Here is a 54,979-nt window from a genome sequence, read left to right as displayed (position 1 = left end):
TCCAGTATTTCGCGATCGTCACCAGCTCGGTGATGCCGTTCATCTGCATCGCGCCGTCGCCGACCAGCGCGATGGCCGGACGATCCGGATGCGCGAACTTCGCTGCGACGGCATAGGGGATGGCGCAGCCCATCGTCGCCAGCGTGCCCGAGACGGAGCCCATCATGCCACGCCGGAAGCGCAGATGACGGGCATACCAGACCGTTGTCGTGCCGCTGTCGGCGGTGACGATGCAGCGTTCCGGCAGGCGCTCGGACAGTTCGGAGGCGACCCGTTGCGGGTTGATCGGAGATGCCTCGACCATTGCGCTGTCGGCCACCTCCTGCCAGCCATCGCTGACATTGGCTTCGATCGTAGCCCGCCAATCGTCGGCGGTCTTGGGCTTCAGCAACGGCAGAAGCGCTTCCAGCGTCGCGGCAGCGTCTCCGATGAGGTTGACTTCCATCGGGTAGCGCAGGCCGAGCATCCCGGCGTCGATGTCGATCTGGACGCCGCGGGCCTGTCCGGGTTTCGGCAGGAATTCCGTGTAGGGGAAGCCCGACCCGATCATCAGCAGCGTGTCGCAGCCCTGCATCAGATCCCAGCTCGCCTTCGTCCCGAGCAGACCGATAGAGCCCGTGCAGAACGACACGTCGTCGGGCACCGCAGCCTTGCCCAGGAGGGCCTTGGCAATTCCCGCCTTCAGCTTCTCTGCCGTGGCGAGTACCGCGTCGGTCGCCTTGATCGCGCCGGCACCGACGAGGATGGCGACCTTCTCGCCCGCATTGAGCACGTCTGCCGCACGCTGGAGGGCGGTCGCAGCAGGAACCACAGGCGACAATTCGATGCCGACACCCGAGTGCGTCATGCCATGTTCCTGAGACGGCTCGACCATCTCCTCGAGCTGGAGATCGTTGGGCAGGATCACACAGGTGACGCGCCGCTCGGCGATGGCGATCCGGAAGGCGCGATCGATCAGATGTGGCACCTGCGCCGGCACGGAGGCCGTTTCGACATAGGCGCCGGCGACATCCTTGAAGAGCGATTGCAGGTCGAGATCCTGCTGGTAGTGCGAGCCCATCGCCGAGCGCGCCTGCTGACCGACGATGGCGACCACCGGGCGGTGATCGAGGCGCGCATCGTAAAGGCCGTTGAGCAGGTGGACCGCGCCGGGTCCCGAGGTGGCGATGCATACGCCGACCTCGCCCGTAAATCGGGTTTCGCCCGATGCCATCAGGCTCGCAGCTTCCTCATGCCTGACCTGGACGAACTCGAGGTCGTCTTCGCGTCGTTGCAAGGCCGCGATCAGGCCGCCGATGCCGTCACCCGGATAGCCGTAGACGCGTTTCACTCCCCAGTCGTGAAGACGCGTCCAGATGAAGTCGGAGACTGTGCGGGCCATGATGATGTCCGAAGATGAGAAGGGATCGCTTGCCTCCATTCGGCCAGCGCTCCTGGATTCGACGCAGGAAGCGATCAGCGCCCGGGACCGAAGGTTCGTGGAGAGGGAACGGGGGCCATGCCGCCATGTTCCGGTCCCGGCGCCCTTGCGGTCATTTCGCTAAAGCCGCGGAACGCCAACGACCTTGAGGGGTTGGCTGATCATCACCCAGCCCTCGGGTTCCATTCCTGAATTCGCGAGATGTAGAGCGGCAGTCGTCCGAGCTTCACGGCCAGTTCTGCTCCGAGAGGTCCGGGGCCGAGCATCAACACGTCCTCGAGAGTCCGATCCCCGAAGGAAAGCCCATGACCGAGCACCCGAAGCCGCCGTTTCCTCACCAGCAGCAAGAGATGCCAGGCTCGACCGACCAGATGGAGCCTCGCCCCGATCATGGCGAGACCTCCTACCGGGGCTCGGGCCGTCTTGCGGGCAAACGAGCAATCATTACCGGCGGCGACAGCGGCATCGGCCGGGCTGTCGCGATCGCCTATGCCAGGGAAGGCGCCGATGTCCTGATCTCCTATCTCGATGAGGAGGACGATGCGGCCGAGACGAAACGCTGGGTCGAGGAGGCGGGCCGCAAGGCGGTGCTCGTACCCGGGGACATCCAGTCGGCGGCCCACTGCCGCGGGATCGTCAAGACGGCCATGGCGGAACTGGGCGGGATCGACATCCTGGTCAACAATGCCGCCCGTCAGGCGACCTTCGACGACATCGGCGAGATTTCGGACGAGGAGTGGGAGCTTACGTTCAGGGTCAACATCCACTCGATGTTTTACCTGACCAAGGCGGCGGTGCCGCACATGCCCGCCGGCAGCGCGATCATCAACACCGCCTCGGTGAACTCGGACATGCCGAACCCCACCCTGCTTGCCTACGCGACGACCAAGGGGGCGATCCAGAACTTCACCGCCGGGTTGGCGCAACTCCTGGCCGAGAAGGAGATCCGGGCGAATGCGGTCGCCCCAGGGCCGATCTGGACGCCGCTCATTCCCTCGACGATGAATGCCGAGCGTGTCTCGAATTTCGGCAAGCAGGTGCCGATGAAGCGACCCGGGCAGCCGGCGGAACTCGCCACTGCGTATGTGATGCTGGCCGATCCGTTATCCAGTTATGTCTCCGGCGCCACGATCGCGGTGACCGGCGGCAAACCAATCCTATAGGAAACCCTGCGGATGAACTGGATCACCGTCATCGGCTTCGGTGCAGCGCTCTGCTCGACGGTCAGTTTCATGCCCCAGGCTTGGCGGATCGTGAAGACACGCGACACGTCCTCGCTCTCGGCCCCGATGTACGCGATCAACACGATCGGCTTCCTGCTCTGGCTGATCTATGGCGGGATGCTGGGCCAATGGCCGCTGATCCTGACCAATGGCATCTGCCTCGTGCTGGCAGCCTTCATCCTGACGATGACGCTGGCGTCGTCGAAGCAGAAGGCCAAGATCGCGGACGCGCTGAAGTGAGCTGAGGCGCCTCGGGACCGTTTTTCCTTCCGCCAGAGTGCATACTGGTTCATGGACGATCCGCCCCAGCTTAGGGTTCAGAACGGCTGACTGCGTGGACGCTCGGCCTGGCGAATGTCCTCGACGGTCGGCTGACGCGTGATCTCGAGTTGATCATCGTTGCGGATCAGTAGGCCTCGATCTGCGAAAGCATCAAGCCATCCGAGCATCGGCCATTTCCCCCATCGGGCATGAAAGACGCGAGCGTTCCGCACGATGTCATCGAAATGTTGGAGAGGCGGGTCGAAGACGCCGTGGTGCTGGTGATAGGCGCACGTGCCGCCAAGGAAGAGGAGATCTATGCCGGTCTCCCTCGCGCGAAAGGCGAAGTCGGTATCCTCGGCGCCATAGCCAGTGAAAGCCTCGTCCAAACCGCCGATGCGTTTGAAGGCGCTGGCGGACACGCCGAAGGCGAGCGACCAGAACAGCCCGAAATTTCGTTGCCCAGCCACCCCGGATGGTGGAAACCGCCGCGCGGGATGCGACACGCCGGCTGCGCTGAGCGAGGCATCCGACCATTGCCCTTCGTTGGCGTCGCCCGCGGTCAAGTAGCGGATCTCTGCGCAGATCAGGGCATCGCGCTGATCCAAGGCATCGGCCATCGCGGAAACCAGGCCCGGGCCAGGGATACAGTCGACGTCGAGGAACAACAGGAAGGGCGAACTGGCATGAGAGGCCGCAAGGTTGCGGGCCTCCGCCAAGGGCAAACCCTCGGTCGCGAGGCGGATGAGCCTGATCTGAAAATCCGCGGCGGGATGCGCGACCGGCGTGTCGCTCATGTCGACGATGACGAGTTCGGCCGGCGCCATGTCACTGCGCCGCAAGCCTTCCACGAGGTTTCGCAGATGCGCCTCTCGGTTCTTCACCAAGGTGAGGACGCTGATCACGCTGGGCTCCGGCGCCAGAGATCGAGCCGGTATTCGGGCCGACGCTCATGCAGAACGGACAGAACGTCGGAGGCCATCGCTTGTTGCAGGGCTCCGACGGCGTCATCCCCGCTCTGGGGATAATCGGTCTCTCCGGTCCAGTGGACGAGCAGCAGATCTCCGCCTGGCGCGAGCAGGCCATGCAGTTGGCGGGCGGCTTGCCGGAGATCGGCGTCGTCCCAGTAATAAGCGACTTCAGAGACGACGATCAGGTCGAATGCGGCCTCGGTCGGCGCTTCGCCGGGAAAGCCCATGATGGCGAAGCGAACTCCATGGAATTCGGAACACCGGTCTCGCGCGCTGGCGAGTGCCGTCTCACTGACATCCACGGCGAGCAAATCGTCGCAATGCCGCGCCAACTGACGCGTGAGAACGCCGTTAGCACATCCGATCTCGAAGCCCCGGCGGTAATGGCGGCCGCCCAGTGCCGCGATGCTGTGTTCGTACTTGGCTCGCTCATAGGGGCTCGTCTCGAAGCCCCAGGGGTCGGGCGTGCCCGCGAACATCCGCTCAAAGTACTCAGGGGGCAGGCTTTTCCGCGCGCGCATTGAGCCCGGTCCTTTCATAGAGCAGGTCGGATGCGGGCATGCGCAGCTTCGCTGCCGGCAACCTGAAGCCCTCGCCGAATTGCGGGGTGAGCTGGCTGACATGAGCCGCCAGCGCGGCGTTGCGGAGGCCGATCGGAATCGGCGGCGTGCGCAGCGCCCGGTAGCCTTCGTCGGGCGGCTCGGGCGCCCAGACGACGTACTCGAAGACCGTGACGGGACGCATGGCGCTCGAAGCAACGGCGCTGGCCAGCCGATAGGCGGCCTCGTGATCGCAATGCGGCTCATGCCGCGCCGTCACAGCCAGCGCATCGACCCGGCGCTGGCGGCAGAGAGCGGTGAGCCGGCGCCTTGCCTGTTCGAAGCCGGGTTCGCCTGCCCCAAAGGGCCGCGCGTCCGGCCAGTCCAGGAAGAGCGGCGGCGGATGCGCCGGGCCGGCCAGCACCCTGACGGCGCGCGCCGCCTCCCGACGGCGGGCTGCGACAAGGCGAGCGCGCGAAGCCGGGCCGTCGTGGCTGTGCGAGCCGACCCCGTCGGTAAGAATGACGATTCCCGCCAGCGCGCCCCGCGAGGCCGCGTCGGCAATGAGCGCGCCGCAACCGAGGGTTTCGTCGTCGGCATGAGGCGCCAGCACGAGCCAGCGAGCGGACGCCGTTGGACTCGACGCGAGCGATCGCGCTGACAGCGGCCGCGTCACCATAGTCGGTCATCCTCGCCCCAGACATCATGGTCGAGCCAAGCAATGGCTGCCTGATCGCGGGCATAGTCCGGGCCGGCCTGACGCAGATAAAGGCTCAGATCCCGGATGATCTTGTCGATCCGCTGGCCGTCGAAGGCGCTGCGCGTGCCGACGATCCGGGCCGACAGCTCCATCACATCGAGCGCCGCCCGTTCGACGATGCCGCGGGTCATACGCACGAAATCCGGAGCATCCCCGGCGTCATCGGCAGCACGCTGCGCTGCCTCCCGCACCCAGAGATAGGCCGTTCGGGTCGCGGCGACTGCTTCGCCGAATTTGACCCGCTGGAGAGCATCATTGCGGGCGATCTCCGACATCGCTGAGCGTGTTTCGGCAAGCAGGCCTTCGACGCCACCCAATTGGACCGCAAGGAAACGCCATGCACCCGCAGTGAAGCGGGGCTCGCGGGTATAGTCTCCGGGAGCGCCCAAGAGCTTGTCCTCGCTCGGCTGCATGCCTGTGAGATCGTAACTGCCGCTGCCGGTCGCACGCATGCCCCGCACGCGCCAGGCCGACAGATCGGCGCGGGTCGCAACATTCGCCGGGACCACGACGAGCTGCGTGCCGTCTTCCTCGCCCCGTGCGGTGATGACGGCGAAGGCCAGACCGCCGGCCCCCGTCGCGAAGGCCTTGGCGCCGGTGAGGAGCCAGTCCGTGCCGGAGCGACCGAGGGTGACGCCCGGCGGCGGCTCGGTTGCCCAGACGCCATAGAACGCTCCATCTCTAAGCGTCGACGCTAGCTCCACCTTCTGCTCGGCAGAGCCGAACCAAGCGAACAGCTTCAGCGCGTTGACATGGCCCTCGAAGATCCGACCGAGGCTCAGGTCAGCCCGACCGATGATCCGGAGGACGCCGAGCAGTGACGCGTTCTCGGCTCGCGCATCGGCAAAGCTTTCGCCTCCGCTCTCCAGAGGAGCGAAAAGGCGGTGCAGGCCGATGCTGCGCAGGGTCTCGACGCTTTCCTGCGGATAGAGCGGTGCTGCGTCGTAGCGTGCGCCGGACGCGACGAGATGCGGGAACACCGCTTGGAGGCGCGGCCTGAAATCCTGCTGCGACGGAGCGGGAGACGGCGCCTCTCCGGGTATCTGTCGATCACGCTGATGCACGGGGCATGCCCTCCCGGGCCGTTGCAATGAGGAAGTCGGCCGCGCGGCGGGCGCCGTCGGGTTCGTGCAGCCTGTTCAGAACGCCGGGGTCGAGGTCGCGCGCGGCAGCGATCAGCCCCGGCCAGTCAGAGACTTGGGGCCAGCGCTCGATCACGACCGCGGCGCCTATTGCGGCAAGACGGTGCGCCTTCGAGAGCTGCTCGTCGAAGGGGCGCGGCTCTGGGAGGCAAATAAAGCGGCTACCCGTCGCGATCACCGCGTTGACGAGGCCGTCGCCAGCCGCGCCGACGACGAGGCCGGCGCGCGCAATCTCGCGCTCGGCTTCCTCCACCCAGCCGAGGATGGAGAGGTTGTCGGGGCATGACTGCGGCTGCGAAACCGGACCGATCACGCGCCAGTCGAATCCGGGCGCCGCGCGGGCAGCCGCGGCGAGCGCATCGCCAACCCCGCCCGTGCCGCCCCTGCCGTAGACGACGAGGATGGTGTCCTGCCGATTAGGCTCGCTCGACCGAGATGAAGACGTCAGCCCGGGGCAGAAGCGCGTTTTGGCGCGCACCCAGTCCGGCATGCCGGGATCGTCGAGCTCGCGATTGAAGGGGGAGAGGATCACGCTGGCGCCCCGAAACGCCTCGAGGTGAGCGGGATCATCGCGCAGGCCGCTTAGCCGGACATAGACGGTCGGCGTAGCGGCCAGTCGCGCCAGCATCGCGATCTCGACCGAAACATCGACCACCATCAGCGACGGCCGCTCTTGCGCGATCCAGCTTGTCAGCAACGCGGCACGGCTGCGGATACCACCATGTTGCGAAGGGGCATAATGCAGGGCGAGAGGTCGGTCGACGGTGTCGTCGCGCCCGTCGAAGACGCGATTGTCGGTCAGCCGGTCATCGGCCAAGTCGAGATAGGGAAGGCCCTCGGTGCGACCTGCGAGTCCCGTTCCGATCAAGGTGAACCTACCATGCGGGGCCGATTTCGCGATCGCCAAAGCGCGCTGTCGATGCCCATCGCCATGGTGATGGACGTAATATCCGATCGGCCCGATCATCGGCCGCTGCCCGCGTCGGATCCGGCGATTCCGGTCCAATCGATTTCGGCCAACACCGCGTCGTGTGGCATCGGAGGCAGGGCATGCTCGGCCGCAATAAAGCGGCTCGCCCCGCAGACATCCTGCCGCGTCTCACGACGCCACAGGGCACGCTCGCGCCAGTGGCGCAGCGCCGGTGCCATCTCAGCCTCGCCGCTCGATGCCGTATCGCTCATCCGCCGCATCATCTCGGCCATACCACCTGCCGCGCGACCCAACGGCCGGGCCGAGACCCGTGTCCAGACCTCCGGGGGATGGACGAGGCGCCCACCGGCAACAACGGCTGCCTCGACGAAGGCTCGATCCTCGCCCGAGGCGATCAAGGGAACGCCGCCCGAACGGCGATACATCTCGGTGGTGATCGCCAGGCTGCCGCCGGTGTGGTCGCCATGGCGAGGTGGCGGATCCCAGGGACAGGGATCGATCTCGTCCTCGATTTGCCGGACCGCGGCCCAGTAGCGATCCCACAGCGCCCGGCTGGCGACGACGCCGGGAGGGATGTCATCGTCCTCGTCGAGAACCAGACGACCTCCGACAATATCGGCGCCCTGCGCAATCGCTTCGAGATTGGCGGAGATCCAGTGGGCTGGAGGACGCGCGTCGGCATCGGTGGTGATGAGCACGCCGCCCGACGGCTCGAGACGCGCCATGCCGGCAGCCATCGCCGAGGCCCGTGCCGAGCCTGCATGGGCCAGCTCGGGCGGGAACGTCGCGACCTCCAGGGCAATGGCCAGTCGGTCGCGATATCGCCTGGAGACGGCCGCGATAACTTCCGTCGACCGGTCGGTGGTGTTGTTGAGGCAGATCGCGATCGGGATCGGACTCTCGACATCCTGCTCAGCCAGCGCCTTGAGCAAGAGCGGAAGTCGCTCTTCCTCATTCCGGGCAGGGACGCAGACGCAGAACGGGAGGCGAGGCAAAACGCCCCGACTCGCCGATATACCTTCTGTAGCGCGTGTCGCCACTGTCAGGCGAGCATGCGAACATTGGGCTCCCGAGCCCATTGCCGCGTCCGTGCCGGCGCGAGGAAAGCCTCTTTCTCCTTGCCGAGTTCGACGATGCCGTCGTCGGGCTCGACGCCGGCCTTGTCGAGCAAAGGCTTGGCCTCTGCGTTGTAGCCGATCGCCTTGAGATGGCCGAAAGCGTGCTTGGCGAAATCGACCGCCGCGCCTTCCTTCATCAGCATTGCGCACCCGTCCTCGGAGAGGATGATCGCCACCGCGTCGAAAATCACGGAAGGCGTTCCGGCGAGCTGGCCGTCAGCCTTCAGCATCTTGCCGTCCTTGAGCTTCACGCCTCCGATCTTCGGCGCAACGATCTTCACCGTCCCGCCTTCGCCCTCGACCGATGTCTTGAGCGCAGTGACCAATGCTCCATCTGCCCCGTCTGAGACGAGGATACCGACCGCGCGCCCTTTCAGCGTCTCGGGGTACTTGCCGACGATGCGAAGCGCCGGGGAAGGCTCCATGTCCGAGGCTTCGACTGCTGCGGCAGAAGCCTTGGGCAATGGCATGGCGAGCCCGTCCGCCACGCGCTGAGCCAACGTCTCGTCGACATTGAGAAGGTTGGCCATGACGCGAGTGCGGACATGCTCGAGCGTGACCTTCGAGAGCTCAAAGACGAGCGCGCTGGCGAGATGGGCCTGCTCGATCTCGCTCTGGGAGCGGAAGAACAGCCGTGCATGGCTGTAGTGGTCCGCAAAGCTTTCCGGCCGCAGCCGCACCTTGTGCTCCTCGACCGGCACGGCCGTCGTCCGGAACCCGCCGACCGGGTCTTCGCGCGGCCCTCCGGCTTCGCCTGCCTCGGCAAGGCTGTTGGGCTCGTAGTTCGCGCGGCCCTTGAACACCTGGGTCTGCATGTGTCCGTCACGTTGGAAGTTCTGGAAGGGACAGCCCTTCGCCTTGTTGATCGGCAACTGGTGGAAATTCACCGTCCCGAGCCGTGAGAGCTGCGTGTCCTGGTAGGAGAACAAGCGGCCTTGCAGAAGCGGATCCTCGGAGACGTCGATGCCCGGCGGCATGTTGGTCGGCAGGAAGGCTGACTGTTCGGTTTCGGCGAAGAAATTGTCCGGGTTCCGGTTCAGCACCATGCGGCCGATCACGCGGATCGGCACCAGCTCCTCCGGGATCAGCTTGGTGGCATCGAGGATGTCGAAGGGCAGGGCATCGGCTTCCTCCTGGCTCAGCAACTGCACGCCGAACTCCCATTCCGGGAAGTCGCCCTTGTCGATTGCCTCAAAGAGATCGCGACGGTGATAGTCCGGGTCCGCCCCGGCGATCTTCACGGCCTCGTCCCAGCAGGTCGACTGCGTGCCGAGCTTCGGGCGCCAGTGAAACTTGACGAAGGTCGGCTCGTCGTCATCGTTGAGTAGGCGGAACGTGTTGACGCCGAAGCCCTCGATCATGCGAAGCGAGCGCGGGATCGTGCGATCCGACATCGCCCACATGATCATGTGGGTCGATTCCGGCATCAGGCCGATGAAGTCCCAGAAGGTGTCATGCGCGCTGGCGGCCTGGGGATAGCCGCGATCCGCTTCCATCTTCACCGCGTGGACCAGGTCGGGAAACTTGATCGCATCCTGGATGAAGAAGACCGGGATGTTGTTGCCGACGAGGTCCCAATTGCCCTCCTTGGTATAAAACTTGACCGCGAAGCCGCGCACGTCGCGCGGGGTGTCGATCGAGCCCGCGCCGCCGGCAACGGTCGAGAAGCGGGTGAACACCTCGGTCTTGACGCCGACCTCGGTAAGGATCTTCGCCCGCGAGAACTCCTCCAGGGAATCCGTCAGTTCGAAGAAGCCATGCGCCGCCGAACCACGAGCATGGACGATGCGCTCGGGGATGCGTTCGTGGTCGAAATGCTGAATCTTCTCCCGGAGGACGAAGTCCTCGAGCAGTGTCGGTCCACGGAGGCCCGCCTTGAGCGAGTTCTGGTTGTCGCTGACGGGCGCGCCGTGATTGGTCGTGATGCGGGTTTCAGGTGTCGAGGCAGTCTGGTGAAGCTCGCCACCGTTGCCGGGCTGAGCGTCTGGTGCCTTCGTGTCGTCTCGCGGAGTACGGGCCATGGGAGAATCCTTCCTTGGCTTGGGGGCTGGTCAGGCGGCGAATTTCGTCTCGGAGGAGGCCTCGATCAGGCTGGCGTAGAGCGCCTCGTATTCGTCGATCATCCGCGAGGCGTCGCAGCGCTGCTCGGCGTGCGTTCGACAAGCCTGCCGGTCGAGCTTCTGGGCGGCGATGCCCGCCTGCGCTAGTGAAGCAGGGTCATCCGGGACGGCAAGGACGCCAGTGGCGGTATCGAGCAGCTCGGGGATGGCGCCGCGTGCAAAGGCAGCGACGGGAACCCCGCAGGCGAGCGCCTCAGCGACGACCAGGCCATACGGCTCTTCCCAGCACGGCGTGCACAGGAAGATCTGTGCGCCCCCGATAACTGTGGCGAGTTCGGAATGCGGAAGATGTCCAAGATACCTGACCCGTTCGTCGAGCCGCGGGGCGATCTCACGGTCGAAATAGTCCTGATCGGAGATGGGCCCCGCGATCAGCAAGGTCGCTCCACTCAGACCGGCAGCCGCGATAGCATGGTGGAGGCCCTTTTCCGGAACGATGCGTCCACACCAGACCCAGTACGGCTCGTCGGCGGGGTGCGCTTTGAAACAAAAGCGATCGAGGTCGATGCCATTCATGATGACGTGGTCTATCGGCGCGACCTTGCTCCATGTGCGGCGGATCGACTCCGAAACGGCGACGAAGGTTGCGTGCGGCGCCTTGCACAGCCGCACCCCGCTTTCGAGCCAAGCGAAGGGTGGGGTGTGGAGCGTCGTCACCATCGGCGTCGGCAGCGCGTCGGCCATCGCGACGGGCAGATAGTGCAGCGAATTATTGTGGATCACGTCGAAGCCGCGATGTCGCAGGCCGTTCATCAACGACAGATACGCGTGATGCTCCTGAAAGAAGACCTTGTCCGGGGCTTCGTCACATCCGACCTCGGTCAAAGATGTCTCGTCGCAGATCGCCTCGACGCAAGCCTCCGGTTCGGAGTGCGATGACGCGAACACGGTGACCTCATGGCCGCGGCGCTGGAGAGCGCTCTGCAACATCGAGGTGTGCATTTCCAACCCGCCCGCGAAGGGCTCCCGGATGGCGTGCTTGAGGTGTGCAATGATGCCGATACGCAACGTCCGCTCCGGTGATTTCGGGCGTGCATCATCGCTGAGCCGCTGATCTGCGACGTCGCTTCGAGCTTGGCCTGACCTATGGAAGTTCCGCCTGAGCGGGATGTGACTTGAACTAGTTTTGAATGCTTTTAGTTCCGCCCAAATCTTTGATCTCGCAAATAAAACACCACGATCTCCTGAGATAATATTTTGGGAGAGATGTCTTTTGATATTGCGTGCGGGTTGGCTCGCCTCGGACGTAGGGGCGTCGGAGCGCTCGGTTTTGAACGCCGACGACCGGAATGCCACGGGGTCATGGCGCCTCGAGTTCTCGAATGCCAACCTCCGAGTTCAAAGTCGTGGATACGATTACCGCGCCGTTGGCTGACTTGGTCATTGTCAACCTGCGATCATGGAATGCATCCAGGCTTGGACGATGACCGACGCTCAACAGCGTCGCTGCGCTGAGTTCGTCGCTGAACAGGGCGAGCAGAGATGACTGGCTGGTCTCGTCCAGTGCCGACGTCGCTTCGTCCATGATGATGATGTCCGGCATCTGGACCAGCAGCCTCACGAAGGCGACGCGTTGTCGTTCGCCACCCGAGAGAAGGCGGTCCCACGGTGCCGTCTCGTCAAGTCGGGCCTTCATCGCGGCGAGCCCGCATCGCTGCATCATCGCCATGAGGCTCTCATCCGATGGCGAACTTGCGGCATGAGGATAGAGAAGCACTGTTCGAAGGTCGCCGATCGGCAGATAGGGCTTCTGCGGCACGAACGCCATCGAGCGTCCGGCAGGCATGATGATCGTCCCGCTTCCCCATGGCCATAAGCCGGCAAGGGACCTGATCAGCGTGCTCTTGCCGATGCCGCTCTCACCGGTGATGAGGACCCGCTCGCCGCGCTCTATCACCAGACAGGAGGGCGCGAGAACTGGTGCTCCATTGGCATGATGAAGTGAAAGCTCGACCAGTTCGATCGTGTCGACCGGGAGATGCACCAGCTCTAAGGACCGCTCCGGAACGGTCGTTGCCGCATGGTCGAGTTGATCGAGAGCCTGTTGCAGTTCATCGACGCGCGCCACGGATGCGAACCATTCCGCCAGACGCAGGAAGTTGTCGACGAACCAGATCAGGGCGGCCTGCACCGCCATGAACGCCGCCACGATCTGCATGACCGCCCCGAGCGTCACCTCTCCGGAGACGAATTTGGGCGCGATCAACAGGAGCGGCACGATCGGGAACAGAGCGCTGTTGGCATTCAGGACCAGCGCGACGATCCCCTGCTGGCGCATGACGCGGAACCAGACCGACACCACACGCCCGTAGTTAAGCATTACCGACTTCCGTTCGTCGGCGTCACCGCGGATCAGCGCGATGCTTTCGGCATTCTCGCGCAAGCGCGTCATCTCGGCTCTAAAGCGGGCCTCCGCCTCGTTCTTCCCCGAGATCCGTCTGACGAGAGGCCAGCCAGCGAGGTAGGCGGCGTAGGATGTCACCGCGGCATAAACGATCGCCGACAGGGCCATGTAACTGGGGATCACGACCTCGGTGCCACCCAACGTGAAGTTGGCCGATCCTGCCACCCGCCAGAGGATGGTCGCGAAGGTCAGGGCACTGACCGCGGCGGTGATCAATCCGATGACGAATTCGACGAGGGGTTCGACGGAAAGCCTGCCGTCCTCGGCGATCCGATACTCGGGTGCTGGCAAGTCAGGTGCCGAGAATTGAAGGTGGTAATAGCGCTGGCTTGAGACCCATCGGCCGACCAGCCTGGTGGTGACGAACTGGCGCCACCGGATCTGAAGGGCGATGCGGCTTATGACCAAGGCCGACAGGACAACCGCCGCCGTCAAGACGAGGGCGGGAAGCCACGCGACAACCGCCCATATAGCCGGGGAATGACGTGTTTCGAGAGCGTCGAAGAACTGCCTGTTCCAGGTGTTGATCCAGACGGCGAGGCTGATCTGTGCGGCGACACACGCTCCCACGGATACGGTCAACAGCCATGCGTTGAGAGCCGTGTCACCAGCCCAGAACCCGCATGCCATCCTGAAGAACTTGCGCGCATTCGAATGGTTGGCTGGCACGGATCGACTTCCGTTTGACAGCCAAAGCCCGGAGCTGCCGATGGCGGGATAGAACGCACCCAAAACGCATCCGCGTCGAATAAGTTCGAGCCGACCCGGGCGCTTATCGAAGCAGGCAGGCAGCTAGGATCGCAGGAAAAACGCCACGATCTCCCGCGAGGCATCGGGCCCCATCGGATCGGTGTAGCTTCCGCCGGCATCGCCGCCGGACCAGGCGTGACCCGCGCCCTCGATCAGCAAGTGTTCGGCCAGTGCCTCGCCTGATGGGCCAAGTAGGATTTGGCGTGTCGCCTTGCGGCCAGCGGTCTTTGCGTCGCTCAGCACGATCGACGATCCCGGTTGCCGCGCGCGCATGTGCTCGAAGATCGCGTCCCCGTTGGACGGATGGACCGTCGGGTCGGCAGAACCATGAATAATGATCTTCCGGCTCGCTGGGCCGGTAGATGCGCGGCGTCCGGCCTTTCCATCGCCTTTCATGGCAGAAAAGGCCGACATCACATCATGAGCGGCGAGATGCGGCAGGCCGGAATGCAGGCCGACCCGGGAGAAGGTTTCGGGATGGGTTTCGGCGAGAACGTCCACCATCGCCGCTCCGGCCGACAGTCCGGCAGCGAAGACGCGATCCGGAGGGATGCCAAATTCCTGGGACAGCGCCCGGGCTAGCGCCGCGAGCATCGCGGGTTCACCGGACCCGGCCGACTGATGACGACGATCGAACCAATTCCAGCAGCCGTTGGCGTTGGCGGAACGCGGCTGATGGGGATAGGCGACGACGAGACCGAACTCGTCGGCCAACCGGTTCATCTGCGTCCCGCGTGCAAAATCGTCGGGATCCTGGGTGCAGCCATGCAACATCAGGACGAGGGCCAACTCACGATCGCGATGCTCCGGGACGTAGAGCTTGTAGTCCATTTTCCCAGCCACCGAGTCCAGCGAGCGCGATGTGAAGCGCGGGTCGACCTCGCCGGCCTTTCGGATTTGCCGGGACATCGGGGACTGGAACTGACCCCGGGTGGACTTGAGCGCGTTCAGCACGTCTCCGAGCCGCCGTGACACGGGGCGGCCCAAGGGATGGCCCGGCGTCGCTCGTTGCGAGGAGGTGTCACCCATCAGCGCGTCGCGGATCGCGCTGGTGGCTCCGGTGACATCAGACGTCTTGAGGCGGGCCATCGCATCGGCGACGGCATCCTGGATTCGGAAGGTCATCGTGTCGTCCTCGTCGGTTAGGAGATGCGGTCCGCCAGCGCGGCCTTGACTTCGGGGGATGCATGGAAAGCGCCTAGGACCGTGATCGAAGCGATCGCCTCACGAGCCAGCTCGGGCGTGACGTCGCCAGCAATGATCGCCAACCCGAGGACGCGGATTTCGAGGCGCTCGCTCGCTGCCGCCACCGCCTCAAGGTCGGCGCGGGTGAACGTGCGCAGGCCTAGTTCGAGCGAGAGGCGGTTCGTCGCCTGGGCAGCCACATCGGCATGGGTCACGAGTTGATTGCGGATAGCCGTGCGGATGAAGTCGGATCGGTTCGAGTAGAAGCCGTCCCTGACGAGCAGATCGATCCTGCCGAGATCGACGAAGCCGAGATTGATCGTCAGCTTCTCGCTGTCCGGTGCCTTCATGTTCCATCCTCAAGCCATCCAAGAGGATGGTATATGGATGTCATTGATGAGGTTTCAAGGCGGTGCTTAGATCGTCCGCGTCTTCGAATTCCTTTACCGAGGAGGCATTGTCACGTCTTCCTGGCTAACGGCATTGCCCAGCGAGCGAACGCGTACCCTACGTCGAGATGCTGTCCCGGGCATGCGTCTCGATTAGGTCGCGCATGTGCCGTATGCCATAAACCCGTGATGCCGGGCACGGCCCAGTCCCGGGAAGGATCGGATCCGTTTTGACATCGCAGGAATTACGTGACGCCCGCTTCATGCGTAGCCTGCTTGCGGCGTCCGACGATTGCATCAAGGTCATTGATCTGGACGGAAAGCTTTCCTTCATGAGCGAAGGTGGAAAGCGCGTCATGGAGGTCAGCGACTTCAATGCGATCAAGGGGTGTCCCTGGCCGGATTTCTGGGCCGATCAGGGCAACGTCGACGCGAAATTCGCAATCGAGGAAGCGCGCGCCGGGCGCAGCTATCGTTTCCAGGGGGCCGCAAATACGGCAGCGGGCAACCCGCGGTTCTGGGATGTCCACATCACTCCCATCATAGGTCCGGATGGAAAGCCTGAGGCGATCCTGTCGGTATCCCGGGATATCACCAGCCTAAAGGAAGCTGAGCAGCGCCAACGCTTGCTCGCTCTCGAACTCCAGCACCGGATGAAGAACACCGTCGCCATGATCCAGGCGATCGCGAACCAGACGATCCGCGGTGGACCCGAGGTCGACGCCGTGAAGGAGACTTTCGTCGCCCGGCTCAATACGATGGCATCCGCCCAAGATATCCTGACCCAGACGGTATGGGCGAAGGCGAGCCTCGCATTCCTTGTCGAGGAAGCCTTGAAGGGTCACGGCAGCCCGACCAGCTTCCGGATCGACGGGCCGCTTGTCGAGCTGTCGTCCAGAACGGCCTTGGCAATGGCGCTCGCCTTGCACGAATTGGCGACCAACGCGACCAAGTATGGTGCGCTCAGCCGCGATACCGGACGGATCGACATCTCATGGTCGATCGAGGGCGGAGAGTTCATTTTCGAATGGCGAGAAAGCGGCGGCCCTGTCGTCGAGGCACCTACCCGACGGGGCTTCGGTTCGCGAATGATCGAACGCGCCTTGGCGGGCTATTTCAATGGCACGGCCGGGATGACTTATGCCCCGACTGGCGCGATGTTCTCGCTTCGCGGTCCCGTCGAAGCACTGACGGCCGATTGATCAGGGCGCTTGCCGCAAAGCCTCGATCACTTCGGCGGGTCGATATGGCTTCCGGAGGAAGCGGACATTGTCCGGCAGCACACCAAGAGCCGGGACCACCCGACCGCTCGCGACCACGATCACAATGGGAGGCCAGCCGCTCCTGACCACGTGAGCCAGCTTGATACCGTCCATCGAGCCAGGCATCTCGATATCGGTGAAGACCACCGCCACGTCTCGACGGGAATTCAGGATCGCGATGGCGTCATCGGCATGTGCCGCCTCTAGCGCCTCGAACCCCGCTTCTTCGATGAAATCAACGGCGTCCATGCGAAGGAGCGGCTCGTCTTCAACGACCAGTACGACGAGCTTTGGCATTGCATGCTTTCGGTGCCGGGCTGGTCAGCGGCCCGCGGAGCGACACCGTTTGAGGAAAGACGAGACCCGCCCAGCCGAGCCCAGCGGGTCTCAGACATGCCGGCGACGATCAGGCGGCTTTCGCCTTCGCGACCGCGGCGGAGTTCGTCGAGCCACTGATCTTCGTCAGCAGCTCGTCGGTCTTGGTTTCCTCGGCGAGCGTCGCGTCGAGGAGCGTCACCGCGTCCTTGTGACCGAGCTGTTGGGCCCAGGACTTGAGCGTGCCATAGCGGGTCATCTCATAGTGCTCGACGGCCTGCGCCGAGGCGACGAGGCCCGCATCGAGTGCTGGGCTATCGGCGTAGTCCTCCATCACAGCCTTTCCTTCCTCGAGGATGCCGAGGATGGCGTCGCAGGTCTTGCCGCGAGGAGCCTTGCCGATCGCCTCGAACACGTCGCCGAGACGTTCGACATGCCCTTCGGTCTCGTCCCGATGGGTTTCGAAGGCCTTCTTCAGTTCGGCCGACCTGGCCGCCTTCGCCATCTTCGGCAGGGCCTTCAGGATCTGCTTCTCGGCGTAATAGACGTCCTTGAGCATGTCGTGGAACAGGTCGTCGAGGGCTTTCGGGGTGTTGCTGGCCATGGTTTCTCTCCGGGTTCGGGGTGGTGGTCGTTTGAAAATCAGGTGTCGAACTTGTCACGGGCGCGGCCGCCGAGGGTGGCGCCGTAGCTGGAGGCAAGCGCTCCGATCAGCATCGCGATGAAGGAGGCCAGGGCGAAGGAAGCGGCTGCCTTGCGCGCGGTGTCCGCCGCCTCGCGGGCGGTCTGCTCGGCCTTGGCGGCGGTCTCCTTGGTCTTGGCGATGCCGTCATCGATCCGCTTCTCGGCGTCGGCCTGGCTGATGCCAGTCTGCGCGGCGATGACACTGGCCACGTAAGTCTTGTCGGCGGGCGCGATCTCGCCGTTGCGGATGCTCATCGCGACGATCCGGCCGACCTCGGCGCGCGCCGGCGCGGGATCGGTCGGGGAGGGAGCAGGCTTGTCCGTCCGGAACAGCGTGTCGGTCACGTAGGCCGACGGATCGAGGTTCGACACGTCGACGCGCCCGGCCGCCTGGCTCGCGGCGCCGGATACGGCCGAGCCGAGTCCCGATGCGGCGCTGGCGCCCAGACGCGCGGTGCCACCGACGATCGCCGAGGTCGCCGAGGCGATCAGCATCACGCTGACGATCGCGCTGACGGCCCAGGTCATGAAGCCGTGTGCCGTGTCGCGGAAGGCGACCTCGTCGGTGTGGAGCCCAACCCGCTTGGTGCGAAGGCGGCCCGCAAGGTATCCACCCGCACCCGCCGCGATGAGATGAACGATGGCGAGCCACGCCAGGGCCGCGATTCCGAAGGTCGTGGCGGTGACGCCGGCGTTGCTCCATGGAGAGACCGAGGTGAAGCCCAGCCCCGCACCGGCGGTGAGCAGCATCAGGGAGACGGCGGCACTGACGACCGCGCCGCCTAAGATGGCTCCCCAAGAGACGGCAGAGGACGCGCGGCCGGTTGCGGCGTCGGCGACGACGCCACGGGAGTTGTAATCTGTCATGGCGTTGGCACTTCAAGGGCGTCGCCAGCGTGGCGAGCGCGTTGCACGCGGCTGATTGGCCGCTCGATTACAGTGCAACTGTCGCGATCGTGAACGGTTCCTCCGAGCGAAGCCGGACGGAGGTCTATCGGCAGCGCTTTGCGGAGCGAGCGTTGACCCTGCCCGGAACGCCCGGCCTCACGCGTCGGCGATCTTCAGCAGTTTGCCGATCATCATGGCCAGGCCCGGCGGCACCGGCTTGCCGACGTTGGTGATGCCCTGAAAGGCATCGTACTGGGTGAGTGTCTCGGGACCGTAAGCACTGGAGAGGACGAACGGCACGGCCTGCTCTTTCAAACGCGCGGCCACCGGGGCGCTGTGCTCGCCCCGCAGATTGACATCCAGGACGCAGGCGTCGGGGCGTTGGCTACCGAGCACCGTCAACGCCGCAGCCACCGTAGCGGCCGGCCCCATGATGTCGTAGCCGCCAGCGGCGCCAGGCGGCCCTAAACCAAGGCTGCACTGACGGTGCCTCCATGCTGCGCGAGGACGCGAGCCGCCACAGAAAGCACTCGTGTCAACAATTGCAAGCGAATGAACCGAATAGGATTCGAGGATATTTTCAATTGTGGAGAAGGATTCATTCTCTGCGAATCCTTCGAAAATGTGGGATTAAATTCAGTAGAAGGATTCATTTACAAAGGTGAGACTGAGCTCAATGCCTCAAGGATTCGTGTAACGTGTCGTGCAACTCCCGGATTTTTGATCGTTCAAGTTGACTCCACCGCGATTATCTGGTCGATATATTTGGGATGGCGGAGGTTTTAGGTTGGGCGAACCAGATTGCAATGCAGTTCTATTGAGTGCGGACCGTGTGAACTCCGCGCAGGCGCCTTCGCGCTGCAAGGCTCATGAAGTGTGCCGCGCGTTCTGCCCTGTCCAAGACGAGGACCTCCGGGCGGTCGCGCTCTCGGTTCTGTCGCAGCTCAAGAGCAACAGGAAGAAGCCGTGAGGAGCAGGTCTCAACATCGGTGCCCGGGACGCGAAGCGGCGGAGCCCTCAGGAGCGCAGATTCACTGCGCACCGCACCCAATTCACAGATGGTTTCGATAGCAGGGGGATGGCGCCAATGCGCTTGCGTTCATCTTCGAACCCATTCGCGGTTCGCTGGGCGAAGTTCGCCGCTGGCGAGCGCATGCCATTCCTTATCCGCTTAGCGACAGGCATCCCCATCGCGGAACCGACGTACTGGATCACTTCGGCAAGGCGTCCAGGCGGGCTTCAGCCGAACACGCTGCGTAATGATTTGCGGGCACTGCTTCACCTATATCTCTGGGCAGAAGCACGGCGTGTAAATATCGAAGACAGACTCGCAAGCGGCGCACTATTGACGCTTGCTGAGATCGTCGACCTGGACACGTTTTGCGGACGGCGGGTTGCTCATGCTTTAACGGAGCTGCCCAGCGCGAGTGCGACCCCAATCAAAAAGTCCAAACGCGGCAAGGGCGCGCGTCTCGAGACCAGTCTCCTTCAGAAGCGCAACCGGCTAACGGCCATATATTCGTTTCTGGAGTACGCGAGCGCTGGATATCTGTCGCGGCTGCAATTTTGGCCAGACAGATGGGCTCACTACAACCAAGTCCGAGTGGAGTGCCTTGGCTGGCTGAAAAAGCGGTACGAGGCGATCACGAAGCCACGCGGTGACGACATCGGTGGGAGCGAGGGGCTGGAGGAAGACCAGCTTCGTCTCTTGCGGTCGGTGATTGAGCCCGATGGCGACAGGAATCCCTTCACGTTCCCGGTTCGCTTCCGGAATTACCTGATCGTGCGGCTTCTTTTGGATCTTGGCCTTCGCCGTGGCGAACTTCTGGGTCTCTACGTCGAAGATTGTAAGGTCGGGGGAGCAGGGAGCATAACTGTGCATCGGCGGCCGGATAATCCGGAAGACCCACGCCCAGAGCAGCCGTCGTCGAAAACAAATGCACGTACCCTTCCGTTGGGCCGGAGGCTCACCGAGATTTTGTACGAGTGGATTGTCCACCATCGTACAAAGATTCCCGGAGCGCAAAGCCACCCCTTCTTGATCGTGGATTGCCGCAACGGCCGACCGCTCTGTCTCTCTTCCGTCAATAAGATGATGCGCGAGATGCGAGGCAGGGTCCCGGGTCTGCCGGCAAATCTCTCGGCACATAAGCTCCGGCATAGCTGGAACGACGCTTTCTCAGACGTCATGGATCGCAACGGCGTAGCTCCCGATGACGAGTCGAAATGGCGTGCAAGGTTGATGGGCTGGCGAAGCGAGGGGAGTGCCAAGCCATATCTTCGCCGCACCATCCGTCGTCGCTCGGACGAGGTTCTCGTCACAATCCAGGACGGTCTCGAGATTCCAGACGTGAAAGGGATGGAACGAACACATGACCAAGGGTGAGAGCGCCGCGCCAGCTAATTTTCCGACGCTTCCCGCGTCTGTCGAAACGCGAGATGGTGTTACATTCGATCCGAGGCCGGACGATTGGGAGACATACGGCCCCATCTACGGTTATGAAACAATTAAAATTTCCGAATTCAGCAGACTGACTTCTGATCTGAAATTGAGAATAAAGCTCATTCTTATACATTATATCACAAGCTACTCTTATGCGCATTTTTTCAATATTTTTTGTAGGTTTGTTGCGTTTTATCGAGATCAAATTGCTATAAGAGATGGATATTGTTCTGAGATAACGATGGCTGATTTGATTAATTATAGGTCTAGTCTCAATCCAAAGACCGAGTGGAAGCTTGGTGTTGTCAGAATTCTCCTGCTGGACATGAATGATCTTGGTTACGGGGGCTGCTCCGAAGAAGCGGTCCGCTTTCTCCGGGATTCTACGATCGCGGGGAACATCAAGGGTACGTCGATTCGACTTCGCGACGCAGATGCAGGCGCTTTCAATGACAGTGAGTTGCGCTCCATTCAAGTTGCCCTCAACAGGGCATATGTCGCCGGCGATATTTCGCTTCCGACCTACGTAATGGCGTGGGTCTTCCTCGCGTATGGCGCGAGGCCAATCCAGATCGCGGCCCTGAAAGTAAAGGATCTTATTGTCAATCTGGCGAGCGACGGGTCCCGCCTTTACATGTTTAGGATCCCTCGCGCGAAACAGCGCGGAAGAAGGATAAGAGATAAAATAAAGGATAGATATTGCAGCAAGCAGCTCGGTCAACTTATTGAACTACTCATCGAGTTTAATATAAAAAACTACGGTCATCTATCTCTCGAGGACGGCGAAATGCCGTTGTTTTTCGGTGATGACAGGGGCCGTATTCCCGGTATGGAATTTCACATGAGTTCTCAGGAGCTTGGACATCATCTAAAGAAATCAATTTTTGAAATCACTGGCCTGAAGGCTAATGCTAAGAGATTTAGGATCACGTTGGCTCAGCGAGCCGTCGACGATGGCAAAGACAAGTATACGGTCGCGGACCTTCTGGACCAGTCCGATACGCAGAATGTCGGCCCCTATTTTGAGGCCAGCCCGGCGATGGTGGAGCGGCTCGATAGGCATTTGGCCATGGAGCTGGCTCCATTGGCGCAGGCTTTCGCTGGTGTCTTGATCTCGGCGGCAGCGGGCAACCCTAGGCTTAGAATCTACGACAAGACGCTAAAAAATAATATCGATCCGCTGGGCTCATGCGGCCAGATGAGCTTTTGCGGGCTCTATGCTCCATACGCTTGCTATACTTGCCAGCATTTCCAGGCATGGATTCATGCGCCGCACGAGGAGTTACTTTCTTTCCTGATTGAAGACCGCGACCGTATGATTGCAGAAGGTTATTCGCGCAAGGTATACGATAATAAATACCCAACAATCCTGGCCGTCGCGCAAGTGATCCAGCTATGCGATGGGGCCCGCGAAGGTCACGCGGGAGTCGATAAATGAATTCTAATGTAGTTAATTTTATTCCTCGTGGTTTTGTCGACCCGTCCACTCGGTTAGTCGATTTCATAAATCTTGCCAAGTATGAATTAAATTCTCTAATTAGATCGGAAGAATGGAATCGTTCAAGTTGGAAGGTATCTGATTCATTTATTACAAAAGGGCAGAATCGAGTTAATCGATTCTTGCATTTTTACCGTCTCGGGTCGATCGCAAATCGAGACGGTACGGTTGATGGCGTTCCGTTCGATGCGTTCTACGGAGATTTTGCAAAGGCTTACTGCCGCTATAGGCATTCAACCTCGCCAGTTCAGTTCGAGAACCAGGCTAAGCGGCTGAATGCTCTCCAATTCATCGAAGCCGCGTTTCACTCGCTGGGCCTCACGCCGAATATTGCCGATTGCAATGCTGTCATCCTGAATACTGCGGTTGCTCTGGCGAAGAGTGGAGTCGGGGACGACCGGCACTACCAGTTCGCGATCTATATCGAGCAGGTTCACCGGTTTTGCTCAGATCATCGGTTTTACAACGCCTCTTTCCGTTGGAAGCACGGCATCAAGAAGCCCAAGGACCGCATGCAGCGGCTGGGTGAAGAGGCCAAAGCTTGGCGAGAAGATCGTCTGCCTAGCCCGGAGGCATTCGGAGCGCTGGCACATGTGTTCCGGAATGCTGAGTCGTTCATTGACATCCTCATGTCGTCGGTCTGCGTGATCTGCTGCTCCGTTCCAATCCGCGCCCACGAAGTGCTCCAGCTCCGGGAGAAATGCGAGGTCGATACAGACATCTCTACGGCCCGTCGTCCGGAAGAGGGCGGTGGTGCAGAACAGATCGATTTCGACGAAAGGGGGGGCGCCTACGGAATCCGGGTATGGCCCGGCAAGGGGCATAGCGAGCAAATCAAGTGGGTGCCGACAGTGATGGCCTCAGTCGTCAGGCAAGCGATTGGCAATCTGAGGCGACTGGGCGCGGCAGGACGCGAGCTTGCAGTCTGGTACGAAAAAAATCCGACGAAGCTGTGGCTACCGCCGCATATCGAATACATCCGACGGTCCGAATGGATAACTTTGGTTGAGCTCGGAGAAATACTCGGATTCGAAAGGGTCTCGAGTGTTCGACAGTGGTTAAACGGTGCCCCCTCTATCCGCACTAATTCGAGCGGTGAGCCGGTCGCTAACTTCAGGGACGTCGAACGACACCTTGTCGCGATGATGCCAAAGGATTTTCCGTTCTTCAATGGGGATCCTGATCAGCCCTATTCCAATACCCTCATCGTTCTGAGACGTAATGAGACGCACGCTGAACGGAGCACGATCCCCTGCGTCATCGGGCATTGCGGAGTCCAGACGTTCGAGCATTGGCTGTCGGGGCATGATGGCGGCAAGAAGCCGAGCGTGTTCGAGAGATGGGGATTCAAAGAGCGGGACGGCTCCGCGATCGAGATTACCACGCATGCTTTTCGCCACTGGCTTAACACCATTGCGCAGCTCAGGGGGATGAGCGACCTCGACATTGCCAAGTGGAGCGGGCGAGATCCATCTCAGAATCCGGCATATGACCATGTTTCTCCGGAAGAAACGCTGTCTCGACTTCGCGAGAAAATTGAAGAATGCGGTGGGCTGGGGCCGATGTTTGAACCCACTACGGCTACCCGGATCAACCAGCCTGTCAGCCCGAAGGACTTTCTCAAGGCTCAGATCGGCGCGGCGCACATCACCGATTTTGGCATCTGCATACACGACTACTCGCTGTTGCCTTGCCCTGATTACGGAGATTGCTTGGGGTGCTCTGAGAATGTGTTTCAGAAGGGCGATCTCAAACATCGTGAGAAGATCGAACAGCGCCTGAACCTCGCCCTGAAGCAACTCGAGCAATCAGGACAAGCGGATGCCATTGGCATCTATGGCGCCGATCGGTGGACACAGGACCATTTGCAGAAGATCGAGAGGATGCGTGCAATCTTGGTCGTCCACGAAGATTCCTCGATAGCCGACGGCACAGTCATCAGTATGGGAGCGTCGGGACGCGACAACGCGATTTCGATGGCCGTCCGGGATCGGAAAGCACGGCTCGGCGATGAGGTTGAAGAGACTTCCGACGTTTCGTTGAGGAACGCGGTCGATGACATGTGGAATGATTGACGGTGGCCAAGGCTAAGCTGTCTGGGGACGAGATCGATCAGATCGTCGGCATGTTGGTCGGATGGCGCGGTGATCTCACGTGGGGGCGCCTGCTAGACAAGGTTGCCGCCGTCCTAGGCCGGCCCTTCACCCGGCAGGCGCTTGATGGTCACGACGCGATCAGCCGGGCATTCAAGTCGGGGAAGAAGCGAATTCGTGGCGCCAAGCGGCTCAATCCAGGGGCGCCCGAGATTTCAGCCGAACTGGCGGCGGCATTGGAGCGCGTAGACGCGCTCCAGACGCAAGTGGCATTACTGAGGGACGAGCGGACAGGCTTTTTGGAAGTCTTCGCGACGTGGCAGTATAACGCTCGGAATCGGGGCATGTCGGACCGCGATTTGAATCTACCACTGCCGACCGTCGAGCGGCACGCGACCGGCAATAAGCGAGGCCCCGGCAAGACAACTCGAGACGGCACGAGCTCGTCATCCAGGCGTTAGAGGCGCCGGCACCTGCCAGCAGCCGCACCGGAGCGAACTGCTCGAGTAGCGACCTGTTCTATCGTGGCCACGAATAGATGGTGCGCCTCGACCCCGCAATTTGAGATCCGCATTTCAAGGCTCGATGGAAATGCTCCGGAGCCATGAGCGGGCGCGCTTGCAATTTGTAAAGAACGGGCATCGAATGAAGGCAGAACGGTTGTCATTCTTTACAATCAACCGCGCAGAAGGGGGTCGGGATGATCGCAGACGCTATATTTCGTGGGGGGTGCCATTCATTTTTTACAGTCCCCAGTTCCAGACTTCCCTTTTAGAGGCGAGAGCCTTGATCCGAGGAGATTCCCTGGATTAAGGCCTTGCTTGTAGAGCTTTCCGGGGCATTGCAGTTGCAATCCTGCTGCTCGCGGTGGCGCTGCGCCGGCTCAAGGATGCCGGCGCGTTGACAGACGGCACGACGGGCTCGCCCGGAGCGACCGGTCGCGTACCCCGCTCGCAGCAGCATGCGCGTGCGGGGGCCGTCGAGCCCGGGCTCGAGGGGATCGGACCGAGCTTCCGTTTCGGCCCGATCACCCAGTCTTTCGATCCTGAATTGGCTTTCCCGAAAACCGCGCTCCCCTTTTCGGGCCTATGCCCTAGAGACGCCGTGCGGTCAGGCCTTTGGCGACGATCGGGCCGGTCGGGCGCCCGGTGGGAGAACCGGCAGCCGGCTCCACCGTGATCTCGAAGAGCTGGTCGGTGCCGAGAGGCAGGTTCTCCAGCCGCAGCGATACGGCACGCGCCCGGTCGATAAGCCCGACCGAGCGCGGCCCGGCGGCTCGGTCCCAGAGCGTCCAGATCTCGAGCGCGCGTCCCTGCGGCACCGGGATGTCTTGAAGCGGCAGAAGCTCGACCCGCCCGTCGGCGAAGGTGTTCACCACGGCCGCCGCGCTGTTCGTGTCCGTCAGCAGAACCGCGACCATCACGGGCTGGCGGCGGGCGCGTTCGAGGGCAGCGACGAGCCCGATGGCGAGCAGGACCGCGGCGGCTGCGCCGGCAAGAGCTGCGCCGCGCCAGAGCCGCAGATCGTTCCACCATCGCGCAAACCGGCTGTCGGGCGCCGCCTTCGCAGCGGCGGGTTGGCGACGAGCCGTCGCTCCATCGAGACCGCCCTCGATGCGCTGCCAGAGCCCCTTCGAGGGCTCGACGGACGGTGCGGTCGCGTCGAGCGGCGCCAGCCTCGCCTGCCAGCGCGCCACCGCTGCATCCAGTTCCGCGTCACCGGCCATCCGTCTCTCGAACGCGTCTTTCTCCCCGCCGTCGAGCAGGCCCAGCACATACTCTCCGGCGGGAATGTCGCGGTCGGGTCCTTGCGTCATCCGAGGCACTCCTTGAGCGCGATCAGCGACCGGCGGATCCACGACTTCACTGTTCCAAGCGGCATGCCGAGCTTGCCCGCGATCTCGCCATGGCTCAGGCCCTGCACGAAGGCGAGGAGCACCATGCCGCGCCGCGGCGCAGGCAGGGCGTCCAGACAGCCGCGCAGCGCCTCTGCATCGGAGAGCTTCGCCATCACCGTCTCCGGATCGTCCTCTTCGCTGGCGGCTTCGGTGGCGACCGGGCCGTCATCGGTCTCCATGCGCCGCTCGTCGCGCAGGATCGAGAGCGAACGATTGCGCAGGATGGCGTAGATCCAGGTCAAGCCGGAGCCGCGCTGCGGATCGAAACGAGCCGCATGTCGCCAGATCAGGATGAAGCTGTCCTGCACCGCTTCCTCCGCCAGAGCCCGGCGCTTCAGCATGCGCTGCGCCACGCCGATCATACGCGGGCATTCCTGGTCGTAGATGCGCCGGAGTGCGTTTTTATCGCCGCCTGCGCAGGCTGCCAGTGCCTGCTCGATGTCTGCCCCGTGCGAATGCGCGGCATGGACGGCCATGCGGAATCCCTTGTCCGGCGGTCCCCGCCGGACCGCGCAACGCAAGGATACGCGGTCCCGGTCGCATTGGATGCATCCCGCCCGTTTTATTTTTTCGAGCGCATCCAATGCGTTGCCCGGGCTCTATCCGGCAGGAGCGCCGCCATCGGGCATCAACGCCGCGGCGCCGCACAGAACCGGAGGACACCATGACCAAGACGATCCGTTTCGCCCTTGTCATTTCCACGATGCTCGCCAGCGGCGCCACAGCACAGGCCGCCATGCTCGCAGCCCTGACCGGCGACGACACGCTGACCATGATCGATACCGCGACCCTGAAGGCCGGCAAGTCGATGAAGGTCAGCGGCATTGCCGGCAAGATCGCCGGGATCGACGTCCGTCCGGCGGACGGGATGCTCTACGCGCTCGCCGTCGACGGCACGATCTACACGGTCGACAAGGCCGGCAAGGCTTCGATGAAGTCGAAGATGGACACGGTGCTTGCCGCCAATGCCATGGCAACGGTCGATTTCAATCCGGCGGCCGACCGGCTGCGGGTGATCGGCTCCGACGGCACGAACCTGCGCGTCAACGTCGACGACGGCAAGACGACGGTCGACGGCAAGCTGAAATTCGCCGAAGCCGACATGCACAAGGGCGAAGCCCCGATGATCGTGGCCGGCGCCTACACCAATTCCGTCAAGGGCACGAAGGAAACGGCGCTCTACGACATCGACGGCAAGATCGGCGGCCTGATCAAGCAGGCGCCGCCCAATGACGGCGTGCTGGGAGCGGTCGGCAAGCTCGGCGTCATGCCGAAGGCGATCGCGTTCGACATCGAGGCTGCGGCCGATGGCTCCAACACCGGCTGGCTGCTCGCCGACGGCGCGCTCCACAAGGTCGATCTTGCGACCGGCAAGGCGAGTATGGTCGGCAAGGTCGCTGGCCTCGGCGCAGCGGCGCGGGACATCGCGGTCCTTCCGGCGATGTAGCGTTTCGGCAAGCCCGGACGCCCGCCTCGTGACGGGCGCCCGGGTTCGAGCGCCGCGTTCACCCTTATGGACGGCAAGTGATGAGTGGAGCGATCACCGAACGAAGCTCACGAGATCACGCCAAGGATCGGACACTCGGTTCCCGGTCCCATTGCCGCGTCCGCGCCGCCGTCACGAAATCAGCGGGTTTGCCGGCAAGCTCGACCACGCCTGCATCGGCGACCACGCCTGCCTTGTCGAGCAGGGGCTTGGCCTCCGGCGTAAAGCCAATCGCCTTGAGATGTCCAAAGGCGTTCATGGCAAAATCGACGGCTGCGCTTTCGTTGAGTAACTCGTCGCAGCCTGGCTTGGACAGCACGAGCACCACCGCATCGAAGATCACGGATGGTGAGCCGGCGAGCTGACCGTCTGCCTTGAGCTTCTGGCCGCTCTTCAAGGTCACGCCGCCGATTTTCGGAGCGACGATCTTGGTCGTCCCGCCTTCGGCCTCGACCGCTTTCCTGACGGCGTCGACGACCGCGCCATCTGCCCCGTCGGTCACCAGGATGCCGACGGCGCGGCCCTTCAGCGTGTCAGGGTATTTTCCAACGATCCTGAGCGCGGGCGACACCTCCATGTCTTTCGGGGCAACCGCAGGTTTGGAAGGCTGAGGCTGTGCGATGTTCAGTCCGGCAGCGACGCGCTTCGCCAGGCCGGCATCGACATTGCCCAGATTTGCCAGAACCCTTTTCCGGACGTGATCGAGCGAGACCTTGGACAGCTCGAACACGATCGCGCTGGCGAGATGGGCCTGCTCGATCTCGGTCTGGGAGCGGAAGAACAACCGCGCCTGGGTGTAATGGTCGGCGAAGCTCTCGGAGCGAAGCCGCACCTTGCCGCCTTCAAGGGGCTCGCGGGTGGTCCTGAAGCCGCCCTGCGGATCGGCGCGGGGGCCGCCGATCTCGCCGGCTTCCGACAGGCTGTTGGGCTCGTAATTGGCGCGGCCGCGGAAAACCTGCGTCTGCATCTGGCCGTCGCGCTGGAGATTCTGGAAGGGGCAGCCCTTGGCCCGGTTGATCGGAATCTGGTGGAAGTTGACCGTGCCGAGCCGCGACAACTGGGTGTCCTGGTAGGAGAAGAGCCGCCCCTGGAGCAGCGGATCCTCCGAAACGTCGATGCCGGGGGGCATATTCGTCGGCAGGAACGCCACCTGCTCGGTCTCCGCGAAGAAATTGTCGGGGTTGCGGTCCAGCACCAGACGGCCGATCACCCGGATCGGGACCATCTCCTCCGGGATCAGCTTGGTCGCGTCGAGGATGTCGAAGGGCAGCGCATCGGCCTCGGCCTGGCTGAGCAGCTGCACGCCGAATTCCCATTCCGGGAAATTGCCGGCGGCGATGGCCTCATGCAGGTCGCGACGATGATAGTCGGGATCCGCTCCGGCGATCTTCACCGCCTCATCCCAGCAGGTCGATTGAGTTCCGAGTTTGGGCCGCCAGTGAAACTTGACGAAGGTCGGCTCGTCGTTCTCGTCGAGCAGGCGGAAGGTGTTGACGCCAAAGCCTTCGATCATCCGCAGGGAGCGGGGGATCGCGCGGTCGGACATGGCCCACATGATCATGTGGGTCGTCTCAGGCATCAGGCCGACGAAGTCCCAGAAGGTGTCGTGGGCGCTCGCCGCTTGCGGATAGCCGCGGTCGGCCTCCATTTTCACGGCGTGCACGAGGTCCGGAAACTTGATCGCGTCCTGGATGAAGAAGACCGGGATATTGTTGCCGACGAGATCCCAGTTGCCTTCCCTGGTGTAGAATTTGACGGCGAAACCGCGCACGTCCCGCGGCGTGTCGACCGAGCCCGCACCGCCCGCGACGGTCGAGAATCGCACAAAGACCTCGGTTTTCGCGCCGAGCTCCGTCAGCACCTTCGCGCGGGTGACGTCGGCGAGGGAGTCGGTCAACTCGAAGAAGCCATGCGCGGCCGAGCCGCGCGCATGGACGATCCGTTCGGGGATGCGTTCATGGTCGAAATGCTGGATCTTCTCGCGCAGCACGAAGTCTTCGAGAAGGCTCGGGCCGCGTCTGCCGGCCTTCAGGGAGTTCTGATTGTCGCTGATCGGAACGCCGTGATTGGTGGTGATGCGCGCATCGGGAGCGCTGGCCGACTGGTGAAGCTCTCCTCCCTCGCCGAAATGGGAGCTCGCAGCGCCTGCGTCTCGTCCCTTCGAAGTCGCCATGTCGGTTCCCTTTCTGATGCCGCATTTTCTCCGGCGCGCGTCGACAAACGGATGCGCGCCGAGCCGGAACCGTGGCGTCGAGGCGCGACGCGCGAGCCTCGACGCCCACTCAGCGAACCGGCAGGCTGCGGTCAGGGATTGAAGAGCCCCTGACCGCAGGGCCTCACGCCGCCTTGGCGACAGCGGCCTTGTTGACGCTGCCGCCCATCTGCGTGAGCAGCTTGTCGGTCTTGGTCTCCTCGGCGAGCGTCGCGTCGAGCAGGGCCACCGCATCCTTGTATCCGAGCTGCTTGGCCCAGGCGCTCAGGGTGCCGTAGCGGGTGATTTCATAGTGCTCGACCGCCTGCGCGGAGGCGACGAGGCCGGCATCGAGTGCGGGACTGTCGGCATAATCCTCCATCACCGCCTTGCCTTCCTCCAGAATGCCGAGGATGGCGTCGCAGGTCTTGCCGCGGGGAGCCTTGCCGATCGCCTCGAAGACGTCGCCGAGGCGCTCGACATGCCCCTCGGTCTCCTCGCGATGGGTTTCGAAGGCCTGCTTGAGCTCGGGCGATTTCGCCGCTTTCGCCATCTTCGGAAGCGACTTCAGGATCTGCTTCTCGGCGTAATAGATGTCCTTGAGCATGTCGTGGAACATGTCCTCGAGGGCCTTCGGCGTATTGGCCATGATGATGTCTCCGGAAGGGGTGGCTGATGCCCCTCTAACGGGCGGCTCCGAAGGCTGTTCCGCCGCTTTCCCGAGATTTTCGTGGGAACTTTCGTAGGCAGCCTGCCGTTTCGTTGTGCATCGCGGCAATGCCGTTCAGAGCACAGGAGACCCCCATGAAGAAGCTGCTGATCGCAAGCTTGATCGCCTCGGCGATGTCGTTCGGCGCCATGGCGCAGACATCGACCACCTCGCCCATGCCGGCTCCCGCGCAGGCCGACAAGAACGCGCCTTTGCCGGGCGCCAACAGCTTCACCGAGGGCCAGGCCAAGGGCCGGCTCGAAGCCAATGGCTATTCGAACGTGGGCGCGCTGAAGAAGGACGACAATGGCGTCTGGAAGGGCACCGCGACCCATAGCGGCTCGAAGGTGAACGTGTCCGTCGACTATCGCGGCAACATTACCCGCAACTGATCCGTTCAGGCCCGCAAAACGTTCAGGCCCCCAAGATTGGAAACCCACATGACTCGCACGATCACCCGTTCCTACGACAATTATCAGACCGCCCGCGCAGTCGTCGAACAGCTTGAAGCTGCCGGTGTCTCAAGCAGCGACATCAGCATCGTCGGCCGCGACGGCAAGACCGACGAGACGAACGCTGCCGAGGGAGCTGGAATCGGCGCCGGCGTCGGCGGAGCCGCCGGGCTGCTCGCCGGGCTCGGCATGCTTGCGATCCCGGGGGTCGGCCCCGTCGTTGCCGCGGGTTGGCTCGCCGCCACGGCAGCTGGCGCGGTGGCAGGTGCCGCCGCGGGCGGCCTCGTCGGGTCCTTCGTGAAGGAGGGGCACGACAAGGAGGAGGCCGAATATTACGCGGAAACGGTCCGTCGAGGCGGCACGGTGGTTTCGGTCCGGACCGAACCCGAGCATGAGCCGGCAGTGAGCGCGATCCTGGACGGCGCGACGCCGATCGACCGGTCCACGCGTGAAGCGGAGTATCGCGCCGGCGGGTGGGATCGCTTTGACGAGAACGCAGGCCCCTACCGGCCGCCGGTCGTCTGAGGTCAAGGGCATCTGCCGCGCGTCACGCGCGGCAGATGCCCCATGCCCGGCAGCGGCGTGCCGAGGCGCTCTCGCATCGGCCTTCAGGATGCGGCATGTCCTTCGGGCTCATGCCGCCAAAAGCGTGTCGATCGTCTTGAGGCGGGCTACGCCGGCGTTTGCCGGGTCGCGCATCGGGGAGCTGATGCCAGGCTCGGGAAGAACGGCCTCCGAGAAGGGGGCGCCTTCACTCAGCTCCTTTGGTGCTCACGGAAATAGGCGCGATCATCGGCTGCGTTCCGGCGGCGGGGCCAGAACATCGCGGTATTCGGGATGTCGTCGCGCCCAGTCGGCGACGAAGGAGCAGGCGGGCACGATGCGCAAGTCGTGCTGCCGTGCATGGTCGAACAACGCTTCCGCAAGCTGCGAGCCGATGCCCCGGCCCCGCAAGGAGTGCGGCACCTCGGTATGCGAGACGACGATGGAATTGTCGATGCGCCGATAGGTGGCGAATGCCTCGCCGCCCTCGACCTCCATCACGAAACGGTTCTGCCGGGGCTCGTCCCGGATCATTGGCGTTGCCATCGGCCTTGGATCTCCATCACCACGGAAGTCTTCATGCTGAACATCGGTGATGCTGACGTGTTCCGCCTGTGCGCAAGCGGCGGAACGCAAGACGCAGTCGTGTGTTTGTCTGGCCTTGCGAGCAAACAGAGAGGACGTCGATGAAGATCCGCGCCAGCGCAACCTTGAGCTACCGCTTTCCGGATGCCACGCAGATCATCGGCCTCATCCAGTGTGCGCGGTCCCCCGATCAAGCAATCCTTTCCGAGGCGCTTCAAGTTGCGCCCGAGGCCCAGCTCATCACGGACGACGATGGCTTCACGCGACGCATCCGAGCCTGTCTCAGCGGGGAGGTCACGATCTCCTATGAGGCGGAGGTCGATAACGGGCGCAGAAGTCTCCTCCCTGCTGCAGGCCGGCAGCATCTCTGGAGCGACCTGCCGGCGGACGTGCTGCCCTATCTGCTGCCGAGCCGCTTTTGCCCCAGCGACCAGTTCCAGCGCTTCGCCCTCCGTGAATTCGGCAACGCCGGGGACGGTGTCGCGCGGGTCATGACCATCATGGACTGGATCCATCGCCATGTGGATTACCAGGCGGGTGTCAGCACGGCGGAATCGAACGCGGCGCACACCTTCACGGTCAGGGCTGGGGTCTGCCGTGACTTCGCCCATCTCGCCATCACCCTGTGCCGCGCGCTCTCGATCCCGGCGCGAGCGGTCGGCGCCTATGCGGTCGATCTCCAGCCTCCCGATTTCCATGCGGTGGTCGAGGTCTTCCTCGAGAATCAATGGTGGCTCGTCGACCCGACGCGGCTAGCGCCGGTGGAAGGGCTTGTTCGCATCGCACACGGCCGCGATGCGGCCGATATCGCGTTTCTGACGACAGACAAGCCCTGCGAGCTGATCAGCCAGACGATTGAGGCCGTTCGACTGTAGCCGTGCCGTCGCCTGACCGAGCTCGAACGACGGACGCCGATGCCGGGAATTCCGACCGCATCGTTGGCCTCTCGCCTTCCTGTCAAACCCGGGAGATCAGCAGCCGCAGCGAGCCCTCGAAGGTGCCTTGCGTCCGCAGCGCGCCGTAGCGTGCATCCCAGGCGCCGGATTGGAGATCCTGGCGCAGCCTTTCGATCGAGGCGGCGTTCTCGGCTTCCCCAACGAAGCTCCAGGCCGAGCAGGCCGAGCGCGCATTTGGATCGAGGAATAGTTCCGGTCGGCCGTAATAGGCCTCGTTGAAGCCGTCGCGGCAGGCGAAGGGGATCGGGACGGGGACGATCTCGACAGCGCCGCCGAGAACCTCGCTCATGCGCCCGAGCGAGGGATAGCGCCGCGCCTCCGTGGCGAGCACCTGCGGTGCGTACTCGGACAGCCAGAAGGCTTCGACCAGCTCCGGATCGCAGGACAGGACCGCGACAGGCCCGCGCGTGACGCGGCGCATCTCCTTCAGGCCGGCGTCGAGATCCTGCCATTGATGCACGGAGAAGGTCGTCATGCTGGCGTCGAAGGCGCCGTCGGCGAAGGGCAGTTTCTCGGCGGTGGCGTCGATCGCCACGGCGATGTCGGCCGGCCGCTGCGCGCGCATCGAGGCCGAGGGCTCGACGGCGGTGACGTCGCGCCCGCGCGGCTCGTAGGAGCCGGCACCGGCGCCGACATTGAGGATGCGCCCTGCCGGGCCGAGCGCGGCCTCGATCAGCGCGGCAATGGCCGGCTCCGGCTGTCGATAGGAGGCGTAGCCCTGACCGATCCGGCCGTAATCGGCATCGCCCGCGCTGCCATCGGTATGGCGCTTATCCGACGAGGGCTTCGTTTCGAGAGTCATGCGTCGCCTCCCAAGGCATAGATCGTCACGATGGCAGCCATGATGACGTGCGGATGACACCAGCATGACAGCCGGTAGCTGGCTCGCCGCCGGGCGACAAGTCAGGAGGGAGAAGGCCGCCGTTGGCCCCGCCCGGATGAAGGTGGTAGAACCCGCCCGACGCTTCCGGCGGACCGTTTCAGCAAGGCGACAGCATCATGTTCGAGGCACGCGGCATCGACAGTACCGACAAGGCGGAGTTCTACCGCGAGCTCGCCGGGCAGCTCGAAGCCCTGCTGGCGGGCGAGCGCGACACCATCGCCAATGCGGCCAATACCGCAGCGCTGCTGTTCCAGATGCTGCCCGACCTCAACTGGGCCGGATTCTACCTGATGCGTGAGGGCGAACTGGTCCTCGGCCCCTTCCAGGGCAAGCCGGCTTGCGTGCGCATTCCCGTCGGCAGGGGCGTCTGCGGCGCGGCCGTGGAGCGCCGCGCCACCATGCTGGTCGAGGACGTGCATGCCTTCCCGGGTCATATCGCCTGCGACGCCGCCTCACGCTCGGAGCTGGTTGTGCCGCTGATCGGCCGCGACGGCGTGATCGGTGTCATCGACCTCGACAGCCCGTCGCCCGCACGCTTCGACGCCGCCGATCAGGCCGGCATCGAGCGCATCGCCGCGATCTGGCTTGCAGCTTGTGGCGAAGCAGCGGCGCCTGTTCTCGCCCAGCCTGCTCTCGCCCAAGCTTCCTGAGCAGCGCGGTGCCGTCGCTCAGCCTGCGCATCCAGCTCGATCCCGAGGGCAGGGTCGGGCCAGGCAAGATCGAGCTTCTGGAGAAGATCGGCGCGCTGGGCTCGATCTCGGCCGCCGGCCGGGCGATGGAGATGTCCTATCGGCGCGCCTGGGAACTGGTCGACGAGCTGAACACGCTCTTCGGCAAGCCTGTCGTCGAACGGCAGACCGGCGGCCGCAATGGCGGCGGCGCCAGGCTGACCGAGCTGGGCAAGGCGCTCATTACCCGCTTCCGCGCCGTCGAGCAGGCCGCGACGGCGGCTGCGGCCGAGCATCTGGCGGCGCTGCAGGCCGAGATCGACCGGCCTGCCGATCGCTGAGCACATCGCCGCGGCGATCTGCACCCATCGAATAGCGGATATGTGAGACTTCGCGCAGGCCCTTGTCGCTGGGGCCGGCGGCGCGTTCGGCGCCCTGAAACAGGTCCCCGGCAAGGCCGGTTTGCCTTGACATGCGGAGGCGATTCGCACAGGCGTATCGCATGTGCAGCACGACGGCTGCAAGTCTTTTTTTGTAATGATTCCAAAGAGGAAGCTGCCGAACCTCTCATACTCGGGATGTGCGTTTCAGGACGGCGGTGAACGCCATTCGGAAGCCCGCAAATCGACGGGGTCCATGCCGATGAAGGCAAGGCGGTTCGCCTCCAGCGAAGACTGGATTTGGTCATGATGCGTGCGTTTCGTCTGGTTCTCGTCGCGGCGGGCCTTTCGGCCCTGTCGGGACTGGCGGTCCAGGCTCAGGGCCAGCCGGCCCAGACCCCGCCCGCCGAGGCGCAGACCCAGCCGGCACCGGCGCAGGCTCCTGCCGCGGCCCAGCCTGCCGCGCCTGTCAGCCCGGCTCCTGCGAGCTCCGCTCCTGCTACGGCCGCTCCCGCGAACCCGGCCATGAGCCCGCTGCCGCAGGTGCCCGCACAGCTCGGCATCAGCCCGCCGACCAACGCCCATCCCCCGCTGCCGTCGAGCGAGACGCCGCCGGCTCCCGCTGTCACGCCCGTGGCGCCGCCGGCCGCCATGGCGGTGCTGCCGCATGACCTGTCGCCCTGGGGCATGTTCATGGCGGCGGACATCGTGGTGAAGGCCGTGATGCTCGGCCTCGCCTTCGCCTCGCTCGTCACCTGGACGATCTGGCTCGCCAAGGCGATGGAGCTCGCCGCGGCCAAGCGCTCTGCCGGCCGGGCTCTGCGCCGCATCGAGGCGGCCGACAGCCTCGCCGCCGGTGCCGGTGCCGTCGCGGGCAAGAGCGGCAGGCTGCGCGGCGCCGTCGGCGATCTGCTGACGGCCGCGCTGGCGGAAACGCGCCGCTCGGCCGATCTCGGCGAAGACGGCATCAAGGAGCGCGTCTCGATCGCGCTGTCGCGGATCGAGGCCCGCGCCGGCCGGGCCATGGCGCGCGGCACGGGCCTGCTCGCCACCATCGGCTCGACCGCCCCCTTCGTCGGCCTGTTCGGCACGGTCTGGGGAATCATGAATTCCTTCATCGGCATCAGCCAGGCGAAGACGACCAACCTCGCCGTGGTCGCGCCGGGCATTGCCGAGGCGCTGCTGGCGACCGCGATCGGTCTTGTCGCGGCGATCCCTGCCGTCATCATCTACAACGTCTTTGCCCGCGCCATCACCGGCTATCGCGCCACGCTGTCGGACGCCTCCGGCGAGATCCTGCGGCATCTCTCGCGCGATCTGGAGCGCGGCATGGTCGCGGCGGCGCCTGCGCCTGCGCGTGCTCCGCTCCATGCCGTGCAGGCGGGCGGGATGCCCGCCGCAGTGCCGCTCGTTCCGGCGGAGTAAGCCATGGGCGTCTCCCTCAAGGATCCGCAGGACGGCGACCTCGGAGAGGTCAGCGACATCAACGTCACGCCGTTCATTGACGTCATCCTGGTGCTGCTGATCATCTTCATGGTGGCTGCACCGCTTTCGACCGTCGATGTCGCCGTCGACCTGCCGGTCTCCAACGCGCAGCCGCAGTCGCGCCCTGACACGCCGGTCTTCCTCACCGTGAAGGGCGACCTCTCGCTCGCGCTCGGCAACGACCCGCTGCCGCGCGAGGCGCTGCAGGCGACGCTCGACCAGCGCACCGGCCGCGACCGCGAGCAGCGCGTCTTCCTGCGCGCCGACGGGGCCGTGGCCTATCGCGAGCTGATGGATGTGATGAACCTGCTTCGCAATGCCGGCTACCTCAAGATCGCCCTCGTCGGGCTCGAGGACACCGGGCAGGGCGCTGCGCCCGCCGCTGCGCCAGTCCCGGCCGCGGAGCCGAAGCCATGAGCGTGGAGCGGCCTTCGTTGTCCCGCTTCGCGCCGGCGGCTCTGCGCTGGGGCGTCGCCGCGCTCGTCGTGGTCAGCGCCCACGGCGCGGCCGGCTGGGTGATCGCCAATTGGCAGCGCGCCGAGGCCGCGGCGGGCGCGCCGCCGGCAGCGGTGATGATCGAGCTCGCGCCGCTCGCTGTCGCGCCCGAGGTGCCTCAGCAGGAGGTGGCGCCGGGGCCCGAGATGGCCGAGGCCCAGCCAGAGGTGGAGCCGCCGCCGCCCGAGCCCGTGGTCGAGCCGCCGAAGGAGGAGCCTCCCCCGCCGGAGCCCGAGCCCGTCGCGCTGCCCGAGCCCGAGATCAAGATTCCCGAATTGCCGGCGCTGCCCGATGCCCTGGCCGTCCTGGCGCCACCGCCCGAGCCGAAGCCGAAGCTGCCCGAGGTCAAGCCGGAGCCGAAGCCCAAGCCGAAGCCGCGCGTCGTCGAGCGGAAGAAGCCCATCAATCCCGAGAAGCCGAAGGCCGAGCGGACATCGGCACCCACCGCGCAGGCGCAGGTCGCGCCACAGGCCGCGGCGCCCAATTCCGGCGCCTCCTCGGCTTCGCCGGCGGCGCAGGCGAGCTGGCGCGGCATGCTGATGGCGCATCTCAACCGCTACAAGCGCTTCCCCGGCGGCGCGAGCCCCGGGACGGTGCAGGTCGCCTTCAGCATCGATAGGGCCGGCAGGGTGCTGTCGGCGCGGCTGGTGCGCGGGTCGGGCGATGCGAGCCTGGATGAAGAGGCCGTGGCGATGGTCCGGCGCGCGAGCCCGGTTCCCGCGCCGCCGGACGGGGTCGGCGGGAGTCAGGTCGCGCTGGCCGTGCCGGTGCGCTTCTCTCGCTAGGGCATGCTGATTTCGCACGGAATCACGACGTCATGCCGGGCCACGCCTTGGATGTCGTTCCGTTTCCGCAGAAAATCAGTACATTCTGAAGCGCACGGCTAGAGCCGTCAGCCTTGGAACCGCCGCGCTTCCGGCGCGTAGTCAGGGCGCGATGGCTGCCGCAGGAGGGTGAGATGACGATGGCCAGGCTCTCGATCACCAAGGTGCTCGCCGGCGCGCTGCTGGCGCTCGCCTGTTCCGGCTGCGTCACCGATGCCGAGCGGCGGGCGGCCGACGAGGCGCGCTGCCGCAACTACGGGTTCCGCGGTCAGAGCGAAGGTCTCGCCAACTGCCTGCTGCAGATCGATCTCGATCGCTCGGCGGCCCTGCGCTACCGCATGGACACGGCCTTCGGCCCGCCCTGGCCCTATTCCGGCTATTACGGACGGCGCTGGTAAGCGCTTCGCAAGCCCAAAAAGCTTAGCAAACCCCAGAAAGAAAAAAGGGCCGCGCTGGAGGCGCAGCCCAAGTCTAGGGAGGAAACGCCCAAGGAGGGCGACGCAGCATCGCTGCTGCGGTGCACTCTAGATAGGATGGGGACTCCCACATCGCAAGCCGAAAAGGGCAGCATGGCTGACTTATTTTTGGGCGTTTGATTTCCCTTTGAAATCAAAGGGAAGCAGCGGTAACGCGTTCCGAAGCGGCAGAGCTTGCCATGCGTGCGACGATCTGCTGCACTGCGATGCGGGCGGCCGGAAAGCGCCGCCGCGCCATTGACATCAGGCTTGCGCGTCAATTCATATGTGCACATATGAATTTGGCTCCGCCGTCCCGGCCGGGCCTTGTCTGCCGATCTAGGCTGCGATTGCAGCCGGAGCAGGGCGAAGGATAGCCTGATGAACATCGACCGTCGCAGTTTCCTCGCCGGTGTCGCGGCGCTGGGGGCTCCCTCGCTGGCGCGCGCTCAAGCTACCGGGCCGATCCGCATCGGCGAGATCAACAGCTACACCGCCCAGCCGGCCTTCCTGAAGCCCTATCGCCAGGGCTGGGAACTGGCGCTGGAGCAGATCAACGCAGCTGGCGGCGTGCTCGGCCGCAAGCTCGAGACCGTGTTTCGCGACGATGCCGGCAAGCCGGAGGATGCGGTGCGCCATGCCGCCGATCTCGCTACGGCCGAGAAGGTCGACATCATCGCCGGCGGCTTCCTCTCCAATGTCGGGCTGGCTCTGGCCGACTACGCCAACCAGAACAAGCGGCTCTATGTCGCCTCCGAGCCGCTGGCCGATGCGCTCGTCTGGGCCAAGGGCAACCGCTACACCTTCCGCCTGAGGCCCTCGACTTACATGCAGGCTGCGATGCTGGTCGAGGAAGCGGCCAAGCTGCCGGCCAAGAAATGGGCGATCGTCGCGCCGAACTACGAGTACGGCCAGTCGGCGGTGAAGTGGTTCAAGGAGCTGCTGCTCAAGGCGCGGCCGGACGTGACCTTCGTCGCCGAACAGTTCCCGGCGCTCGGCCGCATCGACGCCGGCGCCACCGTCCAGGCGCTGGAGGCCGCCAAGCCCGATGCGATCTTCAACGTCACTTTCGCGGTCGACCTCGCCAATTTCGTCCGCGCCGGCAATACGCGCGGCCTGTTCGAGGGGCGCCAGGTCGTCTCGATGCTGACTGGCGAGCCGGAATATCTCGACACGCTCGGCGCCGAGACCCCGGAGGGCTGGATCATCACCGGCTATCCGCATCCCGACCTGCAGACGCCCGAGCACGTCAAGTTCCGCGACGCCTACAAGGCCAAGTACAACGACTATCCGCGGCTGGGCTCCGTCGTCGGTTACGAGACGGTGCAGGCGATTGCCGCCGCGCTGGCGAAGGCTGGCTCCACCGACAACGAAAAGCTGGTCGATGCGTTCGAGGGGCTGAAGCTCGGCTCGGCCTTCGGCCCGATCGAGTTCCGCAAGATCGACCACCAGTCGACGCTCGGCGCCTATGTCGGCAAGAGCGCGCTGAAGAACGGCAAGGGCGTGATGGTCGACTGGAGCTATCGCGACGGCGCGAAATACCTGCCGAGCGACGATGAGGTACGGAAACTTCGCCCGGCTGTCTGATCCCGTCCAAGACCAGCACGTCATGCTCGGGCTTGACCCGAGCATCTCATGCCCCTGAAGGTCCTGAGCCTCTTCCGGCCTGAGATTCTCGGGTCTACGCTTCGCTTCGCCCGAGAATGACGGAGTGAGGCTCCGACATGGCCCGGACAACCCGCTGCACGGTCCTGTCCGGACCGAGACTGATGGCTTCGCCCGAGACGACATGCTTGATCTCGTCCTCACCCAGACCCTGAACGGCCTGGCCTCGGCGTCGTCGCTGTTCCTCGTGGCCTGTGGCCTGTCGATCATCTTCGGCGTCACGCGCATCGTGAACTTCGCCCATGGCTCGCTCTACATGCTGGGTGGCTATCTGGCCTTCACGGTGGTCACCTGGTTCGGCCCCGCCGATCCCCTCGGCTTCTGGGGCGGGGTGGCTCTTGCCGTGCTGCTGACCGGCCTCGTCGGCGTGTTGATCGAGGTGCTGATCCTGCGCCGAATCTATCAGGCGCCGGAGCTGTTCCAGTTGCTCGCGACTTTCGGTGTCGTGCTGATGCTGCAGGACATCGCGCTCGCGACCTGGGGTCCGGAGGACAAGCTTGGCCCGCGCGCGCCGGGCTTCCGCAGCTTCGTCATTCTGTTCGATAATCGCTTTCCGAGCTATGAGCTCTTCCTGATCGCCGTCGGCCCTGTCGTACTCGGCTTGATCTGGCTGCTGTTCCACCGGACGCGTTGGGGCGTGCTGATCCGCGCTGCAACGCAGGACCGTGAGATGGTCTCGGCGCTCGGCGTCAACCAGCGCCTGCTCTTCACCTCGGTCTTCGCCTTCGGCGCGGCGCTGGCGGGCTTAGGCGGCGCGCTCCAGCTTCCGCGCGAGGCGATCAACCTGCACATGGATCTTTCCATGATCGCGGAGGCCTTCGTGGTGGTGGTGGTCGGCGGGCTCGGCAGCGTCACCGGCGCTTATCTCGCCGCCGTGCTGATCGGCGTGCTTCATGCCTTCGGCATCCTGATCCTGCCGAAGATCACGCTGGTGCTGGTCTTCCTGGTGATGGCGGCGGTGCTGATCGTCCGGCCGCATGGCCTGCTCGGCAAGGCCGGCGTCGAACCGCGTGGTCATGCCGGGCAGCTCTTCCTGCTGAGCCCGGCCGATCGCGCGGCGAAGCTGTTCGGCGCCGTTGCGCTCGGGCTGCTCGCCCTCGCGCCACTGGTCGTGCCGGATCATCTCGTCCTGACCCTGACCGACCTCGTCATCTTCGCGGTCTTCGCCGCTTCGCTGCATCTGCTGATGGGCCCGGGCGGCATCACCTCCTTCGGCCATGCCGCCTATTTCGGCCTCGGCGCCTATGGCGCGGCGTTGGCGGTGAAATGGCTGGGAGCCTCGATGGAGCCCGCGCTGGTGGCCGCGCCGCTCATGGCCGGCATCGCCGGCGCCATCTTCGGCTGGTTCTGCGTGCGGCTCTCGGGCGTCTACCTCGCCATGCTGACGCTGGCCTTCGCCCAGATCGCCTGGGCCACGGCCTTCCAATGGGTCGACCTGACCGGCGGCGACAATGGCATCCTCGGCGTCTGGCCCTCGGCCTGGGCGGTCCCGAAGACGGTGTTCTACTATCTCGCGCTCGCCATCGCGGCGCTGGTGATCCTCGCCCTGCGCGTCATCATCTTCGCGCCCTTCGGCTACGCACTGCGCGCAGGCCGCGACAGCCCCTTGCGGGCCGAGGCCATCGGGCTGGATGTCGGGCGCCTGCAATGGGCGGCTTTCGTCATCGCGGCGATTGCGGCCGGCATTGCCGGCGGCCTCTTCGCCTTCTCGAAAGGCTCGGTCTTTCCGACTTATATGGCGATCCCGCGTTCGGTCGACGCCTTGCTGATGGTGCTGCTCGGCGGCGTCCAGACGGTCGCCGGGCCGGTCGTCGGCGCCTTCGCTTATATGGGCCTCAACGAACAGCTGATGAAGTTGACGGCCTATTGGCGCTTCGTTCTCGGGCTGTTGATCGTGCTGCTGGTCGTGCTGTTCCCGCGCGGCCTCGTCGGCACATGGCTATTCTGGCGCGCCCGGCGCGACGGCGCCGCATCAGCGACGGCGGCAGCATGAGCGCGTCCATGCCTGCCGTGCTGGAAGCCCGCGACCTCGCCCGATCCTTCGGCGGCGTGAAGGCGGTCGACGGCGTTTCCTTCACTGTTGATGCCGGGCAGCTCGTTGCGTTGATCGGCCCCAACGGCGCCGGCAAGACCACCTGCTTCAACATGCTCAACGGCCAACTCAAGCCCGATCGCGGCGAGGTCATGCTGCTAGGGCGGCCGATCACCGGGCTCGAGCCGCGCAGGATCTGGCGGCTCGGCGTCGGCCGTACCTTCCAGATCACCGCGACCTTCGCCTCGATGACGGTGCGCGAAAACGTCCAGATGGCACTGATCTCCCACGCCGGCGAGAGCTGGCGCCTGTTCGGCTGCGCCGCGGACCGCCGTGGCGCGGCCGCCGACGCGCTGCTCGCTCAGGTCGGCATGACCTCGCAGGCCGAGCGCGCCTGCGGCGTGCTCGCTTATGGCGACCTGAAGCGCGTCGAACTCGCCATCGCGCTCGCCAACGCCCCGAAGCTGCTGCTGATGGACGAGCCCACCGCTGGCATGGCGCCGCAGGAGCGCATCGCCCTGATGGCGTTGACGGCGCGCATCGCGAAGGAACGCGGCATCGCCGTGCTCTTTACCGAGCACGACATGGATGTCGTCTTTGCCCATGCCGACCGCGTGCTGGTGCTCGATCGTGGCCGCCTGATCGCTGCCGGGACCAGTGCCGAGGTGCGCGCGAATCCTGAAGTCCGTGCCGTCTATCTCGGCTCCGGCGCGACCTCGGGAGGGCATTGATGGTCGCGCTTCTCGAACTCTCCGGCGTCGAGGCCTGGTATGGCCGCGCCAAGATCCTGCACGGCGTCGGCTTTGCGGTCGGGCACGGCGAGGTCGTCGCGCTGATGGGCCGCAACGGCGCCGGCAAGTCGACGACGATGAAGACAGTGATGGGGCTGGTGCCGCAACCGCACGGTTCGATCCGCTTCGAGGGCAGGGAGATCGCCGGCCGCGAGCCCTTCGCCATTGCGCGGGCCGGCGTCGGCTATGTGCCCGAGGACCGGCGCGTCTTCTCCGAGCTTTCGGTGATGGAGAATCTAGAGGTCGGCCGCCAGCCGCCGCGGGCGGATGCGCCGCACTGGACGCCGGAGCGGCTCTTCGCGCTCTTCCCCAATCTCGGCCGCATGCGGGACCGGCCGGGCGGGGCGATGTCCGGCGGCGAGCAGCAGATGCTCACCATCGCCCGCACGCTGATGGGCAATCCCCGCCTGTTGCTGCTGGACGAGCCTTCGGAGGGCTTGGCACCCGTCATCGTCGAGGCGATGGCTGAGACCATCCGCGTGCTGAAGGGCGAGGGGCTTTCGGTGCTGCTCTCCGAGCAGAACCTGCATTTCGCTGGCAGCATCGCCGACCGCGCCGTCATCATCGAAAAGGGGCTGATCCGCTTCGACGATACGATGGATGCACTGAAAGCGGACGAGGCCGCGCGCAGCCAGTATCTAGCGCTGTAGCAATACTTAGCGCTGAAGATTCCCGATCAGGCCGCGCATGAGGTCCAGCAGCGGCTCGACTTCTCCGGCCTCGACCGGCTTGACCGCCTCGATGGTGATGGCCTTCGCCCGCACCACATAGCCGGGCAGAAGCTCCCGCCCGCGCGGGGAGAGCTGCACCAGCACGCGCCGCTTGTCGTCGGGATCGTGCAGGCGCTCGACCAGCCCGCGCTCTTCCAGCCGCGTGACCACGCCGCGGATGGTCGCGGGGTCCATCGCCGTCATCCGGCCGAGCTGGTTCTGCGAGATGCGTGTCCCCACCGCGAGCCGGCAGAGCGCGGCGAATTGCGGCGGCGTCGGGCCGTCCTCGCCCATGAGCTGCTGGAACATCGCCACATAGCGCTGCTGGAGCTGCCGCAGCAGGAAGCCGAACTGCTCCTCCAGCACATAGCCGTCGAGATCGACAGGCTGCGGCTCCGCCGGAGCCGTTCGGCTGCTGGCCGACCTGCGATGCCGCCCGGCCTCGTCCTCTGTTCTCTTTCCGCGATCCATTACAGCTCCGGGCCGGCGATTCCGCCAAAGGGCGGAACGCCATTCTCCCGGATCATGTGTGTTCGTTCAATCGGGCCTCGCGCTGTCATTCCGGAGCGGCCCGAAGGGCCGAACCCGGAACCCACGGCTGGGCTCCACGACATGTCGCGGATTTGACAGGGCTCACCCGGTCGTGGGTTCCGGATTCTTCGCTGCGCGAAGCCCCGGAATGACGGCGGAGCTATCCGCCCAGCGACATGGTCAGCGGGGGCTTCACTTCGGGCGGCAGCGGCGAGGTGTAGCCTTCCTTGCCGAGGCGCGCCTTGTGGTCGGCCTTGGCGGCCGCCATCAGGGCAGGGTCGCTCAGGACGGCCGCTCCGGTCGCCGCCATGGCCTTAGCGACATGGACCATCGCCTTGTGGGCTGCGGGAGACTTGCCCTGCGCCACCACCTGCCAGGTGTGGAACGGCGTGCCCATCGCGACCGTCGGTGCATGGGCCTGAACGGTCGGCACGGCCCAGCTCACATCGCCGATATCGGTTGAGCCGATCGCCGGGTTGCGCTTGGCGTCGCGGGGAACGAGGAAGTCGCCCAGCGGCGCACCCGTATCCGGCATGCCGATGGTGCGCCAGATCGAGGCGATCTCCTGGGGGGAGAGCGTGGCGCGGATCTTCTCGGCATAGGCCTTGTCGGCATCGTCGAAATGCGGCGCGCCGAGATCGTCCATGACCTTGTGCATGGCTTCTTCAAGCGGTGTATTGGCGACGAGATCGGAGACGGCACTGACGATTCGCATCTCCATCTTGGTTTCCGTCATCAGCGCAGCGCCTTCGGCGATTTTCTTCACGCGCTGCACCAGCTCCAGCATGCCGCGCAGGTCGCGCGCCCGGATCGAGTAGCGGACGCGGGCATGGGCCTGCACGACGTTCGGCGCGATGCCGCCCGTGTCGAGCAGCGCATAGTGCACGCGCGCATCGCTCGGCATGTGCTCGCGCATGTAGTTGACGCCGACATTCATCAGTTCCACGGCGTCGAGCGCCGAGCGGCCGAGATGCGGCGCGGCAGCGGCATGCGAGGCGCGGCCGGTGAAGACGAAATCGGCGCGGGTGTTGGCAAGTGCCAGCGCGGGCGCGACCTCCCAGAAGCTCGACGGGTGCCAGGAGATGGCGACATCGGCGTCGTCGAAGGCGCCGGCGCGGACCATGAAGGCCTTGGCGGCGCCGCCTTCCTCGGCCGGGCAGCCATAATAGCGCACGCGGCCGGGGATCTTGTTCTCGGCGAGCCAGTCCTTCATCGCGACGGCCGCGAGCATGGCGGCCGAGCCGAGCAGGTTGTGGCCGCAGCCATGGCCGTGGCCGCCGGCCTCGATCTCCTTGTGCTCGGAGGCGCCGGCTTCCTGTGACAGGCCGGGCAGGGCGTCGTACTCACCGAGGAACGCGATGACCGGGCCGCCTTCGCCGGCCTCGCCGATGACCGCGGTCGGGATGTCGGCGACGTTTTCGGTGATCTTGAAGCCCTGGTGCTTCAGCTCGGCGATGTGCTCGGCGACCGAGCGCTTCTCCGTGTAGCACACCTCCGGCATGCCCCAGACCCGGTCGGAGAGCGCAATCAGGCGCTCCTTGTTCGCATCGACATGCCGCCAGAGATCGTTTCGATTGTCCATGATCGTTCCGCCTTATTGGAGGCGGGCATATGACCAATGTCTCCTGCCGCCGTCCAGACGCCAGATGCATGGCCGAGCGGCCTTTCAGGCTTTCCGTTGCGTCGGAGCGCCGGCTGCGAAATCGGAGAGAATCGGGCAGTCCGGCCGGTGGTCGCCATGGCAATGCGTCGCCAGATGCCGCAGCGTGTCGGCCATGGCGCTGAGCTCGGCCGCCTTCGCCTCGAGATCGCGGACATGGGCCATGGCGAGCTTCTTCACATCGGCGCTGGCCCGGCTCTTGTCATGCCAAAGCGCGAGCAGCTCGCGCGTCTCCTCCAGCGAAAAGCCGAGATCGCGCGAGCGCCGCACGAAGCGCAGCGTATGCACGTCGTCATCGGCATAGACGCGATACTGGGACGCCGTGCGGGCCGGCGGCTCGATCAGCCCGATGCTCTCGTAATAGCGGATCATCTTGGCGCTGACGCCGGAGAGCGTCGAAGCCTCGCCGATATTCATTTGACGCCTCCCTCATGTGCGGCCGGGACGCGGAAGCGCTTCAGACGCAGTGCGTTCGTAAGCACGCTGACGCTGGAGAGCGCCATGGCGAGCCCGGCGAAGACCGGCGAGAGCAGGACGCCGAAGGCCGGATAAAGCACGCCGGCGGCGACCGGGATCAGCAGCGCATTGTAGCCGAAAGCCCAGGCGAGGTTCTGCCGGATATTCGCGATGGTGGCCTGCGAGAGCGCGATGGCGCGAGGCACGCCCATTACATCGCCCGACATCAGCACGACATCGGCGCTCTCGATGGCAATGTCCGTGCCGGTGCCGATGGCGATGCCGACATCGGCCTGGGCCAGGGCAGGGGCATCGTTGATGCCGTCCCCGACGAAGGCGACCTTCGCGCCGCCCTGCTGCAGGCCCTTCACCACGGCGGCCTTGTCGATCGGCAGCACTTCGGCCCGAACCTCGTCGATACCCAGCGTGCGCGCCACGGCCTCGGCCGTACGGCGGTCGTCGCCCGTCACCATCGCGACCTTGAGGCCGAGCCGATGCAGCGCGGCGATGGCGGCCGGCGTCGTCTCCTTCACGGCATCCGCCACGGCGATGATGGCGGCCAGCTTGCCGTCGATGGCGGCATAGAGCGGCGTCTTGCCCGCCTCCGCCAGCGCCCGGGCCTTGTCTGCGAAAGGCGCCGCATCGACATGGATCTGCTCCATCAACCTGTGGCCGCCGATGGCGACGCTGCGACCCTCCACGGTCGCGGTGACGCCGAGGCCGGGGTCGCTGGCGAAACCGGCGGGCTCCGCCAGCACGAACCCGCGTGCCTTGGCGCCTGCGACGATGGCGAGCGCCAGCGGGTGTTCCGAGCGGTTCTCGGCCGAGGCGATCAGGCGCAGCGCCTCATCTTCCATGAAGCCGGAGGCTGCCTCGATGTCGGTCAGCTCCGGCTTGCCGCGGGTCAGGGTGCCGGTCTTGTCGAGCGCGACGACCTGCACGTCGCGGAGCGCCTGCAGCGCGTCGCCCTGCCGGAACAGGATGCCGAGCTCGGCACCGCGGCCGGTCCCGACCATGATCGAGGTCGGCGTCGCGAGGCCCATGGCGCAGGGGCAGGCGATGATCAGAACGGCGACGGCATTCACCAGCGCATGCGACAGCGCCGGGCTCGGGCCGAATGAGAGCCAGATGAGGAAGGTCGCCAGCGCCAGCGCCATCACAACCGGCACGAACCAGAGCGTGACGCGGTCGACCAGCGCCTGGATCGGCAGCTTCGCGCCCTGCGCCGCCTGCACGGTGCGGACGATCTGGGCCAGAACCGTATCCGCGCCGACCTTGCGAGCGGTGAAGCTGAGCGCGCCCGAGCCGTTGATGGTGCCGCCGGTGACGAGGCTGCCGGCTTCCTTGCGGACAGGGGCGGGCTCACCGGTGATCATCGATTCGTCGACGAAGGAGGAGCCTTGCGTCACCTCGCCATCAACCGGCACGCGCTCGCCCGGCCGCAGGATGACGATGTCGCCCGGGCGGACGGACTCGACAGGCACGTCGCTCTCTGTGCCGTCCCGCAGCACGCGGGCGGCCTTGGGCTGGAGCGCGATCAGGCTGCGGATAGCCGCGCTCGTGCGACCCTTGGCGCGGGCCTCGAACCAGCGGCCGAGCAGGATCAGCGTCACGATGACGGCGCCGGCCTCGAAATAGGTGAAGGCGGTGCCCTCGGGCAGCAGGGCCGGCCAGAAGGTCGCGGCCGTGGAATAGAGATAGGCCGCGCCGGTGCCCAGCATGACGAGCGAGTTCATGTCGGGCGCGAGCCGCAGCAGCGCCGGCCAGCCCTTGCGCAGGAAGACGAGGCCCGGCCCGAACTGCACGATGCTCGCGAGCACGAAGGAGGCGATGCGGATATTGCCTTCGCCGAAGGTCATGGCGAGCCAGTGGTGCAGGGCAGGGACCATGTGGCTCCCCATCTCCGCGACGAGCAGTGGCAGGGTCAGGAGCCCGGCGAGGATGACCGAGCGCAGCAGCCGGCCCTGCTCCTCCTCCTTGGCGGCCTCGACGCGCGCAGGCGCTTCCGCATCGCTATCGGCCAGCAGCTTCGCCTCATAACCCGCCGCGGCGACAGCCTTGACCAGCGCCGGGACGATCTCGCCGCCGCCGAGCACCTTTACGCTGGCATGCTCCGTAGCGAGGTTCACGGTTGCATCGACCACGCCGGGCACGGCGCGCAGCGCCTTCTCGACATGACCGACACAGGAGGCGCAGTTCATGCCGTCGATCGCCAGCTCTACGGCCGTCTCGACCGGCTTGTAGCCGGCTTGGCGAATCGCGTCCTCAATCTGCTTCAGATCGGTTACGCCCTTGGCGAAGCCGACATGAGCGCGCTCGGTCGCCAGATTGACCGCAACCGTCTCGACGCCTGGCACCGCCGCGATGGCGCGCTCGACGCGCCCGACGCAACTCGCGCAGGACATGCCTTCGACGGCCATGTCGAGCGTTGCGAGCCTGTCGGCGGCCGGCTTGTTCGGGGCTTCGTCGATGAGCGTCATCGCCGTCTCCTTCATGGTGATGACACGGCATATGGGGCTTCCCATCATGGGAAGGTCAAGGGCGATGCTATGCGCTTAGCGTGAGGCAATCCGTCATTGCGAGCGTAGCGAAGCAATCCATGGGACTGGGCGAGCGGTTCTGCCCAGTCCCATGGATTGCTTCGCTTCTCGCAATGACGGCTACGGCGTCTCGACGGAGACGCTCTTGATCACCGCATGGACCGCCTTGCCCGGGGCGAGTTCCAGCATTTCAGCCGATTTGGCCGTCAGCCGCGCAGCAATGAGCGCTTCGCCGCAGATCAGGCGCAGATGCACGGTGCTGCCGCCGGGGCCGGTGCGTTCGCTGATCTCGGTTATGCGGCCGGGCAGCACGTTGAGCGCGCTGATGCCCGTCGGCGGCTCGAGGCTCAGCATGACATCGCTCGCCAACACGCGGATCTTGAGCTTTTGCCCGGCCTGCAGCGACCCGCGCGCGATCACGAGCGGCCCGGCCCGCGTCTTGAGCTGCGCCAGCCCGAAAGGCTCGTCGAACCTGATGACTTCAGCTGTAAGGAGTGAACTGGCTTCCGGCGCGCGGGGCCTTGCGGCGAGATCGGGGCGCGAGAGGATGTCGGCGGTCGGGCCGCAGGCTGCGATGCGTCCGTTCTCGACGATGGCGACGGTGGTTGCGAGCCGGGCGACCTCCGCCAGCGCATGCGAGACATAGACGATGGGGATGCGCGTTTCGTCCCGCAGCCGCTCGATATAGGGCAGGATCTCGGCCTTGCGCGCCTCGTCCAGCGCCGCCAGCGGTTCGTCCATCAGCAGAAGACGGGGTTCTGCCAGTAGCGCACGGCCGATGGCGACGCGCTGCTTCTCGCCGCCGGAAAGCGCGCCCGGCCGTCGGCGCAGCAGATGGCCGATGCCCAGCAGCCCCAGCACCTTGTCGAGCTCGGCCGGCTTGCGGGTGCCACGCGGCACGAACCAATGCCCGAACAGCAGGTTCTGCCGCACGGTGAGATGCGGAAACAGCCGTGCCTCCTGAAAGACATAGCCGATCCGGCGGCGATGCTTCGGCAGGAAGATGCCGGCTTCCGTATCGACCAGCGTCTCGCCTTCGATACGGACATGGCCGGCCTCGGGGCGGATCAGCCCGCTGACCACGTTGACCAGCGAGGTCTTGCCCGAGCCCGAGGAGCCGAACAGCGCGGTGAGCCGGCCCTCGGAAGTGAAGGAGGCGTCGAGCAGGAAATCGCCGAGCCGGCGGCGGATGGCGATGTCGAGGACGGGGCTCATTCGACGGCGATCCGGCGCCCGACCATCCGCGCCATCAACTCGGAGAGGAAGAGCGCGGCGACGGAGATCACGATCGAGATCAGCGTCAGCCGCATCGCGCCCGCGTCTCCGCCCGGCACCTGGGTGAAGGTGTAGATCGCCGAGGGCAGGGTCTGCGTCTCGCCGGGGATGTTGGAGACGAAGGTGATCGTCGCGCCGAACTCGCCCATCGCCTTGGCGAAGCACAGGATCATGCCCGCGATGATGCCGGGCAGGCAGAGCGGCAGCGTGACGACAAGGAAGACCCAGAGCGGGCTCGCGCCGAGCGTGCCGGCGGCATCCTCCAGCTTGCGGTCGACGGCCTCGATGGAAAGCCGGATGGCGCGCACCATCAGCGGGAAGCCCATCACCGCGCAGGCGAGCGCCGCCCCCGTCCAGCGGAAGGAGAGCACGATGCCGAACCAGTCGTAGAGGAACTCACCGATCGGCCCGCGCCGGCCGAAGCCGACCAGCAACAGATAGCCCGTCACGACTGGCGGCAGGATCAGCGGCAGATGCACGACGGCGTCGAGCAGCGACTTGCCCCAGAAGCGCCCGCGCGCCAGCAGCAGCGCGACGGCGAGCCCCAGCGGCAGGCTCGCGAGCATGGCCGTCGTGGCGACGATGAGGCTGAGCCTCACCGCCGTCCATTCCTCGGGGGAAAGCCAGTGGTTCAAGCCGAAGGGCTCAGGACGAGGTGGCGGGCTTGTTGAGCACCGTGAAGCCCTGCTTTTCGAAGACCGGCTTGGTGCCCGCGCTGCGCAGCCAGGTCAGGAAGGCCTGCGCATCGGGATTGGTCGAATCCTTCGTCACGGCGACGGGATAGACGATCGGCGGATGGGTATCCTCCGGGAAGGTCGCGATGACCTTGACCTGCGGGTCGGCGGCGGCATCTGTGGCGTAGACGATGCCGAGCGGCGCCTCGCCGCGCGAGACGAACAGCAGCGCGGCGCGGACGCTGTCGGCCTGCGCGATCCTGTCCTTAACCTTGTCCCAGCTTCCGAGCTTCTCAAGCGCCGCCTTGCCGTATTTGCCGGCCGGAACGGCATCGACATTGCCCATGGCGAGGCGGCCGGAGCCGAGCGCGGCGGCGAGGTCGGCGCCGGGCTTGAGATCGATCTTGGCGGCCGAATCCTTGCTGGCGATCAGCACGATGCGGTTCGAGAGCAGGCTGACGCGACTCTCCGGTTTGATCAGGTTCTTGCCCGCGACATAGTCCATCCAGTCGAGGTCGGCGGAGACGAAGAGATCGGCCGGCGCGCCGCTCTCGATCTGCTTCGCCAGCGTGTTGCTGGCGGCGTAGGAGATTTTCGGCGCGGGCTTGCCGGTTTCCTTGACCCAGCTTGCGGCGGCCTCGTCCAGCGCGTTCTTCATGCTGGCGGCGGCGAAGATCACCAGTTCCTTCGTCTGCGCCTGCGCCGCATCGAAAGCGGGGGCAAGGCTCACGGCAAGGGCGAGGCCCATGCCCAGCAGGCTGCGTCGCTTGATCATGCTGTTCCTCGCTTGCCTTGTCGTTGTATATCGTCGGGTATAGCGATGGTTGCCGTGCGCCCGGAGCCAAGTCAAGGAGCCGTCCGGCCGCTGGCTGCCCCATGGAGAGGGATCGAGATGAGAATCAGCGCGCGCAACCAGCTCAAGGGCAAGGTCGTCGAGATCACCAAGGGTGCGACCACGGCCCATATCCGCATCGACATCGGCGGCGCGATCGTGACCTCGTCGATCACCAATGCCGCCGTGGACGACCTCAAGCTCGCCGTGGGGCAAGAGGCCTATGCGGTGATCAAGGCCTCCGACGTCATGATCGCGGTGGACTGATGGTCCGCGAGAACGAGATTCGCGACAGGGAGGTCGCTGTCGCGCCGCCGCAGGCGACCGATGCCGGCCTCGCCTTCATCGGCACCATTCGCACGCCCTGGACTTCGCGGCTGACCTGCCCGCGCCAGGGCAGGGCGGACGGGCCGATCTGCCGGATCGAGCTCTTTGCGCCCTGGCATGAGGCGCTGGAGGGAATCGAGCGCTTCGAGCGGCTGGAGGTGCTCTACTGGCTGCATCAGTCGCGCCGCGACCTCGTGCGCCAGAGCCCGGCCAATAACGGCGAGACCTATGGCACCTTCGCGCTGCGCACGCCGGTGAGGCCAAACCCCATCGGCACCTCAATCGCGACGTTGGTTCAGCGCGAGGGTTCGGTGCTGTTGGTGCGTGGGCTCGACTGTCTCGACAAGACGCCGCTACTCGACATCAAGCCCGACCGCACGCTGTTCACCCCAATCGCCCCGCCGCAGCCAGGTGATTTCGAGACAGGTTGAGCGTCCGTCTCACCCGTGCGGGTGCTTGTGGATCGGGTCGACCCAGTAGACCTCTTCCGGCTTCTCGACCGGGTCGACATCGGTGATGTTGACGACCACGGCCTCGTTATCGGAGCGCACCAGCACGCATTGCAGCGGGTTGTCCGGGTCGGCGTTGATCTCCTGATGCGGCACGAAGGGCGGCACGTAGATGAAGTCGCCCGGCCCTGCTTCGGCGACGAATTCCAGCCGCTCGCCCCAGCGCATGCGCGCCTTGCCGCTCACCACGTAAATCACGCTTTCGAGCTCGCCGTGATGGTGCACGCCGGTCTTGGCGTTGGGCTCGATCGCCACCGTCCCGGCCCAGATCTTCTGCGCGCCGACGCGGGCATGGTTGATTGCTGCCTGCCTGAACATGCCGGGCGTCTGCGCCGTGTTCGGGTCGAGCTTGTCGCCCGAGATCACGCGCACGCCGTCATGCTTCCAGCGCGGCTCGTGATCATGATCCTGCGGATGGTCGTGGTCGTGACCCATGGCACCCTCCCATTCAGCTCTTCTTGGCCGGCCCTGTCGTGATCGGCCGGTCGCTCGCGCCCCATTCGGCCCAGGAGCCGTCATAGATCGCGCGCGCCGGCTTCCCGATCGTCTCCAGCGCCGTCGAGAGGATCGCGGCCGAAACGCCCGAGCCGCAGCTCGTGATCAGCGGCTTGTCGAGATCGACGCCGGCCTCTGCGAAAGCGGCTGCGATCGCCTCCGGTGATTTCAGCGTTCCGTCCGCCGCGATGGCGGGGAAGGGTAGGTTGAGGGAGCCCGGCATATGGCCGGAGCGGACGCCCGGTCGCGGCTCCGGCGCCTCGCCGCGGAAGCGATCAGCCGGGCGGGCATCGACCACCTGCACCGCACCGTCGGCCAGTGCCTTGGCGACATCGTCGGCGCCGACGATAGCGGAGTTGTCGAGCCTGGCGGTGAAGCTGCGGGCGGCGCGAGCGCGGGGAGGGCCGTTCTCGATCGGCCGGCCCTCGGCCTGCCATTTCGGAAAGCCGCCCTCGAGGATGACGACATCCGGCGCGCCGAAGCTGCGGAAGGTCCAGCGCACGCGCGGCGCCGAGAACAGGCCGAGCCCGTCATAGACGACGATGCGCATGCCATCGCCGATGCCCATCGCGCCGACCGTGGCGGCGAAGGCTTCGGCCGTCGGCATCATATGCGGCAGCGCCGAGCCGGTGTCCTTCACCGTGTCGATGTCGAAGCGCAGCGCGCCAGGGATGCGCCGCTCGGCATATTCGGCATGCGGGTCCTTGTTGTGAACCGGCAGATACCAGGAGCCGTCGACCACCACGACATTGGGGTCGTCGAGATGCGCGGCGAGCCAGTCGGTCGAAACGAAAACGTCTTCGCGGGACATGGGCTTATCCTCGGTTCCTTCAGGCCAACGCAATCCGGACGCGCCGGTTCTGCTTGCCCTTCTTCTCGATGTCGGTGACGGCGACAAGCCCGATCTCGGACGTGTTGCGGACATGGGTGCCGCCGCAGGGCTGCAGATCGATGTCGCCGATGGCGACGAGCCTGACCCTTCCGGAGCCGCGCGGGGGCTTCACCGACATCGTCTTGACGAGGCCCGGATTGGCGTCGAGCTCCTCATCGGTGATCCAGCGCTCGGTGACGTCAGCGTTGCGCGCCACCAGCGCATTGAGCTTTTCCGCCACTTCGGCCTTGTCGAGCCCGCCTTCGGGAATGTCGAAGTCGAGCCGCCCGTCGCCTTCGCCGATCGAGCCGCCGGTGACGGGGTAGGCCAGCACGACGCTGAGCAGGTGAAGCGCTGTATGGATCCGCATGCGCTTGAAGCGGCGCTCCCAGTCGAGCACGACCGTCACCGCCTCGCCCGGCGCCGGCAGAGCCTGGCCTTCGAGCGGCACATGGATCACCCGGCTCTTGTCCTCGGGGTCATAGATCGTGGTGCCGATGTCGATCAGGCTGCCATCTGCGCGGCGAATCTGCCCCGCATCGCCGGGCTGGCCGCCGCCTGTCGCGTAGAAGACGGTACGGTCGAGGATGATTCCGCCGCGCTCGTTGACCGCCTCCACGGTGGCGGGCGTCTCCTTGAGATAAGCATCCTCGCGGAACAGCAATTCTGTCGGCATCGTCTCGTGATCTCGCTGAAGCGCCGCGGCGCCGTGGCGGGCAGACTGCACCGATCGCGCCGATCTTGCCACCTCGTTGCAGGGATAGCGGGGATGGCGGAGCTCGCATGGCTTCCGGTGCCGGCTTTCGCCGCCTAGATGGAAGCTCCTGTTCCCTGGAGCTGCCATGGCCACGAGCCGCATGAAACCGCAGGACGGCGTTGCCTGGGTGACGGGCGCAAGCTCCGGCATCGGCGCGGCCGTCGCGTTGGAGCTGGCGCGCCGCGGCTGGACGGTCGCCGTCACCGCCCGGAGGATCGACGGGCTGGAGGCGGTCGCGCGGCAGGCGGAGGGGCTGCCGGGCCGGATCGTCGCCCACACCGGCGACGTGACCAATGCGCGTGGCATGCGCTCGACCGTCGAGACCATCGAGGCCATCCATGGCCCGCTCGCGCTGGCCTTCCTGAATGCGGGAATCGCTCCGCAGAGTCGCACGGTCGAGCCGGTCAATGGCGAGAACGTCGCGGAGGCGATCTCCGTCAATCTCGTCG

56 protein-coding genes (2 of these 56 cut by a window edge) are annotated in these 54,979 nt (G+C 65.1%); 24 read left to right on the top strand and 32 right to left on the bottom strand.

The genetic code is table 11. The features are described 5' to 3' along the window. Window positions 1–1,381, bottom strand: the 5' portion of a protein-coding gene (locus BoBH3_RS11255) for a thiamine pyrophosphate-requiring protein (RefSeq protein ID WP_262330874.1). It extends 410 nt beyond the left edge of the window; 1,381 of the gene's 1,791 nt are visible here — the first part of the coding sequence; the start codon lies at window positions 1,379–1,381; the stop codon falls past the left edge of the window. Window positions 1,382–1,725: 344 nt separating this feature from the next. On the opposite strand from BoBH3_RS11255, the gene BoBH3_RS11250 reads away from it, so the two are divergent. Together BoBH3_RS11250 and BoBH3_RS11245 are read left to right on the top strand one after the other, a co-directional pair. After that, window positions 1,726–2,583, top strand: coding sequence for an SDR family oxidoreductase (locus BoBH3_RS11250; protein ID WP_262330873.1), 858 nt, complete (start codon window positions 1,726–1,728; stop codon window positions 2,581–2,583). A gap of 12 nt (window positions 2,584–2,595) precedes the next feature. Further along, window positions 2,596–2,883 carry a SemiSWEET family sugar transporter gene (locus BoBH3_RS11245; protein ID WP_262330872.1) on the top strand — a complete coding sequence of 96 codons (288 nt, stop codon included), beginning with the start codon at window positions 2,596–2,598 and terminating at the stop codon, window positions 2,881–2,883. A 77-nt stretch (window positions 2,884–2,960) separates the two neighbouring features. Here BoBH3_RS11245 and BoBH3_RS11240 read toward each other — a convergent pair whose 3' ends face one another. The 11 genes from BoBH3_RS11240 to BoBH3_RS11190 form a co-directional block, all read right to left on the bottom strand. Then, on the bottom strand, window positions 2,961–3,809 hold the full coding sequence (locus BoBH3_RS11240) for a glycosyltransferase family 2 protein (protein ID WP_262330871.1): 849 nt from the start codon (window positions 3,807–3,809) through the stop codon (window positions 2,961–2,963). After that, complete coding sequence (locus BoBH3_RS11235) at window positions 3,806–4,396, bottom strand: class I SAM-dependent DNA methyltransferase (protein WP_262330870.1); 591 nt, start codon at window positions 4,394–4,396, stop codon at window positions 3,806–3,808. The genes BoBH3_RS11240 and BoBH3_RS11235 overlap by 4 nt, the downstream gene beginning before the upstream one ends. Continuing rightward, on the bottom strand, window positions 4,368–5,093 hold the full coding sequence (locus BoBH3_RS11230) for a PIG-L deacetylase family protein (protein WP_262330869.1): 726 nt from the start codon (window positions 5,091–5,093) through the stop codon (window positions 4,368–4,370). The genes BoBH3_RS11235 and BoBH3_RS11230 overlap by 29 nt, the downstream gene beginning before the upstream one ends. Further along, window positions 5,087–6,238: an acyl-CoA dehydrogenase family protein gene (locus BoBH3_RS11225; protein ID WP_262330868.1), complete on the bottom strand. Its 1,152-nt coding sequence runs from the start codon at window positions 6,236–6,238 to the stop codon at window positions 5,087–5,089. Before BoBH3_RS11225 ends, BoBH3_RS11230 begins: the two co-directional genes overlap by 7 nt. Then, the gene (locus tag BoBH3_RS11220) at window positions 6,225–7,283 is read right to left on the bottom strand and encodes a glycosyltransferase (protein ID WP_262330867.1); all 1,059 of its coding nucleotides are present in this window, start codon (window positions 7,281–7,283) and stop codon (window positions 6,225–6,227) included. Before BoBH3_RS11220 ends, BoBH3_RS11225 begins: the two co-directional genes overlap by 14 nt. Continuing rightward, window positions 7,280–8,242, bottom strand: coding sequence for a glycosyltransferase (locus BoBH3_RS11215; RefSeq protein WP_410050594.1), 963 nt, complete (start codon window positions 8,240–8,242; stop codon window positions 7,280–7,282). Before BoBH3_RS11215 ends, BoBH3_RS11220 begins: the two co-directional genes overlap by 4 nt. A gap of 47 nt (window positions 8,243–8,289) precedes the next feature. After that, window positions 8,290–10,386, bottom strand: coding sequence for a catalase (locus tag BoBH3_RS11210; RefSeq protein WP_113585505.1), 2,097 nt, complete (start codon window positions 10,384–10,386; stop codon window positions 8,290–8,292). 30 nt (window positions 10,387–10,416) lie between these two features. Further along, a complete protein-coding gene (locus BoBH3_RS11205) occupies window positions 10,417–11,493 on the bottom strand; it encodes a glycosyltransferase family 4 protein (RefSeq protein WP_262330865.1) in 1,077 nt (358 codons plus the stop codon). 292 nt (window positions 11,494–11,785) lie between these two features. Then, window positions 11,786–13,558: an ABC transporter ATP-binding protein/permease gene (locus BoBH3_RS11200; protein ID WP_262330864.1), complete on the bottom strand. Its 1,773-nt coding sequence runs from the start codon at window positions 13,556–13,558 to the stop codon at window positions 11,786–11,788. 123 nt (window positions 13,559–13,681) lie between these two features. After that, window positions 13,682–14,764, bottom strand: coding sequence for an extracellular catalytic domain type 1 short-chain-length polyhydroxyalkanoate depolymerase (locus BoBH3_RS11195; RefSeq protein ID WP_262330863.1), 1,083 nt, complete (start codon window positions 14,762–14,764; stop codon window positions 13,682–13,684). 17 nt (window positions 14,765–14,781) lie between these two features. Then, window positions 14,782–15,174: a CopG family transcriptional regulator gene (locus BoBH3_RS11190; protein ID WP_262330862.1), complete on the bottom strand. Its 393-nt coding sequence runs from the start codon at window positions 15,172–15,174 to the stop codon at window positions 14,782–14,784. A 269-nt stretch (window positions 15,175–15,443) separates the two neighbouring features. On the opposite strand from BoBH3_RS11190, the gene BoBH3_RS11185 reads away from it, so the two are divergent. Beyond that, entirely contained in the window at window positions 15,444–16,415 is a 972-nt protein-coding gene (locus tag BoBH3_RS11185; protein WP_262330861.1) for a sensor histidine kinase, read from the top strand. Here the strand turns inward: BoBH3_RS11185 and BoBH3_RS11180 are convergent, their stop codons facing one another. The 4 genes from BoBH3_RS11180 to BoBH3_RS11165 all read right to left on the bottom strand — a co-directional run bounded on the left by BoBH3_RS11180 (window position 16,416) and on the right by BoBH3_RS11165 (window position 18,794). Next, on the bottom strand, window positions 16,416–16,772 hold the full coding sequence (locus BoBH3_RS11180) for a response regulator (RefSeq protein WP_262330860.1): 357 nt from the start codon (window positions 16,770–16,772) through the stop codon (window positions 16,416–16,418). It abuts the gene before it with no gap. A 109-nt stretch (window positions 16,773–16,881) separates the two neighbouring features. Then, on the bottom strand, window positions 16,882–17,394 hold the full coding sequence (locus BoBH3_RS11175) for a YciE/YciF ferroxidase family protein (RefSeq protein WP_262330859.1): 513 nt from the start codon (window positions 17,392–17,394) through the stop codon (window positions 16,882–16,884). A gap of 38 nt (window positions 17,395–17,432) precedes the next feature. Further along, the gene (locus BoBH3_RS11170) at window positions 17,433–18,341 is read right to left on the bottom strand and encodes a hypothetical protein (protein WP_262330858.1); all 909 of its coding nucleotides are present in this window, start codon (window positions 18,339–18,341) and stop codon (window positions 17,433–17,435) included. A 177-nt stretch (window positions 18,342–18,518) separates the two neighbouring features. Next, entirely contained in the window at window positions 18,519–18,794 is a 276-nt protein-coding gene (locus tag BoBH3_RS11165) for a response regulator (protein ID WP_262330857.1), read from the bottom strand. 655 nt (window positions 18,795–19,449) lie between these two features. Between BoBH3_RS11165 and BoBH3_RS11160 the strand changes: the two genes are divergently transcribed. The 4 genes from BoBH3_RS11160 (at window position 19,450) to BoBH3_RS11145 (ending at window position 24,857) form a co-directional block, all read left to right on the top strand. After that, window positions 19,450–20,748 carry a tyrosine-type recombinase/integrase gene (locus BoBH3_RS11160; protein ID WP_262330856.1) on the top strand — a complete coding sequence of 433 codons (1,299 nt, stop codon included), beginning with the start codon at window positions 19,450–19,452 and terminating at the stop codon, window positions 20,746–20,748. Beyond that, a complete protein-coding gene (locus BoBH3_RS11155; RefSeq protein WP_262330855.1) occupies window positions 20,735–22,243 on the top strand; it encodes a site-specific integrase in 1,509 nt (502 codons plus the stop codon). The genes BoBH3_RS11160 and BoBH3_RS11155 overlap by 14 nt, the downstream gene beginning before the upstream one ends. A gap of 182 nt (window positions 22,244–22,425) precedes the next feature. Further along, window positions 22,426–24,378 carry a hypothetical protein gene (locus tag BoBH3_RS11150; protein WP_262330854.1) on the top strand — a complete coding sequence of 651 codons (1,953 nt, stop codon included), beginning with the start codon at window positions 22,426–22,428 and terminating at the stop codon, window positions 24,376–24,378. A 2-nt stretch (window positions 24,379–24,380) separates the two neighbouring features. Next, window positions 24,381–24,857: a hypothetical protein gene (locus tag BoBH3_RS11145; RefSeq protein WP_262330853.1), complete on the top strand. Its 477-nt coding sequence runs from the start codon at window positions 24,381–24,383 to the stop codon at window positions 24,855–24,857. Between the two features lie 632 nt (window positions 24,858–25,489). On the opposite strand, the gene BoBH3_RS11140 is transcribed toward BoBH3_RS11145, so the two are convergent. Together BoBH3_RS11140 and BoBH3_RS11135 are read right to left on the bottom strand one after the other, a co-directional pair. Beyond that, window positions 25,490–26,212 carry an anti-sigma factor gene (locus BoBH3_RS11140; protein ID WP_262330852.1) on the bottom strand — a complete coding sequence of 241 codons (723 nt, stop codon included), beginning with the start codon at window positions 26,210–26,212 and terminating at the stop codon, window positions 25,490–25,492. After that, entirely contained in the window at window positions 26,209–26,877 is a 669-nt protein-coding gene (locus BoBH3_RS11135; protein ID WP_262330851.1) for a sigma-70 family RNA polymerase sigma factor, read from the bottom strand. Before BoBH3_RS11135 ends, BoBH3_RS11140 begins: the two co-directional genes overlap by 4 nt. 80 nt (window positions 26,878–26,957) lie before the next feature. On the opposite strand from BoBH3_RS11135, the gene BoBH3_RS11130 reads away from it, so the two are divergent. Then, entirely contained in the window at window positions 26,958–27,740 is a 783-nt protein-coding gene (locus BoBH3_RS11130) for a DUF4394 domain-containing protein (protein WP_262330850.1), read from the top strand. A gap of 115 nt (window positions 27,741–27,855) precedes the next feature. Here the strand turns inward: BoBH3_RS11130 and BoBH3_RS11125 are convergent, their stop codons facing one another. Both BoBH3_RS11125 and BoBH3_RS11120 read right to left on the bottom strand, forming a co-directional pair. Beyond that, window positions 27,856–29,952 carry a catalase gene (locus BoBH3_RS11125; protein ID WP_262330849.1) on the bottom strand — a complete coding sequence of 699 codons (2,097 nt, stop codon included), beginning with the start codon at window positions 29,950–29,952 and terminating at the stop codon, window positions 27,856–27,858. 163 nt (window positions 29,953–30,115) lie between these two features. Beyond that, entirely contained in the window at window positions 30,116–30,619 is a 504-nt protein-coding gene (locus BoBH3_RS11120; RefSeq protein ID WP_262330848.1) for a YciE/YciF ferroxidase family protein, read from the bottom strand. Between the two features lie 155 nt (window positions 30,620–30,774). Between BoBH3_RS11120 and BoBH3_RS11115 the strand changes: the two genes are divergently transcribed. Continuing rightward, on the top strand, window positions 30,775–31,071 hold the full coding sequence (locus tag BoBH3_RS11115; protein WP_262330847.1) for a PepSY domain-containing protein: 297 nt from the start codon (window positions 30,775–30,777) through the stop codon (window positions 31,069–31,071). A gap of 48 nt (window positions 31,072–31,119) precedes the next feature. Further along, complete coding sequence (locus tag BoBH3_RS11110) at window positions 31,120–31,656, top strand: general stress protein (protein ID WP_262330846.1); 537 nt, start codon at window positions 31,120–31,122, stop codon at window positions 31,654–31,656. A gap of 264 nt (window positions 31,657–31,920) precedes the next feature. On the opposite strand, the gene BoBH3_RS11105 is transcribed toward BoBH3_RS11110, so the two are convergent. Beyond that, window positions 31,921–32,220 carry a GNAT family N-acetyltransferase gene (locus BoBH3_RS11105; RefSeq protein ID WP_262330845.1) on the bottom strand — a complete coding sequence of 100 codons (300 nt, stop codon included), beginning with the start codon at window positions 32,218–32,220 and terminating at the stop codon, window positions 31,921–31,923. A gap of 140 nt (window positions 32,221–32,360) precedes the next feature. Between BoBH3_RS11105 and BoBH3_RS11100 the strand changes: the two genes are divergently transcribed. After that, the gene (locus BoBH3_RS11100) at window positions 32,361–33,134 is read left to right on the top strand and encodes a transglutaminase-like domain-containing protein (RefSeq protein WP_262330844.1); all 774 of its coding nucleotides are present in this window, start codon (window positions 32,361–32,363) and stop codon (window positions 33,132–33,134) included. Window positions 33,135–33,216: 82 nt separating this feature from the next. Here the strand turns inward: BoBH3_RS11100 and BoBH3_RS11095 are convergent, their stop codons facing one another. Then, complete coding sequence (locus BoBH3_RS11095; RefSeq protein WP_262330843.1) at window positions 33,217–34,017, bottom strand: class I SAM-dependent methyltransferase; 801 nt, start codon at window positions 34,015–34,017, stop codon at window positions 33,217–33,219. Window positions 34,018–34,214: 197 nt separating this feature from the next. Here BoBH3_RS11095 and BoBH3_RS11090 point away from each other — a divergent pair, with 197 nt between their 5' ends. The 10 genes from BoBH3_RS11090 to BoBH3_RS11045 all read left to right on the top strand — a co-directional run bounded on the left by BoBH3_RS11090 (window position 34,215) and on the right by BoBH3_RS11045 (window position 43,543). After that, a complete protein-coding gene (locus tag BoBH3_RS11090; protein WP_262330842.1) occupies window positions 34,215–34,748 on the top strand; it encodes a GAF domain-containing protein in 534 nt (177 codons plus the stop codon). Between the two features lie 8 nt (window positions 34,749–34,756). After that, window positions 34,757–35,107, top strand: coding sequence for a winged helix-turn-helix domain-containing protein (locus BoBH3_RS11085; protein WP_262330841.1), 351 nt, complete (start codon window positions 34,757–34,759; stop codon window positions 35,105–35,107). Window positions 35,108–35,452: 345 nt separating this feature from the next. Continuing rightward, window positions 35,453–36,571 (top strand): tonB-system energizer ExbB, encoded by a 1,119-nt coding sequence (gene exbB, locus BoBH3_RS11080; RefSeq protein ID WP_262330840.1) that lies wholly within the window; start codon window positions 35,453–35,455, stop codon window positions 36,569–36,571. A gap of 3 nt (window positions 36,572–36,574) precedes the next feature. Next, window positions 36,575–37,048 (top strand): TonB system transport protein ExbD, encoded by a 474-nt coding sequence (gene exbD / locus BoBH3_RS11075; RefSeq protein ID WP_262330839.1) that lies wholly within the window; start codon window positions 36,575–36,577, stop codon window positions 37,046–37,048. Beyond that, window positions 37,045–37,911: an energy transducer TonB gene (locus BoBH3_RS11070; RefSeq protein WP_262330838.1), complete on the top strand. Its 867-nt coding sequence runs from the start codon at window positions 37,045–37,047 to the stop codon at window positions 37,909–37,911. The genes exbD and BoBH3_RS11070 overlap by 4 nt, the downstream gene beginning before the upstream one ends. Before the next feature lie 173 nt (window positions 37,912–38,084). Then, complete coding sequence (locus tag BoBH3_RS11065; protein WP_262330837.1) at window positions 38,085–38,348, top strand: hypothetical protein; 264 nt, start codon at window positions 38,085–38,087, stop codon at window positions 38,346–38,348. A gap of 438 nt (window positions 38,349–38,786) precedes the next feature. Next, entirely contained in the window at window positions 38,787–39,992 is a 1,206-nt protein-coding gene (locus BoBH3_RS11060; protein WP_410050584.1) for an ABC transporter substrate-binding protein, read from the top strand. Window positions 39,993–40,194: 202 nt separating this feature from the next. Continuing rightward, complete coding sequence (locus BoBH3_RS11055) at window positions 40,195–42,063, top strand: ABC transporter permease (protein ID WP_262330836.1); 1,869 nt, start codon at window positions 40,195–40,197, stop codon at window positions 42,061–42,063. Next, entirely contained in the window at window positions 42,060–42,833 is a 774-nt protein-coding gene (locus BoBH3_RS11050; RefSeq protein WP_262330835.1) for an ABC transporter ATP-binding protein, read from the top strand. The genes BoBH3_RS11055 and BoBH3_RS11050 overlap by 4 nt, the downstream gene beginning before the upstream one ends. Beyond that, the gene (locus BoBH3_RS11045) at window positions 42,833–43,543 is read left to right on the top strand and encodes an ABC transporter ATP-binding protein (protein ID WP_262330834.1); all 711 of its coding nucleotides are present in this window, start codon (window positions 42,833–42,835) and stop codon (window positions 43,541–43,543) included. Before BoBH3_RS11050 ends, BoBH3_RS11045 begins: the two co-directional genes overlap by 1 nt. Before the next feature lie 6 nt (window positions 43,544–43,549). On the opposite strand, the gene BoBH3_RS11040 is transcribed toward BoBH3_RS11045, so the two are convergent. The 7 genes from BoBH3_RS11040 to modA form a co-directional block, all read right to left on the bottom strand. Continuing rightward, entirely contained in the window at window positions 43,550–44,074 is a 525-nt protein-coding gene (locus BoBH3_RS11040) for a MarR family winged helix-turn-helix transcriptional regulator (protein ID WP_262330833.1), read from the bottom strand. A 220-nt stretch (window positions 44,075–44,294) separates the two neighbouring features. Beyond that, window positions 44,295–45,716: a M20 family metallopeptidase gene (locus BoBH3_RS11035; RefSeq protein ID WP_262330832.1), complete on the bottom strand. Its 1,422-nt coding sequence runs from the start codon at window positions 45,714–45,716 to the stop codon at window positions 44,295–44,297. An 84-nt stretch (window positions 45,717–45,800) separates the two neighbouring features. Beyond that, window positions 45,801–46,211 carry a Cu(I)-responsive transcriptional regulator gene (cueR, locus tag BoBH3_RS11030; protein WP_262330831.1) on the bottom strand — a complete coding sequence of 137 codons (411 nt, stop codon included), beginning with the start codon at window positions 46,209–46,211 and terminating at the stop codon, window positions 45,801–45,803. Continuing rightward, window positions 46,208–48,730 (bottom strand): heavy metal translocating P-type ATPase, encoded by a 2,523-nt coding sequence (locus BoBH3_RS11025; RefSeq protein WP_410050583.1) that lies wholly within the window; start codon window positions 48,728–48,730, stop codon window positions 46,208–46,210. The genes cueR and BoBH3_RS11025 overlap by 4 nt, the downstream gene beginning before the upstream one ends. A 180-nt stretch (window positions 48,731–48,910) precedes the next feature. After that, a complete protein-coding gene (gene modC, locus BoBH3_RS11020) occupies window positions 48,911–50,005 on the bottom strand; it encodes a molybdenum ABC transporter ATP-binding protein (protein WP_262330830.1) in 1,095 nt (364 codons plus the stop codon). Next, the gene (modB, locus tag BoBH3_RS11015) at window positions 50,002–50,700 is read right to left on the bottom strand and encodes a molybdate ABC transporter permease subunit (RefSeq protein ID WP_262330829.1); all 699 of its coding nucleotides are present in this window, start codon (window positions 50,698–50,700) and stop codon (window positions 50,002–50,004) included. The genes modC and modB overlap by 4 nt, the downstream gene beginning before the upstream one ends. Before the next feature lie 10 nt (window positions 50,701–50,710). After that, window positions 50,711–51,514 (bottom strand): molybdate ABC transporter substrate-binding protein, encoded by an 804-nt coding sequence (gene modA / locus BoBH3_RS11010; protein WP_262330828.1) that lies wholly within the window; start codon window positions 51,512–51,514, stop codon window positions 50,711–50,713. Window positions 51,515–51,631: 117 nt separating this feature from the next. Between modA and BoBH3_RS11005 the strand changes: the two genes are divergently transcribed. Then, window positions 51,632–51,838 (top strand): TOBE domain-containing protein, encoded by a 207-nt coding sequence (locus tag BoBH3_RS11005; RefSeq protein ID WP_262330827.1) that lies wholly within the window; start codon window positions 51,632–51,634, stop codon window positions 51,836–51,838. After that, on the top strand, window positions 51,838–52,329 hold the full coding sequence (gene tsaA, locus BoBH3_RS11000; RefSeq protein WP_262330826.1) for a tRNA (N6-threonylcarbamoyladenosine(37)-N6)-methyltransferase TrmO: 492 nt from the start codon (window positions 51,838–51,840) through the stop codon (window positions 52,327–52,329). Before BoBH3_RS11005 ends, tsaA begins: the two co-directional genes overlap by 1 nt. Window positions 52,330–52,338: 9 nt before the next feature. On the opposite strand, the gene BoBH3_RS10995 is transcribed toward tsaA, so the two are convergent. The 3 genes from BoBH3_RS10995 to BoBH3_RS10985 are packed head-to-tail and all read right to left on the bottom strand — an operon-like array spanning window position 52,339 to window position 54,449. Continuing rightward, entirely contained in the window at window positions 52,339–52,842 is a 504-nt protein-coding gene (locus BoBH3_RS10995) for a cupin domain-containing protein (protein WP_262330825.1), read from the bottom strand. A gap of 13 nt (window positions 52,843–52,855) precedes the next feature. Further along, window positions 52,856–53,713: a 3-mercaptopyruvate sulfurtransferase gene (sseA, locus tag BoBH3_RS10990; protein WP_262330824.1), complete on the bottom strand. Its 858-nt coding sequence runs from the start codon at window positions 53,711–53,713 to the stop codon at window positions 52,856–52,858. A 19-nt stretch (window positions 53,714–53,732) separates the two neighbouring features. Beyond that, window positions 53,733–54,449, bottom strand: a complete 717-nt coding sequence (locus BoBH3_RS10985; protein WP_262330823.1) for an alanyl-tRNA editing protein — start codon at window positions 54,447–54,449, stop codon at window positions 53,733–53,735. Between the two features lie 166 nt (window positions 54,450–54,615). Between BoBH3_RS10985 and BoBH3_RS10980 the strand changes: the two genes are divergently transcribed. Beyond that, window positions 54,616–54,979: the beginning of an SDR family NAD(P)-dependent oxidoreductase gene (locus tag BoBH3_RS10980; RefSeq protein WP_262330822.1), read on the top strand. 434 nt of this gene lie beyond the right edge of the window; 364 of the gene's 798 nt are visible here — the first part of the coding sequence; its start codon is at window positions 54,616–54,618; its stop codon lies beyond the right edge, outside the window.

Origin of the sequence: Allobosea sp. BH3, from assembly GCF_025499465.1 — a bacterium.
GTDB lineage: Bacteria > Pseudomonadota > Alphaproteobacteria > Rhizobiales > Beijerinckiaceae > Allobosea.
The sequence above is the reverse complement of the archived record's forward strand: the minus strand, read 5'-3'. Positions and strand labels throughout refer to the sequence as shown.

What these genes read in the sequence shown, in the direction of transcription:
- BoBH3_RS11250 (WP_262330873.1), top strand. Translation starts at nt 1,726, where the DNA reads ATGACCGAGCACCCGAAGCCGCCGTTTCCTCACCAGCAGCAAGAGATG.
- BoBH3_RS11245 (WP_262330872.1), top strand. Translation starts at nt 2,596, where the DNA reads ATGAACTGGATCACCGTCATCGGCTTCGGTGCAGCGCTCTGCTCGACG.
- BoBH3_RS11235 (WP_262330870.1), bottom strand. Translation starts at nt 4,396, where the DNA reads ATGCGCGCGCGGAAAAGCCTGCCCCCTGAGTACTTTGAGCGGATGTTC.
- BoBH3_RS11230 (WP_262330869.1), bottom strand. Translation starts at nt 5,093, where the DNA reads ATGGTGACGCGGCCGCTGTCAGCGCGATCGCTCGCGTCGAGTCCAACG.
- BoBH3_RS11220 (WP_262330867.1), bottom strand. Translation starts at nt 7,283, where the DNA reads ATGATCGGGCCGATCGGATATTACGTCCATCACCATGGCGATGGGCAT.
- BoBH3_RS11210 (WP_113585505.1), bottom strand. Translation starts at nt 10,386, where the DNA reads ATGGCCCGTACTCCGCGAGACGACACGAAGGCACCAGACGCTCAGCCC.
- BoBH3_RS11195 (WP_262330863.1), bottom strand. Translation starts at nt 14,764, where the DNA reads ATGACCTTCCGAATCCAGGATGCCGTCGCCGATGCGATGGCCCGCCTC.
- BoBH3_RS11190 (WP_262330862.1), bottom strand. Translation starts at nt 15,174, where the DNA reads ATGAAGGCACCGGACAGCGAGAAGCTGACGATCAATCTCGGCTTCGTC.
- BoBH3_RS11180 (WP_262330860.1), bottom strand. Translation starts at nt 16,772, where the DNA reads ATGCCAAAGCTCGTCGTACTGGTCGTTGAAGACGAGCCGCTCCTTCGC.
- BoBH3_RS11175 (WP_262330859.1), bottom strand. Translation starts at nt 17,394, where the DNA reads ATGGCCAGCAACACCCCGAAAGCCCTCGACGACCTGTTCCACGACATG.
- BoBH3_RS11170 (WP_262330858.1), bottom strand. Translation starts at nt 18,341, where the DNA reads ATGACAGATTACAACTCCCGTGGCGTCGTCGCCGACGCCGCAACCGGC.
- BoBH3_RS11165 (WP_262330857.1), bottom strand. Translation starts at nt 18,794, where the DNA reads ATGGGGCCGGCCGCTACGGTGGCTGCGGCGTTGACGGTGCTCGGTAGC.
- BoBH3_RS11160 (WP_262330856.1), top strand. Translation starts at nt 19,450, where the DNA reads ATGCGCTTGCGTTCATCTTCGAACCCATTCGCGGTTCGCTGGGCGAAG.
- BoBH3_RS11155 (WP_262330855.1), top strand. Translation starts at nt 20,735, where the DNA reads ATGACCAAGGGTGAGAGCGCCGCGCCAGCTAATTTTCCGACGCTTCCC.
- BoBH3_RS11140 (WP_262330852.1), bottom strand. Translation starts at nt 26,212, where the DNA reads ATGACGCAAGGACCCGACCGCGACATTCCCGCCGGAGAGTATGTGCTG.
- BoBH3_RS11130 (WP_262330850.1), top strand. Translation starts at nt 26,958, where the DNA reads ATGACCAAGACGATCCGTTTCGCCCTTGTCATTTCCACGATGCTCGCC.
- BoBH3_RS11125 (WP_262330849.1), bottom strand. Translation starts at nt 29,952, where the DNA reads ATGGCGACTTCGAAGGGACGAGACGCAGGCGCTGCGAGCTCCCATTTC.
- BoBH3_RS11120 (WP_262330848.1), bottom strand. Translation starts at nt 30,619, where the DNA reads ATGGCCAATACGCCGAAGGCCCTCGAGGACATGTTCCACGACATGCTC.
- BoBH3_RS11115 (WP_262330847.1), top strand. Translation starts at nt 30,775, where the DNA reads ATGAAGAAGCTGCTGATCGCAAGCTTGATCGCCTCGGCGATGTCGTTC.
- BoBH3_RS11110 (WP_262330846.1), top strand. Translation starts at nt 31,120, where the DNA reads ATGACTCGCACGATCACCCGTTCCTACGACAATTATCAGACCGCCCGC.
- BoBH3_RS11105 (WP_262330845.1), bottom strand. Translation starts at nt 32,220, where the DNA reads ATGGCAACGCCAATGATCCGGGACGAGCCCCGGCAGAACCGTTTCGTG.
- BoBH3_RS11100 (WP_262330844.1), top strand. Translation starts at nt 32,361, where the DNA reads ATGAAGATCCGCGCCAGCGCAACCTTGAGCTACCGCTTTCCGGATGCC.
- BoBH3_RS11095 (WP_262330843.1), bottom strand. Translation starts at nt 34,017, where the DNA reads ATGACTCTCGAAACGAAGCCCTCGTCGGATAAGCGCCATACCGATGGC.
- BoBH3_RS11090 (WP_262330842.1), top strand. Translation starts at nt 34,215, where the DNA reads ATGTTCGAGGCACGCGGCATCGACAGTACCGACAAGGCGGAGTTCTAC.
- exbB (WP_262330840.1), top strand. Translation starts at nt 35,453, where the DNA reads ATGATGCGTGCGTTTCGTCTGGTTCTCGTCGCGGCGGGCCTTTCGGCC.
- exbD (WP_262330839.1), top strand. Translation starts at nt 36,575, where the DNA reads ATGGGCGTCTCCCTCAAGGATCCGCAGGACGGCGACCTCGGAGAGGTC.
- BoBH3_RS11070 (WP_262330838.1), top strand. Translation starts at nt 37,045, where the DNA reads ATGAGCGTGGAGCGGCCTTCGTTGTCCCGCTTCGCGCCGGCGGCTCTG.
- BoBH3_RS11065 (WP_262330837.1), top strand. Translation starts at nt 38,085, where the DNA reads ATGACGATGGCCAGGCTCTCGATCACCAAGGTGCTCGCCGGCGCGCTG.
- BoBH3_RS11060 (WP_410050584.1), top strand. Translation starts at nt 38,787, where the DNA reads ATGAACATCGACCGTCGCAGTTTCCTCGCCGGTGTCGCGGCGCTGGGG.
- BoBH3_RS11055 (WP_262330836.1), top strand. Translation starts at nt 40,195, where the DNA reads ATGCTTGATCTCGTCCTCACCCAGACCCTGAACGGCCTGGCCTCGGCG.
- BoBH3_RS11050 (WP_262330835.1), top strand. Translation starts at nt 42,060, where the DNA reads ATGAGCGCGTCCATGCCTGCCGTGCTGGAAGCCCGCGACCTCGCCCGA.
- BoBH3_RS11045 (WP_262330834.1), top strand. Translation starts at nt 42,833, where the DNA reads ATGGTCGCGCTTCTCGAACTCTCCGGCGTCGAGGCCTGGTATGGCCGC.
- BoBH3_RS11040 (WP_262330833.1), bottom strand. Translation starts at nt 44,074, where the DNA reads ATGGATCGCGGAAAGAGAACAGAGGACGAGGCCGGGCGGCATCGCAGG.
- BoBH3_RS11035 (WP_262330832.1), bottom strand. Translation starts at nt 45,716, where the DNA reads ATGGACAATCGAAACGATCTCTGGCGGCATGTCGATGCGAACAAGGAG.
- cueR (WP_262330831.1), bottom strand. Translation starts at nt 46,211, where the DNA reads ATGAATATCGGCGAGGCTTCGACGCTCTCCGGCGTCAGCGCCAAGATG.
- BoBH3_RS11025 (WP_410050583.1), bottom strand. Translation starts at nt 48,730, where the DNA reads ATGACGCTCATCGACGAAGCCCCGAACAAGCCGGCCGCCGACAGGCTC.
- modC (WP_262330830.1), bottom strand. Translation starts at nt 50,005, where the DNA reads ATGAGCCCCGTCCTCGACATCGCCATCCGCCGCCGGCTCGGCGATTTC.
- modA (WP_262330828.1), bottom strand. Translation starts at nt 51,514, where the DNA reads ATGATCAAGCGACGCAGCCTGCTGGGCATGGGCCTCGCCCTTGCCGTG.
- BoBH3_RS11005 (WP_262330827.1), top strand. Translation starts at nt 51,632, where the DNA reads ATGAGAATCAGCGCGCGCAACCAGCTCAAGGGCAAGGTCGTCGAGATC.
- tsaA (WP_262330826.1), top strand. Translation starts at nt 51,838, where the DNA reads ATGGTCCGCGAGAACGAGATTCGCGACAGGGAGGTCGCTGTCGCGCCG.
- BoBH3_RS10995 (WP_262330825.1), bottom strand. Translation starts at nt 52,842, where the DNA reads ATGGGTCACGACCACGACCATCCGCAGGATCATGATCACGAGCCGCGC.
- sseA (WP_262330824.1), bottom strand. Translation starts at nt 53,713, where the DNA reads ATGTCCCGCGAAGACGTTTTCGTTTCGACCGACTGGCTCGCCGCGCAT.
- BoBH3_RS10985 (WP_262330823.1), bottom strand. Translation starts at nt 54,449, where the DNA reads ATGCCGACAGAATTGCTGTTCCGCGAGGATGCTTATCTCAAGGAGACG.